Source organism: Streptomyces sp. 891-h, assembly GCF_022760275.1.
GTDB classification, from domain to species: domain Bacteria; phylum Actinomycetota; class Actinomycetes; order Streptomycetales; family Streptomycetaceae; genus Streptomyces; species Streptomyces spirodelae.
The window spans coordinates 3,889,040-3,946,710 of sequence record NZ_CP050693.1 but is presented as its reverse complement, the minus strand read 5'-3'; the positions used below and the strand labels follow the sequence as shown (position 1 = coordinate 3,946,710).

Here is a 57,671-nt window from a genome sequence, read left to right as displayed (position 1 = left end):
ACGACGGCGCGGAAGCGGCCTGACTCCCCTTGTCCTCGTCCCAACGGCAGAGTGAGAGGAGGTGACACCCCTATGGCAGAGAACCGGATCACGCAGCGCACGGTGGTCGTGGTCATGGGCATCATCGCGGGCTTGGCGTTCGTGTTCTCCTTCGGCAACGTCTGGGCTCTCGCGCTCCGCCTCGGCGTCCCCGGACCCATCGCGCCCCTGATCGCCCCGATGGTGGACCTGTCGGTGACCGGTCTCCTGGTGGCTCTTTGGTACCTGTCGCTGCGCGGCGTGCCCGCTCATCAGCTCAAGGGCGCTACCCGTCTGATGCACCTGTCCGGCCTGCTGACGCTGGCCCTCAACGTCGCTGAACCCATCCTCGCCGGACACTACGGGCGCGCTGCCGTCGACACCGTGGCGCCCGTGCTCCTCCTCGGCTGGGGAGCGGTCGGCCCGCAACTCCTGCGCCAGCTCCACGCCGCAACTCGGCCGGCGCCCCCACCCGAACCCGCTGAAGAACCCGCCCCCGCTCCGGCACCTGCCCCCGCTCCGCCAGCACCACCCGAGCAGCCGAAGGGAGACGGCGTTGCGGTGCCCGAGCCGCTGATGGAAGCGGCCCGCTCCATCGCTGCCACCTACGCAGCCGAGCACGGCCGACCGATTACAGCTGGACAGTTGCGCACCCGGCTCGGCGTCGCGCTGCCGCTGGCCACCGCCGCGCACGCACAACTCACCGCCTGACACTCCGGCGTTCCATACCTCCCCTGCCCGACCGGGCGCGGTCCGTCATGCCCTGGGCCGCGCCCCGGTCCTCCCCTGGGCTGCCCAGGGCCTTCATGAAAGGACACAGCTCCCCGTGAACGACCGTCCGTCCCTGCGCCACCTGGCGAGCCTGGCCCTCCGGGACCTCCTCGGGCTCGCCCAGCGGCCGGACTTCGACCGAGTACAGGACCAGATCCGCCAAGTCCGCGGCTGCTCCCACCCGGTCAACCTCGTCGGCGGAACGGCCACCCTCGACGCCGACACCCGCACCGTTCTTCGGTCCTACTCGACGGCCGACGAACCGACCGGACGACTGCTGACCGCCTGCGGAAACCGCCGCGCCTCCCGCTGCCCATCCTGTTCACGCCTCTATGCGGCCGACACTTACCACCTGATCAAGGCCGGACTGTCCGGCGGCAAGACCGTGCCCGAGACCGTGCGCGAACACCCTCGCGTCTTCGCCACCCTCACCGCCCCCTCGTTCGGCCCGGTGCACAACCGCCGCACGACCGACGCGGGCAAGGCCCTGCCCTGCCGCTGCGGCACCGTCCACTCCACAGATGCACCGGAGCTGGGCACACCGCTGGACCCGGCCAGCTACGACTACTCCGGCGCCGTGCTGTGGAACGCACACGCTGGCGCCCTCTGGGGCCGCTTCACCACCTACCTGCGCCGGGAGCTGGCCGCGCACCTGGGCATGACGCAGAAGGCGCTGAACGCAGCACTCAAGGTCTCCTTCGCCAAGGTGGCCGAGTACCAGAAGCGCGGCCTGGTCCACTTCCATGCCGTGGTCCGCCTCGACGGTCCCGACGGCCACACCGACGCACCGCCGACCTGGGCCACCACTGACGCACTCACCCACGCGATCACCAGCGCCGCCAAACGCTGCGTACTCACGGTCTCGTCCGATGCCATCGGAGAACGCGAACTGCGCTGGGGCCGCCAGCTCGATATCCGGGAGATCGCGGCCCTGGGCGACGGCGAACTGACCGACCAGAAAGTCGCCGCCTACGTCGCCAAGTACGCCACCAAGAGCGCCGAAGCCTCCGGCACCGTCGACCGGCCGTTGCGCTGCCGCCGCTGCACCGGACACGGCTACGTCCTCGGCCCGGACGGCTTCCGCGACCTGTGCGACGACTGCGACGGCACAGGCCAGAGCGAACGCATCGCCTCTCTGCCCGTGCACCGCCACGCACGCCAGATGATCCGCACCGCCTGGGCCCTCGGCCACCTGCCGGAATTCGCGCACCTCAAGCTCTGGCGCTGGGCTCACATGCTCGGCTTCCGGGGCCACTTCTCCAGCAAATCCCGCCGCTACTCGACCACTCTCGGCGCTCTCCGCGACGTCCGCCGGGCCTGGCGAACAGCTCAAGCAGAAACGGCCGGCGCACCCCCAGAAATCGAGGAGGAGACCACCCTCGTCGTCTCGCACTGGAAGTACCTGGCCTCCGGCTACAGCCCCGGTGAAGAACTCATCGCCGCCCAGGTCCGCCACGACATCGCCCAAGCCCGAGACGAAGACCAACGCCGCAAGACGGAAGGAGACCCGTGGCTGTGACTACCGGACTGCTCAACGTCGACCAAGTCGCCGCCCGGCTCCAAGTGAGCCGCTGGACGGTCTACAACCTGATCCGCTCCCGAGAGCTGGCCTCCTTCACCATCGGCCGCTGCCGCCGCATCGCCGAGACCGCACTGCACGACTACATCTCACGACAGACCGAACGGGAGGCCGCCTGATGGCCAAAGCCAAGGCCAAGAGGAACGTCAACGGCGAAGGCAGCATCTACCAACGCAAGGACGGGCGCTGGGAAGGCACGGCCTACGTCCTGGCCACGGACGGCACGTACAAGCGGCGCAGCGTATACGGCAATACCTGGGACGACGCCCACGACAAGCTCACTCGCCTCAAGGCGAACTCCCACAGCGGCCTGCCCATAGCCGCGAGCAAGATGACGCTGAGCGAGTACCTGACGTACTGGCTCACGCACGTGGCCAAGGTCAAGGTTCGCAAGACCACCTACGTCAACTACGAATCGCTGGTCCGCAACTACATCGCGCCGGGGCTCGGGAAGAAGAAGATCGCGCGGCTGTCCGCCCGGGACATCCGGGCCTTCCTCGTGAAGACGGCCCAGACCTGCCAGTGCTGTGCGCAGAGCAAGGACAAGACCCGTCCCAAGGCCAAGCAGCGCTGCTGCGCCCTCGGCCAGTGCTGCCGGAAGGTGCCGTCAGACCGCACGGTCCGCTTCCTGTTGGTGATCCTCCGGGCGTCCCTTCAACACGCCGTGCGCGAGGACGAGCTGCCCCGGAACGTCGCGAAGAACGTGGAGCTGAGCATGGGCACGAAGCGCGAGATCGAACCTCTCACGGCCGCCGAGGGGCGACAGCTCCTGGCTGCTGCCCGGGGCAATCGGCTATGGGCCGCGTACGAACTGGCCGTACGGCTCGGCCTGCGGCGGGGTGAGCTGCTGGGGCTGCGGTGGGAAGACGTGGATCTGTTCGAGGGCGTACTGACCGTGCGGCAGGCGCTTCAGAGGGTCGGCGGTGAGCTGGTCATCGTCCCGCCCAAGACGCAGCGGTCCGCGCGTCGCATCCCCCTCCCGCGTGAGTGCGTCACTGCGCTCCGTGCCCAGCGGGCACAGCAGCTCGCGGACAAGCGGCTGGCAGGAGAGAAGTGGCGGGGCGACGGAAGCGGGCTGATCTTCACCACGAAGAACGGCACCCCCATCGAGCCCCGTAACCTCAACCGCTCGTTCCAGGCGCTGTCGGCGCGCGCGGGCGTGCGGAAGGTCCGGTTTCACGACCTGCGGCACACCTGTGCCTCGCTGCTGCACGAGCAGGGCGCCAGTGCACGGACGATCATGCAGGTGCTCGGGCACAGCTCGATCCGGGTGACCATGGACATCTACACGTTCGTGCGCCTGGACGAGCAGCGGGACGCGATCGGACGGCTGGGCGACGCCCTCAGCGAAGACACCGACCGGGACGACCCGGAAGAGTCATGATCCACTAGGCGGCTGCCGTCAACATTGCCGTCAACCGAATACGCAAAGAGCCCCGTTCGATACCGAACGGGGCTCTCACCTGCTGCGCGCTCGGCAGGATTCGAACCTGCAACCTTCTGATCCGTAGTCAGATGCTCTATCCGTTAAGCTACGAGCGCTTGCTTTCCGGCGGTTTTTCTTGCCGGGCGGCGTTGCGGGAACAACATTACATGACCTGCGGGCCCAGGTGAAATCCGTTTGGTTCACCCGCTGTGACCTGCGGAAACGCTGCTCCCGATGACCCCGGGGGGAGAGAGGTGGCGCGGGGGAAGGCGGAGAAACGAGAGAAGCCCCGGACGAGGCCGGGGCTTCGGTGATCTTGAGATCCGTGGTCGCACGGGATCCGGAGATCGTGAGCGGAGGCTCCGGGATTTGAACCCGGGATGGGGGGTCACCCCAAACCGCATTAGCAGTGCGGCGCCATAGACCAGACTAGGCGAAGCCTCCAGACACACTCGGTGCGCCCGGAGGGGCGACGAAGTGTGTGCTGATGATGGCACAGCCCGGGGGGCTGTCTCCAATCGGCCCCTACCGTACTCGGTCGGCGGACCCCTGGGCAAAGCCTTAAGCGGCAGTGCGGGCGTGCGGCCGTACGGGGCGTGCGCTGCGCCCGGACGGGTCCGCCCGCGCAACGGCGGGCGCGCAGCCGCGTTAGGGAGTGGGGGGCGTACTCGCGGCGCCCCCACCCTCCTCCCACCCCATCGGGAAGGGCCGCTCCGTCCAGCCAGGCGGAGCGTGCTCTCGAGCCTCTGGAGCCAGCCATGCCGCGTCGTACCGCCCCCGTACTTCCCCGTATCCGCCCCCTTCTCACCCTCACCGCCGTCACCTCGGTGGCGGCCGGCCTGCTCTCCCTCCTCGGGGCACCGGAGGCCGTGGCCGCGGGGACGGCCCCGCCCACCGGGCCCTCGGCGCCCTCGGCCACAGCGGGTGACGTCACGACCACGGCTGCTCCGCGCGCCGACGAGCTCACCTTCACCGTCTCCCACAGCGGGAGGGCCGCGAACGACGGGTCGTACACCCTCCGCTGTCACCCGTCAGGGGGCAGGCACGCGTCGCCGGACCGGGCCTGTGCGGCACTCGACCGGGCGACCTCCAAGGGCCGGGACCCGTTCAAGCCGGTACCGAAGGGTGCGACGTGCACGATGATCTACGGCGGGCCGGCGACGGCACATGTGACCGGCACCTGGCGCGGCCGGAAGATCGACGCGCACTTCAAGCGGACCAACGGGTGCGAGGTAGCGCGGTGGAACAGTCTCGTTCCGGCGCTGCCCGCGACGTCCTCCTGAGCCGTCCGATCCGGGTCAGTCCGTGACGTGACGGGACGGTCCGGGGCGGTACAGGACAGGTCGGGGAGGAGCGTCGAGGGCCCGTTCGCCGCTGCTCGCCGTTGCGCTCGCCGTTGCGCTCGCCGCTACTCGCCGCTGTGCGCCGCCCGTTGGGCGACGGGGCCAGCGGGGCGGGCCCTCCACGCCGTACCGCACGGGTGGTGTCCCTCGCATCCGCCGCCGCACCCAGGAGTGCGGCCCGTAGACTCCCCCCTAGTGACACGCCCGGGGTGAGCGGCAGACTGGCAGCCGTGACCTCACCGGACCAACTGGGAAGAAACGGGCGGAAGGTCACGAGCACCTGAGGTCAGCAGGAGGGAATTGTCGCCGTGAGCAGCAGGCCATCCCGAGGCGCTGCTCGCCTCGCCGCCATACTCGACGCACTGCCCGACGCGCTGCTCCTGGTGAACTGCAACGGCACGGTGGTGAACGCCAACGCCATCGCGTTGGAGACCTTCGAGACGCCTGGCACGGCGCTCGTGGGGCGCGGACTGCTCGACCTGTTGCCCGAGTTCGACTCGAAGCGCATCCCGGGCTCGATGCGGCGTCCGGACGAGGCGGCACAGACGCAGGGCCGCCAGAAGCCGACCCGGATGGTGGCGCGGCGTACGGACGGCAGCGAGTTCCCGGTCGAGGTGACCAGCGCGAACCTGGAGGACGGACGTACGCCCTACGCCTCCGCGTTCGAGGCCGCGTTCGCCGACCACCCCGGTGGCGGCGGGTACACGGGCGACGAGCTGCTGATGCTGGTCGTACGCGACCTCACCGGCACCCTCGACACCGAAGCGGAACTGGCGCGCCAGCAGCGGCAGACGGAGATGATCCTGCGTGCCGCCTCCGAGGGCGTCGTCGGCGTGGACGCCGAGGGCCGGGTGGTGCTCGTCAACCCGGCGGCGGCCCAGATCCTCGGCTACCGCGCCAGCGACCTCGGCGGCCGGCAGCTGCATCCCCTCGTCCACCACTCGCGGCCCGACGGCTCCCCTCTCCCGTACGAGGAGACGCCGCTGGCCGACACCCTGCGCTCGGGCCGCAAGCACCGGGTGCGGGCCGGGCAGGTGCTGTGGGCGAAGGACGGCAGGGCGGTGCCGGTCGACATGACGACGGCACCGGTGCGGGACGGCGAGCAGCTGGTCGGCGCGGTGCTGACGTTCGCCGACCGCCGCCCGTACGACGCCGTCGCCGCGCGCCAGACCCAGCTGCGGGCCGTGCTGGAGGAGTCGCTGCGCGGGCCGCTGGAGGAGCTGCGGCGGGAGCTGTCCGGGCTGACCTCCGACCCCGCGGCCCAGCTCTGGCCGGAGGCGAACCAGATCCTCCACCACCTGTCAGCCGGTTACGCCCGGATGACGACACTGGTCGACAACGTCCTCGGCTACCAGCGGCTGGACGCCGGCCAGGAGCGGCTGCGGACCGAGCCGGTGCCGATGGACGCCGTCGTCTCCGCGGGCGTGGAGGGGGCTACGGAGCTGATCGGCCCTGGCCGCGCCCAGTTCGCCGTGCACGCGCCGCCGATCGAGGCCGAGGTGGACCCGGAACGGCTCGCCGTGGCACTGGCGCACCTGATCGCCGATGTGGCGGGTGTGGACGCCACCGGCCGAACGACCGCCGCGCCGCCGCCCGGTGTCGACCCGACGATCGTGGTCGCCGCGGCCCAGCGCGGCGAAGTGGTACGCGTCGAGGTACGCGGCCCGCACAGCGGTGGCAGCCCGGTGCACGAGCCGCTGGTCCGCGGCATCGTCTCCCGGCACGGCGGTGTGCTGCAGACCCACGAGGTGCCGGGCTCGGCCGGCGGCAGCGCGTATGTGCTGGAGGTCCCGGTCAAGGCGGTCGGCAACACGACGCGCCAGCCGGGCAGCCGCGCCCGCAAGCCCGGCCCCGGCGACTCGAGCGGCACGAACGGTACGAACGGTACGAACGACGCTAACGGCACGAACGGAACCAGCGGCGCCAACGGAACCGACGGCTCGAACGGCACGCACGGGAGCAACGGAACCGACGGCGCGGGCAGTGCGGCGGGCAACACGGACAGCACGGGCGGAGGCGGCCGTACGGGACAGAGCCGGGACGGCTCGACCGGTGCGGGCCGCTCCACGGGCGGAGGCCACGTCCGCGGCGGTGGTCACGGCGGCCCCGGCGGCCACGCCGGCGGTGGCGCCGCGCAGGGCGGCGAGGGCGCCTTCGGGGTGCCGAGCGTCGTGCCCGGCACGGAGCACGGCGAGACGACGGTGATGCCCGTACCGTCCGCCCCGGCGCGGGGCACGACCGGGCACCCGCAGCAGGACAGCGGCCAGGGGCAGGGGCAGGGGCAGGGGCAGGGGCAGGCGCCGGGCGGGGGTCCGGGGCACGGCGCGGCCGAGGGCGCGTCGGCGGCCGCCCTGGAGCCGGCCGGTGAGCCGCGGCAGGCAGCGGGTGCGCTCGCCCCCGTGCCCGATCCGCGCCGGAGCATCGAGCTGGGGCCGGGACCGTCCGCCTCCGCCTCCACCGGCACCAGCGGTGGCGGGAGCAGGGGTGACGGCGGCGGTCAGGGCGGCCTCGGCGTCCACGCGCAGCCACAGTTGCCGCAGCCCGAGCCGGCGCAGACAGAGTTGGGGCCGCGCGCGCTGGGGCCCGCGCGCCCCTCCGACGGAAGCGCACAGCCCGGCAACGGCACCGGGAACGACACCGGCACCGGTGCGGCAGCGGGTTCGCCGGTCGCGGAGCACCTGTCGGCCGTCCCGCACGGTGAGTACGAGGACGCTTCGGCCATGCCCCGGCCCACCGGGCGGCGTCGGCGCGCACGGCCGAATCCGGCCGAGGAACAGCATGAGCAGGCGTCCGTCGGGGTCGGTACAGCCGCCCGCACCGCGTCCGGTGCTCTGGAGCTCCCGTCGGGGGAGTCAGGGACGCCGGGCAGCGCCGGAGCGGGCGCGGCAGGGGGCGCGCCAGCGCCCGTACCCGCGCAGGGCACGGGTCGCCGTGCGCGGCGTGCGCTGGGCGAGCGTACGGAGACAGGGCCCGCCCCGCAGCAGGGTGCGGAGACGGGCCAGGACGTCGTAGCCGGGCCCGTGGCGGCGCAAGCACCGGGGCCGCAGGAAGCGGGCGCGGCAGCCAGCGGCGCCGAGGGCGGCGGGTCCGCCGACGGTCTCGAACTGCCGGCCGCCGGAGGCGGGCGCAGGGCCCGGCGTATCGCGGCGGCCCGCGCGCGGGCGCAGGCCGCGGCCGAGGCCCAGCAGGGCCCGCACCACGCGCCGTTCGCCCTCCCGCCCGCCGCCTCCGAGGTGGAGCCGACCGCCCCGTCGGCCACGGCCCCGGAGATGCAGCAGGCCGTACCGGTGCCCGGCACCGACCCGAACGCGAACCCGATCCCGGCCGCTGGGGACCCGAACGCGGACCCGAGTCCGAACGACGTTGCTCCGGAAGCGCAGCAGGAGAGCGGGCAGCCACAGCGAGGCGAGCACTCGGTCGTCGCCGCGAGTCCGATCCTGGGCGGCGGGGCGTTCCAGCAGCCGCAGCCGGCTCCGCAGTCGGGCACGGCGCCCGGTTCAGGCGCGTACGGCACCGATCCCGGACCCCGCGTACGGACGCTGGGGCAGGGGGTGCCGTTCGCCGAACGGGTGGCGGAGCAGTCCGCCGCGCAGCAGTGGCCCCCGGCGCAGTCCTCGGCACCGTCGGCCGCTTCCGCCATACCGTCCACCCCCTCCACCCCGGCAGCGCACGCCGCCCCAGCCGCCCACTCGGCCCCTCAGGCTTCGCCCCCCTCGGCCGGTGGCGCCGCCACGCCGCCTCCCGGCTCCGGCCGTCGCCGGAAGCTGGCCACGCCGGAGGAGCGGGCACAGGGCGGCACGGCTTCAGGTCCGGCGCAGGACGGTGCGGCGCAGTCGGCAGAACCTCCGCACGGCGGAGGCCAGGCGGGACCGTCCGGACAGTCGCGGCCCGGCACGCTCGGCGGGAACGCTCCCGGTCAGGCACAGCCTTGGTCCGCTGGGCCGGGCCAGTCGGAGTCGGGCGCCCAGCACGGGCTCCCCGGGCTTCCCTCGGACACGTCCGGACAGGTACCGGGGCAGCCACCGGGGCAGGTGGGTCCGGCACAGGGCGCGGCTCCCGGAACGCAGGCACAGCCCCCTGCTCTGCGCCAGCCACCAGGCCAAGGCCAGGGCCACGGACAGGGCCAGGAGCACGGGCAGCAGCCCGGTGCGATGCCGGGCCCGATGCCGATGCCCATGCCGACGCCGCAATCCGACACAGGCCACCCGGTCCGGACGAACCCCGCGAACCCGACCGCGCCCGCCGACCCGGCGAGCCACCCGGGCACCATGGGCCCTGCAAGCCCCGCCAATCCCGCAGGCCCCACAGGCCCCGCAGGCCCCACAGCCCCCACCGGCCCGCAGCAGTTCGCCGTCGGCGCGTCCGGCGCGGCCGCGGGCTCCGAGGTGACGGAAGGTCCGGAGCCGCTGGACGGTCCTGACAGCCCCGTCGAGATGACGGACGGACGCGGATTCGGGGTGCCGCCGCACGCCATGGACGACGAGCTGCCGCCCGAGCCGCTCGACAACCCGCGGCGCCTGCTGGTCTGGCCGGAGCCGGACGTCTCCACCCAGCAGGCGCTCTCCGAGCGCGGCTACCGCCCCGTGCTGGTGCACTCGCGCGAGGAGGTGGACGCGCAGATCGCGGCCTACCCGGCCGCGCTGTTCGTCGACCCGCTGACGGGGCCGATCACCAGGACGGCGCTCCAGTCGCTGCGGACGGCCGCGGTGGCGGCCGAGGTACCCGTACTGGTGACGGCGGGGCTGGGGCAGGCGACCAGGGAGGCGGCCTACGGTGCCGACCCGGCCGTTCTGCTGAAGGCGCTGGCGCCGCGCGACAGTGAGCAGCACCCGCCCCGGGTGCTGCTCGTGGAGGAGCAGCAGGCGATCGCCGCAGCGCTCGCGGCGACGCTGGAGCGGCGCGGTATGCAGGTCGCGCACGCGCCGACGGACTCGGAAGCGGTGCAGGTCGCAGCGCAGGTCCGGCCGAACCTCGTCGTGATGGATCTGATGCAGGTGCGGCGACGGCGCGCGGGCATCATCGACTGGCTGCGGGTGAACGGGATACTCAACCGCACCCCGTTCGTCGTCTACACCTCGGCTGACCTTGATCCGGGCGAGCTGCCGCGGCTGGCCTCGGGCGAGACGGTGCTGTTCCTGGCGGAGCGCTCCACCAGCCCGGAGGTGCAGTCCAGGATCGTCGACCTGCTGACGAAGATCGGCGCCCACTGACCGGGGCGGAGGCTGCCCCTGCAGCCCCCGGCCCCCGGCCCCCGGCCCAGGGCCCAGCGCCCGTTCAGCCCAGCTCGGTCACATCCAGCTCGCCCGCCGCGTACTGCCGCCGCAGTACCTTCTTGTCGAACTTGCCCACGCTCGTCTTCGGCACGGACTCGACGGTGGCCCAGCGCTCGGGGAGCTGCCAGCGGGCCACGGTCTTGCCGAGGAAGGTACGCAGCTCCTCGTAGGGGACGGGGCCGTGGCCCTCCTTGAAGACGACGGCGGCCAGCGGGCGCTCGCCCCACTTGTCGTCGGCGACGGCGACGACGGCCGCCTCGGCGATCGCCTCGTGCGCCATCAGCGCGTTCTCCAGCTCCACGGAGGAGATCCACTCACCGCCGGACTTGATGACGTCCTTGGCGCGGTCGGTGAGCGTCAGATAGCCGTCCGGGCTGATGACGCCCACGTCACCGGTGCGCAGCCAGCCGTCCGGGCTGAACTTGTCCTCGGGGCGCAGCGGTGGCTCGCCCACGCCGCCGAAGTAGCCGGCGGCGATCCACGGGCCGCGTACCTCCAGCTCGCCGGGCGACTTGCCGTCCCAGGGAGCGAAGCTGCCGTCGGGGGCCGCCAGCCGGGCCTCGACGCCCGCGGGGAAGCGGCCCTGGGTGATCCGGTACGGCCACTCCTCCTCAGGGGTGAGACCGCCCGGCGGATGCGCGAGGCTGCCGAGCGGCGAGGTCTCGGTCATCCCCCAGGCGTGGCAGACCCGTACGCCGTGCAGGTCCTCGAAGGCGCGCATCACGCTCGGCGGGCAGGCGGAGCCCCCGATGGTGACGGTCTTGAGGCTGGAGATGTCGCGCGGGTTGGCGGCGAGCTCGTCCAGCAGGCCCTGCCAGATGACGGGGACGGCGGCGGCGTGGGTGGGCCGCTCGGCCTCGATCATCTCGGCGAGCGGCGCGGGCTGGAGGAACCGGTCGGGCATCAGCATCCCGACGCCCGTCATGAACACCGCGTGCGGCAGCCCCCACGCGTTCACATGGAACATCGGGACCACAGGGAGGGTGGTGTCGGAGGTGGTGAGGCCCATCGACTCGGCCATGTTGACCTGCATGGAGTGCAGGTAGACGGAGCGGTGCGAGTAGACGACGCCCTTGGGGTCGCCGGTGGTGCCGGATGTGTAGCACATGGCGGCGGCGCTGCGTTCGTCCAGCTCGGGCCAGTCGTACGAGGTGGGGCGCCCGGCCAGCAGTTCCTCGTAATCGTGCACCCGGGGGGCGCAGCCCTCCAGCAGCGAGGTGTCGCCCGGACCGACGACGACCAGGTGCTCGACCGACTCCAGGCGGGGCAGCAGCGGCGCCAGCAGCGGCAGCAGGGTGCCGTTGACGAGGATGACGCGGTCTGCGGCGTGGTTGACGACGAAGACGAGCTGCTCGGCGGGGAGCCGCAGGTTGAGCGTGTGGAGCACGGAGCCCATGGAGGGGATCGCGAAGTACGCCTCGACGTGCTGCGAGTTGTTCCACATGAGAGTGGCGACCCGGTCCTCCTGGCGCACTCCCAGTTCGTCGCGCAGAGCGTGGGCCAGCTGCGCGGCGCGTTCTCCGGTCGCCCGGAACGTCGTGCGGTGCGGCTCCGTCTCACCTGTCCAGGTGGTGATCCGCGCCTCCCCATGGACGGTCATGCCGTGGCGCAGGATGCGCGAGATGGTCAGGGGTACGTCGTCCTGCATCGTGCTCAGCACCGGGGCCTCCCCTTGTGTGGGTACGCGGAGCAGACGCATACCGCGTGCGGTCGCGCACAGGTGCGCGCCTTCCGGGGAGCGGCCGCACGGAGGAGCGTGCAGGTCCCGGAGCGGTTACGCACGGGTGCGGCATTACGCGCGGGTAATGCGCTGGTTTCGCGGAAGCCTGCCACCGACCGCTCGGTATGTCACGGGGGGCCGTCAGGAAACGTGCCCGATCCGTATCCGGTCCGTAGCCGATCCTGTGCCGTACGCGAGGCTGCGTGCGGGTGCGGCACTCGGGTGCGGCACTCGGGAGCCGTGGAGGCGGGTGCCGTGGAGGCGGGTGCCGTGGAGGCGGGTGCGTGGGGCGAACTGCCGTACGCGGGTGCTGCCCGCGAACGGCAGCTCAGGCCGCCAGGGCTCCCACAGGGCGCTCCGCCGAGCCGTCTGCGCCGTCGTCCGCCGGAGCGTCCGCGCGGACGTCGGCCGCCAGCTGCGGGTCCTCCCGGAGCTTGGCCAGGGCGCGCGAGACGGCGCTCTTGACCGTGCCGACGGAGACGCCGAGCACCTCAGCCGTCTGGATCTCGCTCAGGTCCTCGTAGTAGCGCAGCACCACCATGGCGCGCTGCCTGGCCGGCAGCTTGAGCACGGCGCGCCACATGGCGTCCCGTACCGCCTGCTGCTCGGCCGGGTCGGGCGCGGGCAGCGGATCGGGCTCCGGCAGCTCCTCGCAGGAGAACTCGTCCACCTTGCGCCTGCGCCACTGCGAGGTGCGGGTGTTGACCAGCGCCCGGCGGACGTAGCCGTCCAGCGCGCGGTGGTCCTCTATCCGCTCCCAGGCCAGGTAGGTCTTGGTCAGCGCCGTCTGGAGCAGGTCCTCGGCGTCGCTGGGGTTGGCGGTCAGTGAGCGGGCGGTGCGCAGCAGCACAGGGCCGCGCGCTTGGACGTAGGAGGTGAATGTCAGTGGCTGTCCCCCGGAGCCTGGCTGCGTCGCAAGGGACCGCGCGTGCTTCGCATTGGTGGTCCGGGGAGTCCGAACTGTCCCAGGCGTGGTCATGGCATCCACGCTATGAGCTGCCCGGCTTTCCCGGATCGCCCCAAGGTCCCGATGCCGCGTCCGCCTCAGGGTGTACTGGTGGAGGTAGCTACACCTCCTGAAGGTGGAGAGCATCCACCAGGCGGATCAGGGTGACGGCTCAGGGGGTCATCCGACCACCGCCACCGGAGCGTCCACCAGGTTCTGGTCGATGTGCACCGTGTGACCGCCGTAGGTGCGCTTCACATTGCCCGTGTGCTGGTGAATCCGCCGGTGCGGCTGCCACGCCTGGGGGTGCAGATTGCGCTCCGAGTCCACCGAGGGCCGGGTCTTCCAGCGTGCGAACCACACGGCCGTGGGCAGTCCTCGCGCCCCCGCCGCGCGGGCTTTCTCCAGGTGCGCGATGCCGTAGTTGGCACTGCTGTAGAAGCCGGCCACGTACCCCTGGGCACGTACAGCGCTGTTCCAGCCCTGGATGAAGCGCAGCGTGGTGTCGGCGCAGCTCTTGTTCTTGTACCGGTACGCCTCCATGTCGAGGTAGACGGCGCTGCTCCGGCCCATCCCGTAGTGCTGCGCCTGGCGGACCGCGTCCAGACCCTCGCGCTTGCCCTGCCCGTAGGGGTTCTTCCCTGACATCCGGAACTTGCGCTTGTTCTTGGCGATGACACAGGGCGCCTGGGAGCCGACGTAGACGGGCAGCAGTTTCCAGCCCTGCTGATCGACGTCGCGCACCCAGTCGGGGCTCAGATGCCGCTGCTTCGGGCACGCCCTGGCGCGGCCGCCGATGTAGACACCGGCGGCGCCGAACGGTGAGCTCTTGCGCCACGCCCGCATGGTGGCCTGCGAGGGCGCCTGGCAGGTGTCGAAGGCGTTGCCCTGGAAGATGTGCGCCCCGAAGTCGCGGGGATCGCCCCGTACGAGCGACGGCTGGTCCGCCGGTACGCCTGCGGAGCCGGGCGCCGCCGGGTCGGCGGACGCGTCGGGCGCTCCCGGGTCGAGCAACCCCCGGGAGTCGGTGAGCCCGCCGGGAGAGGCGTCCGGCGCCCCGGGGGAGGTGCCCGGTGCGGGCGCGGTGCCCCCGGCGGCGGGTGCGGTGCCGTCGGGGGCGGGTGCGGTGCCGTCCGGGGCGGGGAGAGGACGGGTGGTGGCGGGGCCCGGAGGGGTGGGCTCGGCACCGGAGGCGGGGACAGCACCCCCGGTGAGCACCGTGGCGAGTGCGGCCGACAGCAGGGCCGCCCGTCTCATCATCTGATTTCTGGTCGCCATGGGCCGAGTGAACGAGGCGCCGACCCTCCGGACGGTCAGGCACGCCCACAGCACCCCGGGATTCAGCCATCTGCCCGAAGGGACATCGGGTCACCGCCCGAAGGACATCCGGTCGCTGCCCGAAGGGACATCCGGTCACTGCCCGAAGGTCACCGGGTCAGCAGAAGCCCCGAGGTCGGGACGCCGCTGCCTGCCGTGACGAGCACCCGCGCGCAGTCGTCAACCTGGTTGACGGACGTACCGCGGAGCTGCCGTACCGCCTCGGCGATGCCGTTCATCCCGTGCAGATAGGCCTCCCCCAGTTGCCCGCCGTGCGTGTTGAGCGGCAGCGTCTCCGCCGCGACGAAATCCGCACCGGTACCGCGCGCGCAGAAGCCGAACTCCTCCAGTTGCATCAGCACGAACGGGGTGAAGTGGTCGTACAGGACCGCCATGTCGACGTCCCCCGGTCCCAGCCCGCTGGTGCGCCACAGTTGCCGCGCCACGACGCCCATCTCGGGGAGCCCGGACAGGTCGTCGCGGTAGAAGCTGGTCATCTGCTCCTGGCCGCGGCCCGCGCCCTGGGCCGCCGCAGCGATCAGTGCGGGCCGCTGCGGCAGGTCGCGGGCGCGCTCGGCTGAGGTGACGACCAGGGCCTGTCCGCCGTCGGTCTCCTGGCAGCAGTCCAGCAGCCGCAGCGGTTCCACGATCCAGCGCGAGGCGGCGTGCTCGGCCAGGGTGAGGGGTCTGCCGTAGAAGTAGGCGGCCGGATTGGTCGCGGCGTACTTCCGGTCGAGTACCGCGACCTGCCCGAAGACCTCGGGCTCCAGCCCGTAGGTGTGCAGATAGCGCTGGGCCGCCATCGCGGCCCAGGAGGCGGGGGTGAGCAAGCCGAAGGGCAGCGACCAGCCGAGCGCGGTCCCCTCCGCCGAGGGCTCGCGCTGCTGCACGCCCGCACCGAAGCGCCGCCCTGAGCGCTCGTTGAACGCCCGGTAGCACACGACCGTCTCGGCCAGGCCGCACGCCACCGCCAGCGCCGCCTGCTGCACCGTCGCACAGGCCGCGCCGCCGCCGTAGTGCACCCGCGAGAAGAACGACAGCTCTCCGACACCGGCCGCCTGCGCGACGGTGATCTCGGGGCTGGTGTCCATGGTGAAGGTGACCATGCCGTCCACGTCGCCCGGCGTCAGTCCGGCGTCGCTCAGTGCGGCATGTACGGCCTCGACGGCGAGCTTGAGTTCGCTGCGCCCCGAGTCCTTGGAGAACTCGGTGGCGCCGATGCCGATGACGGCCGCCCGGCCGCCGAGCGAGTCGCCCTTCCGCAGGCTCATTCCGGTGCGCCTTCCCGAAGGGTGACGGTGACCGTCCCGGTGACGTGCTGCCCGAGCCGGTTGCTGCCCCGGACGGCGATCTCCACCGTGGCCCCTTCACCCGGTGGTGCGTCCGGCCCGGGAGGCGTGACCGTTGTGACGCGTCCGGACAGTGCCATGGAGTCGCCGGGATGGTTGGGCGCTCCCAGCCGGATGGCGACCTTGCGCAGCACGGCGTGCGGGCCCGCCCAGCGGGTGATGTAGCCGCCCACCAGGCCGTTGGTCGTCAGGATGTTCATGAAGATGTCCGGCGAGCCCTTCGCGCGCGCCGCTTCCGCGTCGTGGTGGACGTCCTGGAAGTCCCGCGAGGCCAGCGCGCCGGAGACGATGAGAGTGCGGGTCACCGGAATCTCCAGCGGCGGCAGTTCTTCACCCTCACGGGGCTGCGGCGGGGGCGTGCGCCCCGGTGCTGTTCCGGTTGTGTGTGCCATCAGGCCGCTCCCCGGAAGACGGGCAGTTGGAGGTCGTCGTCCACCCGCAGGAACTCCAGCTCGACCGGCATCCCGATGCGCACCTGGTCGTGGCGCACACCGGTCACGTTGCTGATGATCCGCACCCCTTCGTCGAGTTCGACCAGAGCCACCGCGTACGGCGGGTCGAAGGCCGGGAAGGGCGGATGGTGCAGCACGACGTACGAATAGACGGTGCCACGCCCGGACGCCGCGACGGCACACCACTCGGCGGAGCCGCAGGAGTTGCAGCCGGGCAGCCACGGGAAGCGCGGAGTCGCGCACGCCGCACAGCACTGGAAGAGCAGTTGGTGCCGGGCTACGCCCTCCCAGAACCCGGCGTTGTCCCGGTTGACCACGGGACGCGGCCGCCGGGCAGCGCCCCGGTGCGCACCCCGGTGCGCACCCTGTGCGGCAGCGGACCCGGTGGGCGCCGGGCGGTACTTGAGGATGCGGAAGCGGTGCGTCCCCGCGAGGGCCGCTCCCACCCGTAGGTCCATCCGGGTCGTCACGAAGTACCCGGTGCCCAGCTTGGTCCGCTTGCGCGGGGAGACCGACTCGATCACCGCGTCGAAGGTGATCTCGTCCCCGGGACGCAGCGGACGCACGTACTCCTGCTCGCAGTCGGTCGCGACGACGGCTGTGTAGCCGGCGCCGTCCAGCGCGGCCAGCAGCTCGACGTAGGGCCCCGCGCGCCCTCCCTGACCCGGGGAAGCCCCTGGGGCCCGCTCTCCGTCCCTGGCGAGTCCGGCCATCGTCCAGACCTGGAGCATCGTCGCGGGCGCCGAACCGTCGGGCGGTACGGGGTGGCCGAGCGCCTCGCACCAGTGCCGGATCATCGGTGCGTTGACGGGGTCACGGCCGTGCGCCGCGTCCGCCGCCGGGCATCCCGCGTACGTACGCAGCCGCTCGTACAGCGCGTCGTCCGCGTCCTGGCCAGGTGACGGACCCACACCGTTCGCCGCACTCACCGCAGCCCTCCCGCCTGCCGAGCACATCCGACGACTCGACATCCCTGAATTGAATCTGACTGTCCGTCAGTTATTCGGTGGTGTCAACAGCGCGAAGACGGCCGGGCCCGCACGGGGCCCGCACGGAGAAGACCGCACAGAGAAGGGCCCGCACGGAAAAGGCCGCGTACCCGCGACAGTGTCGCGGGTACGCGGCCTCAGCCCATCCCCATGAGCGACCGGTCCGGCCCCCCGGACCGGTCGGACCCGTCTAGTCGGTCACCCTCACCACAGGTTGCCGAAGGCGATGGAAGCGGTCTCGTTGTGTGTCTCGTTGACCTGGTTCACGACAGCACCGTTTCCGTTGACGGTGGCGTTGTTGGCGTTGTTGGTGTTGTTCCCGTTGCCCACCGCGCCCTGCACCTGGGAGTTGGAGCTCGCCTGGGAGTTGGATCCGTCGTCCGCGAGCGAGCCGTTGTCCGCCTGCGCCACGCCGGACATGACGGCGAGAGCGAATGGAAGGGCGGCGGCGGACGCGATGACGCGGGCGGTACGGATGCGTGCCATGTTCATTCCTCCAGGAACGGTAAGTGCGCCACGAGGGCGCTGCACCGGAAGTGCGCTACTGCCTCGGACAGTTGGCCCGCTGCCCTCGGCTTCGCTTGCGACGTCGCGGGTCCAGAGTTGCCCATGCCGCCGCGGGCGGATTCGCCCGGTACGCCTCTTTCCCCCGCACGTATGACGACGTGTCAATAAACCTCTCGTACGCCCCCAACACTGCCCTTTCCGCCCTCTGCTCCCCGGTCAGGCGCCACCGCACGACGGGCACCACCACACTCACCCCACAGTCACCGATTTCCCTTGCTTCTGCACGAGAGGGGAAAAGAGGAGCGCTCCTGGGCCTTTTCGGTCCCGTGCCGCAGTACGACGCTGAACAGATGGGCTCGCTCGCTCTCGCACACGCGCTGGCCGCCGCCGAACGAGGACTCGCCGTGCTGCCACTGTCCCGTATGAAACTGCCCGCCCTGCGCTCGCCGCACCGCGCACACGGGCCGTCGAGCGCTGCCCCACGCTCCCCCGCCACCCCGGGCCACCACCCCCCTCCCCCGCACCGCCCTGACGGCGCCCCGGCGCCCTTCGACAGCCCCTGTCACGGCGAGTGCGGACTGCTCGGCCACGGCGTGTACGACGCCACGTCCGACCCCGACCGGGTGCGTGCCCTCTTCGCCGCCGCCCCCTGGGCCACCGGCTACGGCATCGCCTGCGGCCGCGCACCGCTGCACCTGGTCGGGCTCGACCTCGATGTGAAGCACGGCATCGACTCGCCGCGCGCTCTCCGAAGGCTGGCCGCCGCACACGGCTTCACCGTTCCGGCGACGACCACCGTGCTGACCCCCACCGGGGGCCGCCACCTGTGGCTGCGCGCCCCGGCGGACGTCACGGTCGGCAACTCGGCCGGACGGCTGGCCCCCGGCATCGACGTACGCGGCGCGGGCGGCTACCTGGTGGGACCGGGCTCGGTCACCGTACGCGGCACCTACCGGCTCGCACCGGGCTCGGCAGCACGGGCGCCCGCGCCCGTCCCCGAGGCGCTGCTCGCCCTCCTGCTACCGCCTCCCACGGCACGTGACGGCCGGACGACGGGTGAGAGGGGCGCGGCGGACGACGGAGGCGCGCTGGTGCGGTTCGTCCAGGGCGCGCCGGTCGGGCAGCGCAACGCCCGGCTGTTCTGGGCGGCCTGCCGGGCCTACGAGAGCGGCCGGGGCGACGCCCTGGCGGAGCCACTGATCCGGGCGGCGCTCTCCCTCGGCCTGCCGGAGCGCGAAGCCCGCTCGACCGTCGCCTCGGCGGGACGGCGCGCAGGACGGTTCACGGCGGGGTGAGGCGGAGAGGGCCGGAGGAGACAGGAGCGAGCCGGGGGGGAGGGAGCGGGGCGAGCGGGACGAGGCGGGGTACGTGGTGCCGTCAGGAGGAGCCTGGGGGCTGCCATGCCGGGTCGCGGCCGGCCAGGCCCACGACCTGGTCGAGCAGCGGCGCTTCCGCGTCCACATGGACGACCGGGCCGAAGATTCCCTGCTCCCCGTCCTCGCTCACACCTGCGGCCAGAAAGTCCCGGACGGCGCGCAGGCCGGGCTCGTCAACCTGGTAGTCCTGCCGGGTGGCCCGCGCCAGGTCCCAGCCGTGCACGACGAGTTCGTCCAGGGTGACCAGACCGCCCTCCGTGCCCGTCAGCGTGAAACCGCCCGCCTGGGTGGTGCCGGTCCAGGCGTCCGGCGCCGACCAGGCGACCGCGAGGTCGGCCAGGTCGTGCGGAAGCCGCTCGCGCCAGTCGTCCGGGAGTGGCCGGTCCGCGACACCGCCCGCAGCGGCGGCCGTGACCTCACCCAGCTCCTTGCGCGCCGTGTACTGCAGGCCGACGGCGAGTGCGTCGATGTGCCGCAACAGGTCCCGCACGGCGAACTCCGTACAGGGTGTGGGGTCGCCGAGCTGGGCGTCCTCCACCCCCGCCACGACCGCCGCGGTGCGGCGCGCGGCGGGACGCAGGTCGACGGGCACCTCCGCGCCCCCTCCCGCCCCCGCCGCGCCGATCACGCTGTCCGCCATGTCGCTCGCCTCCTCCGCCGCCGCCCGGTACCGCCGACCGTCCGGGGCAGCTCCGGTGTCTCTCCGGTGCCACGGAAACAACCCTGCACAGGCAACAGCCTCCGCGCACCCGGGCCATCCGGCACGGCGGAACCGACCGGCCGAGGGGGTCTTCCCCGTCGCTCCCCGGCCGCCAAGGGGCTGCGAGCGCAGCGGGGACTCCGCCGTCCGGGTGACCGACATCACGGTGACCGACATCTCGCCACCCAGGGGCCCCCACGGCGAAGGGGCACCACCGCACGGTGGTGCCCCTTCGTGAGCCGGGCCGTCGTTCAGGCTGCGGGCCTTCATTCGGGCTGCGGAGGCGGTGGGATTTGAACCCACGGAGGTGTTGCCACCTCTACGGTTTTCAAGACCGCTCCCTTCGGCCGCTCGGGCACGCCTCCCCGCGTCGTCCTCGGACGACGCGGGGACAGCCTAGCGTGTGGTCAGTCGTCGCCCCTGCGGGAGCCGAGGGTCACCTCGACGGTCTTCTCCTTGCCGTCCCGCTCGTAGGTGAGCTTGACCTTTTCGCCCGGCTGGTGGGTCCAGATGGTGCCGATGAGGGTCGGGCCGCTGTCGATCAACGTGTCGTCCAGCTTGGTGATGACGTCGCCGGGCTCGAGACCCGCCTTGTCGGCCGGGCCGCCCGGGGTGATCGGCGGGGAACCGCCCTCGCCGGACCGGGAGATGGTGGCGCCCTTGCCGCTGCCACCCAGCTGGACGGTGGCGCCGATCACCGGGTAGACGGGCTCGCCGGTCTTGATGAGCTGCTCCGCCACGCGCTTGGCCTGGTTGGAGGGGATCGCGAAGCCGAGGCCCACGCTGCCGGACTGGCCGCCCTCCAGGCCGCCACCGCCACCGCCGCCCGGCTGGATGGCCGAGTTGACGCCGATGACCGCGCCCTGGGAGTTCAGCAGCGGACCGCCGGAGTTGCCGGGGTTGATCGAGGCGTCGGTCTGCAGCGCGCTCATGTACGACGCCTGGCTGCCCCGGCCGTCGCTGGAGGCCACGGGGCGGTTCTTCGCGCTGACGATCCCGGTGGTGACGGTGCCGGAGAGGCCGAACGGGGCGCCGATGGCGATGGTCGCGTCGCCGACCGCCACCTCGTTGGAGTTGGCGATCGGCAGCGGCTCCAGCTTGCGGTCGCCCAGTCCGCTCAGCTTGAGCACGGCGACGTCGTAGCCCTGTGCCTTTCCGACGATGTGCGCGTCGTACTTCTTGCCGTCGGAGAACGTCGCCGTCAGCTTGCCGCCCTGCGCGCCGTTGGCCACCACATGGTTGTTGGTGAGGATGTGGCCTTCCTTGTCGAAGACGAACCCGGTGCCGGTGCCCTCTTCGCCGCCGCCCGAGGAGCGGATCGTCACGACGCTCGGCAGCGCCTTGGAGGCTATCCCCGCGACCGACTTGGGCGAGCGGTTGAGCTTCTCCGGGTCGGACGAGGAGCTGATGGTCGTCGAGCCGCCGTCGCTGCGGTCGGCGGCCCAGAAGCCGATACCACCGCCGACTCCGCCCGCGACGAGCGCGGCGACCAGGACGCCGGCGAGCAGCCCGCCGCGACGCTTCTTGCCGCCGCCCTCCGGCCCGTGCGGGCCCGGGCCCGAGGGCATCGCCCAGGGGTCGTGTGGCGGAACCCCGCCACCGCCGGGACCGCCGGGGCCAGCCGGACCACCGGGGCCACCAGGACCTGCCGGGCCACCAGGACCGCCCGGACCGCCGCCGTACGGGGGCGGAGGCGGCGGCGTGGGGTGGCCTGCGCCGCTCTGGCCCCAGCCGCCCGACTGGCCCGCGCCGCCTTCACCGGAGCCGGGGCCGGAACCCGGGTCCGAACCGGAGCCCGAGTCCGAACCGGCGGGCGGGGCGCCGGAGGCGGCGGGGGCCGCGGGTGTGGAGGAGGCCTGCGGCGGTGCGACGACGGTGGGCTCCTCACCCGTACGCTCCGGCTCCGCCGGCACCCGGTCGGCGGCCTCCTGCGGCGACTGCACCAGCGTGTCCCCCGCCTGCTCCCTGGGCCGTACGACCGTGTCCTGGACGTCCGCACCGTTCGTCGTACGGTCGGGGACGGCATCGGAGACCGCGGTGGAGCCGGGGGCGGAAGAGTCAGGGGAGGCCAGCGAGAAGTCGCCGTCCTCGCGGCTCGTCGGGGCGCCGCCGGACGGGGCCTGGGCCGGCGCCGGGGGCGTGGGACCCGGCCCCGCCGCAGGCGTCACGGCAGCGCCCTCGTTCTCGGTGCTCACAACTCACTCCTCATCAGGTACACGACATCGCGGGGCTGGGCGTGTTCACATTCACGGGTATCCCTGGACAGCTTTTCCCATCGCGCGTCAGGCGGACGTAAATCGACGCTGAGCGTCCGCGCCCCCTTCTTTACATCGGGCCAACACCGGACAGAACCACCCAGTTGTCCCGGTTACCGCCGCGCTCCGCCGACCGCCGCCAGGGACTCACCAGCCGACCTCGGCGCAACGTCACCCACAGGACTCACCGTTCGTACACACACGTACTCAGTGATCACAGCACCCAGCCTAGGCTCGCCCGGCGCGAACCGCCCCTCGGCGCCCTCTCACACCCTGACGGGAGCCCCTCACGCCTCTGACGGGACCCTCCACACCCCTGGGCCGAAGCCCTACGCAGAGCCCTGCACAGCGTGTCCGTCCGGCCCGGTGGCACGATAACCCGGTGAGCAACGAGATCCTCGCCGGGTCGCGCCACCGTCTCGACCGCACTCCGTCCGTCATCGCCCACCGCGGTGCCTCCAAGGCGGCACCGGAACACACGCTGGCGGCCTACCGCCGCGCCATCGAGGAGGGCGCCGACGGGCTGGAGTGCGACGTACGGCTCACCGCCGACGGCCATCTCGTATGCGTCCACGACCGCCGGGTGAACCGCACCTCCAACGGACGCGGCGCCGTCTCGGCGCTGGAGCTCGCCGAGCTCGCCGCGCTCGACTTCGGCTCCTGGAAGGACCGGGACGCCGACCCGTACGAGTCGCCCGACAGCGCGCTGGACACCGACGCGACGGACGCCCGCGCCGGGACGGCCGGAGCGACCGGAACGGCAGGCGCTGCCGGGACCGCGGGACCCGGCGAGGCGGCCGAACGGCTGGGCCCGGCGGGGCACACAAGACCGGGGCAGACCGGGCCGGGACACCCGGGACCGGCGCGGACCGGGCCGGAACGCAACGGGCGGGCCCCAGGGTGTGCGGGGACCTCCGTATGCCCAGGCGGCGCGGACGCCGAACGCACCTCCGTCCTCACCCTCGACCGGCTGCTCACCCTCGTCGCGGAGTCACCTCGCCCCGTCGAACTGGCCATCGAGACCAAGCACCCCACCCGTTGGGCCGGTCAGGTGGAGGAGCGGCTGCTGGAGCTGCTCGACCGGCACCGCCTTCGCACGCCCGTACGGGTCATGAGCTTCTCCGCCCGCTCGCTGCAGCGGGTCCGCACCGCGGCACCGCGCCTGCCGACGGTCTTCCTGATGCAGTTCCTGCTTCCCCGCCACCGCGACGGCCGACTGCCGTACGGGGTGCGCATCGCCGGTCCGAGCATCCGCATCCTGCGCTCCCATCCGGAGTACGTGGCACGAGCGCACCGCGCGGGCAACGAGGTGCACGTGTGGACGGTCGACGAGCCGGAGGACGTCGAGCTGTGCGTACGCCTCGGTGTGGACGCCATCATCACCAACCGCCCGCGCCAGGTCCGTGCCCAGCTCGCGCGGCGCCGCTCGGAATGACGGGCTCGTGACCGGCCGGTCGAGGTGAGAGTGCCTGGTCGGCGGAGTGCACCGGCGCACTCGGCACTTATTGCAGACACGCGAGTGCGTCAAGAGAAAGGGAGTGGCCGGTTTCCGCCGCCCTCAGCTGGGGCATTCATCCGGATGGCGTGGGGCAAAGGAGGTCTCGGGGGTGGCGTTGGTGGTGGCACAGGAGGTGCCTACTTCGTCGACCATGGCCGTGCCCCATGGTCCGTCGGGCGTACGCGTCGCGCGGCGCAGAATGCGCGAGGAACTGCACGCATGCGGCACACCGGACACGGTGGTCGACGATGCGATCCTGATCCTTTCCGAACTGCTCAGCAACGCGTGCAGACACGCACGCCCGCTGCACGAGGACTCGGCCCCGGCAAGCAGCGCGAACGGCACGGGCGGCACCGGCAGCACGAGCAACCCGGTCAACCCGGTCAACACCGTCAGAGCGTCCTGGCGCAGGGATGTGCGAGGTGAGGTGACCATCGCCGTCACGGACGGCGGCGGCCCGACCCGCCCACTTCCGGCCAAGCCCTCCGTCACCGCACGCGGCGGCAGAGGGCTCGCCATCATCACCGCGCTCGCACGTGACTGGGGTGTGCGTTCCGAACCGGACACGACCGCTGACGAGTCACCTGGAGTGACCGTTTGGGCCGTGCTGCGGCCGGAGAGCTCGTTCAGCGGCCGGGTCGCCGCGAGCCTGGGCGCGCTCGACGGCGAGCTGGACGGCGAGCTCGGCGGTGGGCTGAACGGCGGGTTCGACTTCGCCTCGGTGGAGGAGCTCAAGTAGCCGGCGCCGCCGCAAGAGGGCGGGCGTTCGCCCGTGCGGGCTCTCGTGCGGGCGTGTACGCCCCGCGGGCCCTGTACGCCCCCACGGGGCTCTGTGATGCCCCGCGGGCCGGCTCCCGTGCGCGCAGCGACGTGTACGGCGTCCAGCTACTAGGATCGCGGCGCCCACACACCGCCGCATACCTGGAGAACCGCTCGTATGGCAAAGAAGCGCCGACCCCAGACAGCCGCCGCGGCGCCCGCCGGAACCTCCCCGGGCACCGCAGACGCCGGAAGCTACCCGGTGGTGGGAGCCCGGCAGCCGTGCCCCTGCGGTTCGGGCCGCCGCTACAAGGCGTGCCACGGCAGGGCAGCCGCGCAGGCGGCCACCGAGCTGGTGCGTCGCCCGTTCGAAGGGCTGCCGAACGAGAGCGACTGGGTCGCGCTGCGTGAACTCGTCCCGGCCGCCACGGCGCGCCTCACGCTCAAGGACGGGCTGCCGGAGGGCGTGCCCGCTGTGACGCTGGCGACGGTGCTGCCGATGGCGTGGCCGGCGCTGCGCCGCGACAACGGCGAGATCCTGCTGGGGCTGCAGAACGACACCGCGTCCGGTGACATCAGCCGCGATCTGGCGGACACGCTCACCCGGGCGCTGGCCGCCGAGCCGGGTACCCCGGTCGACGCCGGACGGCCTGCGCCGGACGGCCCCCGGCTGCAGGACCTGCTGGATGTGAACGCGCCGTTCGAGCCGGAGGTGCACTCCGGTTTCGAGTTCTGGCTGGACGGCGACGAGCAGCCGGCCGGTGAGGTGGCCGCCTCGCTGGAGAGCGCCAACGCGGCCGCCATCCCGACCGCCCGGCTCGCGTCCGTCGAGGGCGCGTACTGGTGCGAGGCGCCGGAGAAGAACCACCTGCGCTGGGTGATGACACACCCCGAGGAGCAGTTGCTCGACGCGCTGGCCCGGCTGCACGCGGCCGGTGCCTCGGCGCTCGGCGAGCCGGGCGGCACCTCGGGCGGCGACAGCTCCCGGCTGGTGGGCTCCTTCCGCGCACACGGCCTGACGGTGCCGGTGTGGGACCTTCCGTCGGGCATGAGGTCGGAGGACTGCGAGAAGCCCGCCGCCGCCTTCGCCGAGCGGCTGGCCGAGGCGCTGTCGGTGACGGCTCCGCTGACCGCGGAGGAGCGCAGGGCGCGCAGCGGTCTCATCAACCGTCAGGTGACGCTCAACTGAAGGGGTTCGGCGGATTCGGCGAGGGGTTTGCGGAGAACTCGTGCCCGTGACTCCGGTCACACTGCGGGCCCAACTTGCCCTACTCGCAGGTAAATCGGCGTCCGGATATGGGCGATCGAATTTGCTAACAGCCGATCTCTTGTTACCGTTCTAAGAGCCCGGTCGCTGGTGCATCCCCCGTCGCCAGCGACCGGGTTCTTTTGTGCCCGGAAACCGAGCGGCGGACGCGCCGCTGGGCGAACTCCCGCCCGCCAGCGCTCAGTTGCCGCTACCTGTGCCGTTTCCCGCTGTCGGCCCGCAGCAGCGGCTCACCGTCGGCCGCGAAGACCTCCGCCACCGCCGTGGAGGCGCCCTTCCCCGGCTCCGTGGCCCCCGCGCCGGGGCCACGAGGGGTCTCGCACACACCCCGACGGCCGTCCCCGCGCATCGTGCAGCGCACCCGCGACTCCCCTTCACCGGGTCCGTACAGCGCAAGGGAGACGGGGAGGCGGTGGCCGGTCGCGTTGCGGTAGTACGCGCGGGCCCAGGTCTCAACGCCCCGGGTCAATACGCAAGCCCGAGCTGCCACCCCTTCGGGGGAGACGATTTCCAGCCCGCAGGAAGCGGCCGAATGCCTTCCCTCGGCCGAGCGGCGCTCGAGGGAGCGGTCGGGCGCGGGTCGAACATCGGAGGGGTGCGCCTCGCGGGCGTGGTCGTCGGTGTGCCTCGGATGGGCGGCCTGGAATGCCTTGGTCGCCAGTCGCGCGTCCTGGCCCGCCACCGCCACCGCGAGCACCAGTGCGACAGCGAGCGCGACCGTACTGGCGAGCGTGACCGCACGGAGCCGGGAGGTGCTGCGCTGCTGCGGCTGGTGCATGAGGGAACCCACCTGGGACGCCTTCGAGAAGGACGGAGCGGACCGGGCCGACTGATGAGTTGAACATATCGGGGTCAACGGGCCGCCGATGCGATATAGCGGCCCGTTCCCCCATAACTCCGGTCGGCTCCTACCCGTACGGGTGAATCCGCCTACCGCCCTGCGGAGGGGCGGCCTCAGTAGGCCAGTCGGCTCCCGGTGTCCGGCGTCGCGGCGCTCTCGGCCACCAGGACGTCGAGCAGCGTCTCCATCCGGGGCAGCCACGGCCGCCCCTCGTCCCCGCGTTCGGGCTCGCGCTCCCAGCGGACCTTGCCCGCTCCGGTGAGCGAGCCGGGCAGCGCGACATAGCCGCCGTCCCCGTGGAACCGCAGCGAACTGGGCACCCGGTCCTGGGCGTACAGCAGTTCGCCCAGCTCTTCGAGTGCGTACGGTTCGACCAGGACGGAGAAGCGGGTCGGCGTCGCGATCACCGGACCGACGCGGACCCCGGTGCGGTCGAACGTCGCGAGCGCACGCGCCCCGGCGACGGCCGGCAGGCTCAGCGCGCAGGGCGCGGTACCGCCCGTCGCGAGGATGACGGGCGCGTCCGGCCTGTTCTCCCACCACCAGCGCACCATCGTCGTGTCAGTGGTGGCCGCCAGCAGCACCGGCTCGAAGGGATGTGCGCCCGGCACCACGCATTCGGGGTCCGGGCACGCGCAGGCGGCGGAAGAGCCGCGGGCCCCCGGGGAGGCGAGAGCTGCGCCGGGTACCACCGGCCACTGCCACTCGATGGCCGCCGTCAGCGCCGTGCTCCGCATCGGTGACCTGGGGTTATACCGTCCGGACCGCCCCCGGAGCCGTCGGCCCTGGAGCTGCGCCCAGGCCCGGAGGGAGCGTCGCCTTCCGAGGATCTCGCGCATGAGCGCTCGTTCCTTTCCGTGAACGCCGAACAACGCCTACTACGCAAACACAGCAAACATCGCCAACTGGCCGTACCGACCGATCTCTAGCTCAATGCACACCACGTGAAGCCTGGTGACCGTGCGTGTCGAACAGCGCATCATGTTGCGGGCCGAGCGTGGAACGTGGCGGGGGGTGGCGCACGCCTGGCGTTCACACTGTGGACTGCCACCTGCGCCGATGCTGCTTGTACTTGCTCGTTGCCTGCTGAGGACCTCCGCCGGCCTTGGGCCGGGGATTTCTCAGGACCCGCTCGTACCGCGCCTGTGCTGCCTGGTGCAATCCTGCGGCTGGTGCCCTCCCGCAAGAAGCGGGCGGGTCGGGGCCCGCTGCTCCCTAGGACGCCATGACTCCCCACAGGGTTCCGTACCCGCAACGGCGATGCCAACGCGCTGTCGAGTGGGCTCAGTCGACAGCAGTATGCACGCCACGTGAGCGATTTTCCGCCAATCTTTCCACACCTCGGCCAGCCCCCGTGAGCCGGGCCCGCTCTCCGGACACTCTCGGCACCGCAGCGCACGTGCTGGACATGCCCCAGCGGCATGTGTAGATGTAGTGGCATTGATAGCGGAGCAGCATGACATGGGGGTTTGCGATGCTATTGGGACAGTTCACCCGCAGCCTGAGCCGCCGCCCATGACCTCCCCGCACCTTCCGAAAGTGGCTGGAATCCAACCAACGGTTTCCTCGAACTCCTCGACAGCCGCAGCGGCCTCCTCCGCTGCGCCCCCCACGGCGTCCACCGCACCCACGAGTACCGCGGCCGCCACCGGCTCCGCCACGCCCGCGCCCGAGGCATCCGCGCAGGCGGCCACCGCAGAAACCGGAAGCTCACAGGCCGACCGCAACCGGATCTGAGACCTGTCCTCCCTCCATGAGCTGACGACGCGCCTGGTGCGCACCAAGAGCCTCGACACAGCGCTCCGCGAGACCCTGCGCGCCGGTTCCACGCTGCTGGGCGCCCCCCGCGGCATGATCGCGCTCGAACCCGGCACCGACCCCGGCAGCGAGACCTCCGACGCCCACGGGCGCGCCCCCGAACGCACCATCGGACTCGGTCTCGGCCGCGCCGACCTTGGCCAGATCGAGACCGTCCCGCGCTCCTCCGCCGCGTACGCGCGCATCCTCGACGCGGACCCGCGCGCCGGTCGGCCCCTCGGTGCGGGAGAGACGAGTGAGCCGGGCCGGCTGAGCGAGTCGGATGAGCGGGATGAGCCGGATGAGCCGCGCAAAGGGAGCCGGGCAAGCGCGGGAAACGAGGGAAACGAGCCAGAAGGAGCCGCCGAGGGGGCACGGAGCCCGCAGGAGGCGTATCAGGTCCCTTGCCCCGCGCCCGGGACGCCGACCGGCGCGGGCTCCGACACACCGTCAGCACACGTACCGGCCCGTGGTATCGCCTGCCCCGACATCGCCGCCGACCAGGACCTCTCACCCCGCCACCGGGAGGTCGCGGCCCGCCTCGGCTACGCGGCCACCTACGCCGTGCCGCTCACCACCGAGTCGGGCACCCGGCTGGGTGCCGCCGTCTGGCTCTACGACGAGCCCGGTGAGCCCACACCGCGCCAGCGGGAGCTGCTCGGCAGCTATCTGCGGCACGCCACCGAGCACTGCGCCCGGCTGGGGGAACTCGCCCGTACCCGCGCCGACATGGCCACCCTCAGCGAGGAGCTGCTGCCCAGCACGCTGCCCCGCGTGCCCGGGGTGACGCTGGCGGTACGGCACCGTACGGGGCCGTGCGGCGGCGGGGACTGGTACGACGCGCTGCCGCTGCCCGACCGGGCCGTGGGGCTCGCGGTGGGCGGTGTCACCGGCAGCGGCCCGGCTGCGGTGGCCGCCATGGGCCGCCTGCGGGCCTCCCTGCGCGCGTACGCGGTGATGGAGGGCGAGGACCCCGTCGCCGTCCTCTCCGACCTGGAGCTGCTGCTGCGGCTGTCCGAGCCGTCCTGCTCGGCGACCGCGCTGTTCGCCTACGCCGAGCCCGCCACCCGCAAGGTCCTGCTCGCCGGCGCCGGGCACTGCGCACCGCTGATCGTGGGGCCCCGGCGGATCGAGCCGGTGGAGACCGCGGTCTCGGCGCCGCTGGGGATGCTGGCGTGCTGGGAGGCGCCCAGCGCCGAGGTGGTCCTGCGGGAAGGTGAAACGCTTCTGTGCTACACGGACGGACTGCTGCACCGCACCGGCCACTCCATGGACCGCGCCTTCGCGCGGCTGCGCTCGGCGGCCGCCTCGGCACCGCGCGCGGCCAGGGACGACCCGGAGGCGCTCGTCGACCATGTGCTGCGCACGGTGCTGCCGGGGCCACTGGCCGACCTCCCCGACCACCCGGAGGACGTCGTACTGCTGGCCGCCCGCTTCTGAGCGCAGCCCCGCCCGGCCCGCCGCCCGCCACCGGCACGCCGCGGCGCCCGGGCCCGCCCCGGCGCCCGGTGAGGGTCGGACATCACCGTCGTACAGCCGAACGTCACAGTCGCACGACTGTGGACCAGTCGGCCCCCACCCATACGATGGAAGGTGGTTTTATCCGTCATAGAGGAGGCAGACGTGGCAGACGCCGCTGACGAGCAGCCGATCAAGCAGCGGAAGAACGGCCTGTACACGGGCGTCTCCGACGAACTGGCCGAGAACATGAAGTCCGGCTGGGGCGACACCGAGCTGCACGGTCTGGAGCCGATCGCGCAGGCCGCCGAGCTCGCGGAGCGGCGCGAGCGGCTGTCGGCGCGCTTCCCCGGCGAGCGTCTGGTCATCCCCGCGGGCAACCTCAAGACCCGGTCCAACGACACCGAGTACCCCTTCAGGTCGTCCGTCGAATACGCCTACCTGTCCGGCAACCAGACCGAGGACGGCGTACTCGTCCTCGAGCCCGCCGGCACGGAGGGTCACGAGGCCACGCTCTACCTCCTGCCCCGCTCCGACCGGGAGAACGGCGAGTTCTGGCTGGACAGCCAGGGCGAGCTGTGGGTCGGCCGCCGGCACAGCCTCGCCGAGAGCGAGCAGCTCTACGGCCTGCCGTGCGCCGACGTACGCACGGTCGCCGACACGCTCCGTGCGGCGAGCGGCCCGGTGCGGGTCGTGCGCGGCCACGACGCGGGGATCGAGGCGGCCCTGGCGGACAAGGTCACCGCCGAGCGCGACGAGGAGCTGCGGAGCTTCCTGTCCGAGATGCGGCTGGTCAAGGACGAGTTCGAGATCGGTGAGCTGCAGAAGGCCGTCGACTCGACCGTGCGCGGCTTCGAGGACGTCGTACGGGTCCTCGACAAGGCCGAGGCCACCTCCGAACGCTATATCGAAGGCACGTTCTTCCTGCGCGCCCGCGTGGAGGGCAACGACGTCGGCTACGGCTCCATCTGCGCGGCCGGTCCGCACGCCACCACGCTGCACTGGATGCGCAACGACGGCCCGGTGCGCTCGGGCGAGCTGCTGCTGCTCGACGCGGGCGTGGAGACCCACACCCTCTACACCGCCGATGTGACCCGCACGCTGCCGGTCAACGGCCGCTTCAGCGAGCTGCAGCGCAAGATCTACGACGCCGTGTACGAGGCGCAGGAGGCGGGCATAGCCGCCGTCAAGCCGGGCGCCAAGTACCTCGACTTCCACAACGCCGCACAGCGCGTGCTGGCCACCAAGCTGGTCGAGTGGGGCCTGATCGAGGGTCCGGTCGAGCGGGTGCTGGAGCTGGGCCTCCAGCGGCGCTGGACGCTGCACGGCACCGGCCACATGCTCGGCATGGACGTGCACGACTGCGCGGTGGCCCGCCGCGAGACCTACGCCGAGGGCACGCTGGAGCCGGGCATGTGCCTGACCGTGGAGCCCGGACTGTACTTCCAGGCGGACGACGAGACGGTGCCCGAGGAGTACCGCGGAATCGGCGTGCGCATCGAGGACGACATTCTGGTCACCGAGGACGGCAACAGGAACCTGTCCGCCGGTTTGCCGCGCAGCAGCTCCGAGGTGGAGAGCTGGATGGCGAAGCTGCGGGCGTGAGCCGGCAGATGTGACCGACGACCGGCCCGGGAGAGCGCGGGCGGGGCCTGCGAGAGCGGTGCTCCGCCGCACGCGCGGCACTCTGCCGCACGAGCGGCACTCCGCACGAGCGGCGCTCCGCCGCGCGAGCAGCGCTCCCCGGCCGGAGCACGATTATTCGAGCACAGCGGCGAGGACGGGAGACGTCGTCACGGCACGAGCCTGCTGAGCGATCTCACCGACTAGGAAGAGAGCACGTTTTGGTCTCCCGGTTCCGGACCGGACTGCTGTCCGCGTTTCCCTTCCTCGCCATGGGCGCTGTCGGTGCCGCCGACCTGACGGGCGGGCCGGGGATCGGGCTCCAGCCGATGATGGCGCTCGGTCCCGCCTTCGCCGGGCTCTCCGGCGGCAAGCGGCGCACCGCGCTGGTGGGTGCGCTGGCGATGGCCCTCTCGATCGCGCTGAGCCTCTACAACGAGCAGTTCGGCGAGCGGCGGGGCAACGCCACGCTGATCTCCGTGGCGGGCGTCTCGGTCGCCGCGCTGGTGGCGACCTCGATGCGGCAGAAGCGCGAGGCCGAACTGGCCAACGTGCGCTCCATCGCGGAGGCCGCCCAGCGCGTGCTGCTGCGGCCGGTGCCGCGCAGCGCCGGGCGGCTGCGGGTCGCCGTCTCCTACACCTCGGCCGTCGCCGAGGCGCGGATCGGCGGCGACCTCTACGAGGTTGTCACCTCGCCGCACGGCGTCCGCGTCATCATCGGTGACGTCCAGGGCAAGGGCCTGGAGGCGGTGGAGACGGCAGCCGTGGTGCTCGGCGCGTTCCGCGAGGCCGCCTACGACGAGCCGGACCTGCCGACCGTCGGCGAACGCCTGGAGCGTGCCCTGGACCGGCACCTGTTGGGCGAGAAGTTCGTGACGGCGGTACTCGTCGAGGTGCCGCACGGCGCGCACACCCGGACCGCGACACTGCTCAACTTCGGGCACCCGGCGCCGTTGGCGGTCCGGCAGGACGGCACCGTGCACTTCGCCGAGCCGCCGCAGCGCTCCCTGCCGTTGGGGCTGGGTCTGCACGGCAGTGAACCGCCGCGCCCGCACCAGGTGCCGTTCGCGCCGGGGGACCAACTGCTGCTGTACACCGACGGCGTCACCGAGGCCCGCGACCCCGACAACCACTTCTACCCGCTGGACCACCGAGCGCACCTGCTCAAGGACCCGGACGCGGAGAGCGCGCTGGAATCCGTACGGCACGACATCCAGGAGCATGTGCGCTCCCCGCTGCACGACGACGCGGCCATGCTGCTGCTGCGCTACCGCACGCCCGTTCCGCGTGCGGCCCGCGTACCCGCACAGGAGCTGCCCCGGGACAGCTGGAGCGCGCCCGCGGCCCAGGCGGCGGACGGGCCGGAAGGGAAGGACAGGGCGGACGCGGCGGACTAGGACGCCGTCATCAGATGTCCGTCGCGGCGGTCGAGGACCTTGTCGAAACTGACGACCGCACCGCCGTGACCGGGCCGGTTGCGGAACCGTACGTGGTCGGCCAGCGACTCGATCAGGAACAGGCCCCTACCGCTCTCGGCCTCCCTCGCACAGCGGGCCGGGTCGTATCCGGCGGGAAAGCCGGGTCCTGTGTCGGCCACCTCGATACGGCAGCGGTTGCCCTCCAGATAGGCGGAGACACGGTACGCACCGACCATGTCACCCGAGGTGCTGCCGTGCTCGACCGCGTTCGCACACGCCTCGGACAGGGCGAGGCACAGGTCGTAGGCCACATCCGGATCGACGCCGGCCGAGGCCATCGAGCTCAGCAGGAGCTGCCGCGCGAGCGGCACACTGGCGGCTTCGCGCCGCAGCCGGAGAGACCACCACAGGCTGCTCATGCTCACCCTCCATGCGGCTCGACACAGGATTACCTATTGCCTGCGCGTTCCAGCACTACGCGGTGGCGTCACGATGACCCCCGTACGGCGGAAACGGGCAGCGCCGAGTACCGGACCGAGTGCACTGCGTGCGGGTACGGCGGAAGCGCGAGGCGGGGCCGCACGCCCCCTGGGGGCGGAGGGCACCAGAGCAACCTGACGCGGCGCGCCTGGGTGGCGGTTGAGCGGCGGTGGAGCGGTGTGGCCCTGCCGTGAGGAGCCTGGGGACGCGGTGAGAGAATGACGCCGCCATGACTGCCGGTGCGGACCTGAGACTGCTGCGGGCTGCGGTGTTCGCCGCGGTCTGCGTGACCGTGTCCGCCGCGGGGCACCTGCTGGCAGCGGAAGCGGTACTGCCGTTCGGCACCCTCGCGCTGGGCTTCGGCTGCGTGTTCGTGGTCGCTGCCGCACTGGCCGGACGGGAACGCTCACTGCCGGGTATCGCGGGGCTCCTGGGGTCGGGGCAGATCGTTCTGCACCTGGTGTTCTCCATGGGAGCCGCCGGACAGCACACCTCGGCAGGGGCGGCAGGCCACGGCTCGGGCGGCCTGCGGGCGCTCGCCGGGACGCTGCTGTGCAACGACGCCGCGCGGAGGCTGAGCGAAGCCGAGGCGCGCCGCGTCGTCGCACGCGCCGGACTCGACCCGCACACGGCTGCGGCGGGAAGCACGGGCGGTGCGGCGCAGCAGGCCGCACACGCCGGACACCAGGCCGTCACCGGGGCCCTTCCCAGCACTCCGCTCGACTGCCTGCGCGAGGCCGCACGGGCCGCCGCCGGTATGTGCGAGCTGCCGATGCTGTTCGGGCACCTGTGTGCCGCCGTACTGCTCGGCTGGATGCTGCGCAGGGGCGAGGCCGCGCTGTGGCGGCTGGTGCGGCTGTCGTGCGACGCCGCGTCGGCGGCGGAGGAACTGGTGGCCGCGCTCGCCCTGCGTACCGCGTCGGCCCTCGTCCGCGCCCTGCACACCGAGCTGCTGCCCTGGGCACCGGCGCGGCCCTTCCTCGACCGGCCGGACGACGAGAAGGCGCCCACAGCGCTGCTGCTGGCGCACTCCGTACACCGGCGCGGCCCCCCGGCGCACGCCGCGGACGCGTTCGCGCTGGCGGCATGACGTACCACGGCGCTCGCTGAGACCGAGCTGTCCGGCCACACCAAGGGTGGGCTCGCCCCGACGGGTGGGCACGGGCGGCGCGGCTTGACGGCGCACGGTGCGGGCCGTCGCGCGCCGTCACGCGTCCGCCTCCGCCGTGTCATGTCATCCGTCCCACTCGCCCTGTGCCGTCAGGCGGCTCGCCTCGTGGCCAGGGCACTCAGGAGATCTCCCATGAAGATCGTCAACCGCCGCTCGGCCGCCGTCTGCGCGCTCGCCGCCGGGACCGTGCTGCTGGTCGCCGGGCCCGCCTCCGCGCACGTCAGCGTCGACCCGAAGGAGGCCGCCGAGGGCGGCTACGCCACCGTCAACTTCAAGGTGCCGAACGAGAAGGACGACGCCTCCACGGTGAAGCTGGAGGTCACCTTCCCGACCGACCACCCGCTGGCCTCCGTGATGCCGCAGCCGGTGCCCGGCTGGGACGTCAAGGTCGACAAGAAGAAGCTCGACAAGCCGATCGAGATGCACGGCGAGAAGATCACCGAGGCCGTCTCGAAGGTCACCTGGAGCGGCGGCAAGGTCGAGCCCGGCCAGTTCCAGCAGTTCCCCGTCTCCATGGGGCAACTGCCGAAGGACGCCGACCAATTGGTGTTCAAGGCCCTGCAGACCTACGACGACCACGACGTCGTCCGGTGGATCGAGGAGCCGAAGGACGGCGCGGCCGAGCCGGAGAACCCGGCGCCGGTGCTCAAGCTGACGGCTGCCGACAGCGAGGGTGGCGCCGCCTCGGGCGCCTCCTCCGACGACGCCGAGCAGACCGCGGCCACCGCCGAGACCGACTCCGGCTCCGGCTCCGGCTCCGACACCACGGCACGTGTGCTCGGCGTGGTGGGCATCGTCGTCGGGGTCGCGGGCGTCGCCTTCGGCGTCCTGGCGGGGCGCCGCCGCACTGCCTGATCCGGGGCCCTCCCGGGAGCCGTACCTTTCCTCGCGGCAGGTACGGAGCCCTGGCGGTGGGGCCGACCGGCGCCGAGCCGGTGCCGGTCGGCCCCACCGCCCCTCCCCCTCACTCCTCGCACGATCCCTACTGCACGATGCGGACAAGCACTATGCGCACTACGAGAAGGGCCGCGGCCGCCACGGCCTTCGCCACGGCCGCCGCGCTCGCCCTGGCCGGCTGCGGCTCCGACGACGGCGGCGACAAGGCCACCGACAAACCGGCCACCGTCGACAACCAGCAGAAGAAGGGCGGCACGGTCCTCGACCAGCCCTTCGACAAGCCCGACCTGCGGCTCACCGACACACACGGCAAGACCTACGATCTGGTCGAGCAGACCAAGGGCCACCCCACCCTGCTCTACTTCGGCTACACCCACTGCCCGGACATCTGCCCGCTGACGATGAGCAACATCTCGGTGGCCAAGTCCAAGCTGCCCAAGAAGGAGCAGAAGAAGCTGCGGGTCGTCTTCGTCACCACCGATCCGAAGCGGGACACCCCCAAGGAGCTAGGGAAGTGGCTGGACGGCCAGGACCCCTCCTTCGTCGGGCTGACCGGCGACTTCGACACCATCCAGGCGGGGGCGCGCAGCGTGGGCGTCAGCGTCGCACCGTCGTACAAGAAGAAGAACGGCGACATCGTCTCCACGCACGGTGCCCAGCTGCTCGCCTTCTCCCCCAAGGACGACAAGGCGCACGTGCTGTACACCGAGAACAACACCGGGCCGGAGATCCTGGAGAAGGACCTGCCCAAGCTCATCGAGGGGAAGAACCCGTGAGCGCCCGGTCCGCGTCCGCGAGGCGCCTGTCCCCCGCTGCCCGCCGGTCACTCGCCGCCATGGCCTGCGGCACGGCGCTCACCCTCGCACTGGGCGCCTGCTCCTCCGACGACAAGAGCGGCGAAGGCAAGGGCGACGGCCGTCCGGAGCTGAAGATCAGCGGCGCCTATGTGCCGCAGCCGCCGACCAAGGAGATGGCGGGCGGCTTTCTGACCGTGCGCAACGGCGGCGAGCAGGCCGACAAGCTGACCTCCGTCTCCAGTGACGTCGCCGGCAAGGTCGAGATGCACAAGACGGTCGAGCAGCAGATGGAGCGGGTGAAGTCCCTGCGCGTACCCGCACACGGCACTCTCGAACTGGGGCGCGGCGGCAACCACCTGATGCTCATGGAGCTGAAGCACAAGCCCACCAAGGGCCAGACGGTCACCTTCGTACTGCACTTCCAGCGGTCCGGTGCCGTCACGGTCAAGGCGCCTGTCGAAGCGGCCAACTACACACCCCGGAAGTGAGGTCCGCAGGCGTGCCGTACACCACCGCCACCGCGGCGGAACCGCTCCGCACAGCTCGACGCGCCGCCGTCCGCCGGGTCGCCGCCCGCCGCGGCGGCGCCCGTCCCGCCGCGCCCCGACCGGCCGCCTCCAGGGCGCTGCTGGCCCTCCTCACGGGGGTCTGCGCGCTGCTGGCCGTGCTGGCGGCCGCGGCTCCGGCCGGGGCGCACGCCGCGCTGACGGGCAGCGACCCGGCGGAGGGCTCGGTGGTGCGCGGCGCGCCTCGCCAGGTCACGCTCGACTTCTCCGAGGGCGTTGCCATGTCGGACGGTGCCATCCGGGTGCTGGACCCGCGCGGCAAGCGGGTGGACAGCCGGAAGGTCCGCGACACCGGCACAGGCGGGAAGGTGCGGCGCGCCGTCTCGCTACGGGCCGGGCTGGGCCAGGGCACCTACACCGTCGCCTGGCAGGCCGTCTCCGCGGACAGCCATCCCGTCTCGGGAGCTTTCACCTTCTCGGTGGGGAAGCCCTCCGAGACGAGCGTGCAGGTGCCGCAGCAGGACAAGGAGGCGGGCGGTGGCGCCGTTGGCACCCTCTACGGGATCGGCCGGTACGCCGCCTACGCGGGCTTCGTGCTGCTGGTCGGCGGCGCCGCCTTCGTCCTGCTGTGCTCGTCACCGGCCGCCTCCGCGCGGCCGGTGCAGCGGCTGACGGTCACCGGCTGGACCACCCTGACGGCATCGACACTGGCGCTGTTGCTGCTGCGCGGCCCCTACACCGGTTCGGGGCGGCTCGCCGACGTCGTCGACCTGGGCGGCCTCAAGGAGGTGGTGGCCACCAAGCCCGGTGGCGCGCTCGTCTCCCGGCTGCTGCTGCTCGCGACTGCCGCGCTGTTCGTCTCGGTGCTCTTCGGCGCGTACGCCCAGCGGGACCAGGCCGCGAGCCGACGGCGGGATCTGCGCTACGGACTGTCCGTGGGCGGTGTCGTGGTGGCGGTCGGTCTCGCGGCGACCTGGGCGATGGCCGAGCACGCCTCCACGGGCATCCAGACCGGACTGGCGATGCCCGTGGACGTGCTGCATCTGCTCGCCGTCGCGCTGTGGCTGGGCGGTCTGGCCGCGCTGTTCTGCCTGCTGCGCTGGGGCCCCTCTCCGACGGGCACGACAGTGCGCCGTTTCTCGCGGCTGGCACTGGTCTGCGTCACCGTGCTGGCCGCGACGGGCCTGTACCAGTCGTGGCGCCAGGTGGGGTCGTGGAACGCGCTGACCGGCACCTCGTACGGGCGGCTGCTGATCGTGAAGGTGCTCGTGGTGGGGGCGCTGGTGTCCGTCGGCTGGTTCTCCAGGCGATGGACAACCAGGTTGACCGAGGTCCCCACAGCGGCGGAAAACGCGGTCTCCACAGGCGCGGAAAAGGTGCCTGCCCCGAGAGACGCAGGGCGGGCGGCTGTTCCGGCGGGTGCGGAAAAGACGTCCGTACCCGCCGATCCTGTACGGGCCGCCCAACTGGCGCGGCAGCGCGCGGCAGCCGAAGCGGCCAGGCGGCGCCAGGAGCGCGAGGCCGACCCGCAGCGCAGCGGGCTGCGTCGTACCGTGCTGACCGAGGCCGCCGTCGCCGTCGTACTGCTGGCCGTCACCACGGCACTGACCGGCACCGAGCCGGGTCGCACCGAGGAACAGGTGCGCGCGGCGCAGAGCGAGGCGCGCAGCGAGCCCGGCGGCCCTGTGGATGTGAAGGTGCCGTTCGACACGGGCGGCCCGGGCGGCAAGGGCACGGCGGAGCTGGAGATCGACCCGGGCACCAGCGGTGAGAACAGCCTGGAGCTGCGCACCACCGGCCCCAGCGGCAAGCCGGTCGAGGCCCCCGAGGTGAAGGTCGCCTTCACGCTGCCCGCCAAGGACCTCGGCCCGCTGTCCGTCCCTCTCGAACCGGTGAAGCGGGAGAAGGGGCACTGGAAGGCCACCGGGCTGCAACTGCCCATGGCCGGAAAATGGAAGGTCGCGGTCACCGTCCGCACCTCCGACATCGACCAGGTCACCAAGACCACGACCGCCACCATCGGCTGAGCCGGAACCGAGCGACCAGATGAGCACACAGAACTCGAAGAACGCCGCGGACAAGAGCACCGCCAACGACAGCGCGCAGAACAGTGAGCAGGAGAGCGCGAGGACGACAGAGACCACGGGTGCGGGCGAAGGTTACGGGGCCGCGCTGGTTACGCGGCGTCGGCTGCTGGGCACCGCCTCGGCGGCGGGCGCCGCCGGGCTGGCGCTGGGCGGGGCGGGCGGCGCCTGGGGACATGCCGCGGCACAGGACGAGGCGCCCACGGCGCTGACCACGCTCGGCTCCACCGCCGTGCCGTTCCACGGCACGCATCAGGCGGGCATCGTGACGCCCGCGCAGGCGCACGGTCATCTGCTCGCCTTCGACCTCGCGCCGGACGCGGGGCGCAAGCAGGCGGCGGCACTGCTGCGCCGCTGGTCCGATGCGGCCCGGCGGATGATGGCGGGCGAGCCTCCGCGGGACGGGGAGCGGGACACCGGGATCGCGCTGGACGCCGGGCCGTCGTCGCTGACGGTCACCTTCGGGTTCGGCCGGACGTTCTTCGCGCGTACCGGGCTCGAGGACCGGCTGCCGACACAGCTCGCGCCGCTGCCGCACTTCTCGGCCGACGCGCTGGACAAGAAGCGCTCCGACGGCGACCTGTGGGTGCAGATCGGGGCCGACGACGCGCTGGTCGCCTTCCACGCGCTGCGCGCCGTGCAGCGCGAGGCGGCGGGCACCGCGCGGGTGCGCTGGCAGATGTCCGGCTTCAACCGCTCCCCCGGCGCCACGGACCGCCCCCGTACGGTGCGCAATCTGATGGGACAGGTCGACGGTACGAACAATCCCCGGCCTGAGGAGAAGGACTTCACCGGGAAGGTCTTCGTACCGTCCTCGGGGGAGCCCTCCTGGATGGCAGGCGGCTCCTATGTGGTGCAGCGGCGCATCCGGATGCTGCTGGACGACTGGGACCAGCGCTCACTGGACGAGCAGGAGAAGGTCATAGGGCGGCGGAAGTCCGACGGCGCTCCGCTGTCCGGCGGCCATGAGCACACCGAGCCGGACCTGGACAAGCGCGGCCCTGACGGACTGCCACTGATCGCCGGGGACGCGCACATCCGGGTGACGGCTCCGCGCAGCAACGGGGGAGCCGCGATGCTGCGCCGGCCGTTCTCCTTCCACGACGGCTTCCGGGACGACGGTGCGCCGGACGCCGGGCTGCTCTTCCTGGCCTGGCAGGCCGATCCGCTGCGCGGCTTCGTACCCGTGCAGCGCAAGCTCGACCGGGGGGACGCGCTCTCCCGCTTCCTGCGGCACGAGGCGAGCGGACTGTTCGCGGTGCCGGGCGGTCCACGGAAGGGCGAGTACGTGGGGCAGCGGCTGCTCGAAGGCTGAGACCCGGCCCGGGCGGCCTCCCTGCGCGACTACCGTGGGCTCATGACACCTGCGAGCCGCTATACGTACCTCGGTCCCGAGGGCACCTTCACCGAAGCCGCGCTGCACACCCTGCCGGAGGCAGCCACCCGCCAGCTCACCCCGATGGTGTCGGTTCCCGCGGCGCTGGACGCCGTACGGAACGGGGAGGCGCAGGCGGCGTTCGTGCCGATCGAGAACTCGGTGGAGGGCGGCGTCACCGCCACGCTGGACGAGCTGGCGGGCGGCAGGCGGCTGATGATCTACCGCGAGGTGCTGCTGCCGATCGCCTTCGCGCTGCTGGTGCGTCCCGGCACCAGGCTGGAGGAGGTCAAGACGGTCACCGGGCACCCGGTCGCGCAGCCGCAGGTGCGCAACTGGCTGGCCGCGCACCTGCCGGACGCGCTGTGGGAGTCTGCGGCCTCGAACGCGGACGGTGCCCGGCTGGTGCAGGAGGGCCGGTACGACGCCGCCTTCGCGGGTGAGTTCGCCGCCGCGACCTACGGCCTGGAGCCGCTGGTCACCGACATCCACGACGCGGAGAACGCCATGACGCGGTTCGTGCTGCTGGGACAGCCGGGGCGGCCGGCCGCACCGACGGGTGCCGACAAGACGTCGGTGGTCTTCTGGCTGCGCGGGGACCAGCCGGGTGCGCTGCTGGAGGTGCTGCACGAGTACGCCTCGCGCGGCGTCAACATGATGCGGATCGAGTCACGCCCCACGGGCAAGGGCATCGGCCAGTACAGCTTCTCGGTGGACTGCGAGGGCCATGTGCAGGACCGCAGGGTGGGGGATGTGCTGATGGGGCTGAAGCGCTCCTGCCGTGCGGTGCGGTTCCTGGGCTCCTATCCGCGCGCCGACGAGCAGCCGCCGACGCTGCGCTCGGGGACGGCGGACGAGGACTTCGTGGCGGCGACCGACTGGCTGTCGCGGTGCCTGGACGGGCGGGACTGACGACACAGGCGGGTCGTACAACCGCACAGGCCGGCCGTACCGCTGTGCAGGCCGGCCGTACCGCTGTGCAGGAGGCTCGTACAGCCGCCCAGACACGTCGTACACAGGGTCGGCAAAGTTATCCACAGGGGTGGGTGCCGACCTGTGCACAAGTCGACAGAGAAAACGGACTCAGTCGACAAAGCGGCATGCAGACCGCATCTCCCTCCACAGGGCACAGCTCCCACCCCGTCACCACAATTCCATTGATCAACTCTTTGGAGTGAGCTAATCCCCCTCGATTGAGTGGGTATTTCTGGTTTACCCCGGGAATTCCGCGGCGGCCGAACAGATGCCGGAACGGAACTCCCCCATTTCCACAGCACCAGTTCTCCCCCTGTGGAAAACCCGGCCGACGCCCGTCACAGCTGTGGATAAGTGCCGCCGGGAGGCCTGCTCAACTCCCCCCGCCAGCGCCTCCAGTCCACCCGCCCCACCCCTGAGCGGGCGGACCGGCCCGGCGCTCACCGAAAGCCGGAAAGCCGGAAAACCGGAAGAACGAGAAACCCAGAGAACAGTATTTTCCCGGGCACAGCAAAACACCCAATTCGGACAAAGTGCTGCAAAGTGATATCGAATCGAGCGGCGTCCGAGGCCACCGGTACCCTGGCGGGGTGATTGACCTTCGCCTGCTCCGTGAGGACCCCGACCGTGCGCGCGCCTCCCAGCGCGCCCGTGGAGAGGACGTCGACCTCGTCGACGCGGTGCTCTCCGCCGACGAGCGGCGCAGGTCCTCCAGCGTCCGCTTCGACGAACTCCGCGCCGAGCAGAAGCAGCTCGGCAAGCTCATCCCCAAGGCAGCGGGCGAGGAGAAGGCGGAGCTGCTGAGCCGCGCCGGTGAGCTGGCGACCGCCGTGAAGGCAGCCGACGCCGAGAAGGACGAGGCAGCGGCGGAGACGCAGCAACTGCTGCGCCGGCTCAGCAATCTGGTGCACCCGGACGTCCCGGTCGGCGGTGAGGAGGACTTCGCCGTCCTGGAGACGATCGGCACCCCGCGCGACTTCGCGGCGGAGGGCTTCGAGCCCAAGGACCACCTGGAGCTGGGCCAGAAGCTCGGCGCCATCGACGTCGAGCGGGGCGCCAAGGTGTCCGGCTCGCGCTTCTACTTCCTGACCGGCGTCGGGGCGCTCCTGGAGCTGGCCCTGGTCAATGCGGCCATCGCACAGGCGACCGAGGCGGGCTTCACCCCGATGCTGACGCCCGCGCTGGTCAAGCCGCACGCCATGGAGGGCACCGGCTTCCTCGGCCAGGCCGCGCAGGACGTCTACCACCTGCCCAAGGACGACATGTACCTCGTCGGCACCTCGGAGGTGCCGCTGGCGGGGTATCACATGGACGAGATCATCGAGGCGGACCGGCTGCCGCTGCGCTACGCCGCCTTCTCGCCCTGCTTCCGCCGCGAGGCCGGCTCCTACGGCAAGGACACCCGCGGCATCTTCCGCGTCCACCAGTTCGACAAGGTGGAGATGTTCTCCTACGTCGCCCCTGAGGACTCCCAGGCCGAGCACCACAGGCTGCTCCAGTGGGAGAAGCAGTGGCTGTCGTCGCTGGAGCTGCCGTTCCAGGTGATCGACGTGGCCACCGGCGACCTGGGCTCCTCGGCGGCGCGCAAGTTCGACTGCGAGGCGTGGGTCCCCACCCAGGGCAAGTACCGCGAGCTGACCTCCACCTCGGACTGCACCGAGTTCCAGTCGCGCCGGCTGTCGATCCGGATGCGGGACGGCAAGACAGTCAAGCCGCTGGCGACGCTCAACGGCACGCTGTGCGCGGTGCCGCGCACGATCGTGGCGCTGCTGGAGAACCACCAGCAGGAGGACGGCTCAGTGTGGGTCCCGCCGGTGCTGCGGCCGTATCTGGGCGGCCGTGAGGTGCTGGAGCCGGTCGCCAAGTGAGTGCGCCGCCTGCCGCCCCCGGCGGTCCCGACGCGTTCCCCTGCCGGCTGATCGCCACCGATCTCGACGGCACGCTGCTGCGCTCCGACGACACCGTCTCGGAGCGCACCCGTGCCGCGCTGGAAGCGGCCACCGCGCGCGGTGCCGCGCACATCGTCGTCACGGGCCGCGCGGTGCCGTGGACCAAGCGGATACTGGCCGAACTCGGCTACCGCGGGCTGGCGGTGTGCGCACAGGGCGCCCAGGTCTACGACGCGGGCTCGGGACGGCTGCTGACCTCCGTGACGCTCGACAGGCGCGTCGCCGAGCAGGCCCTCGGCCTGCTGGAGAAGGAGGTCGGCACGGTCGCGGTCGCCGCCTCCCGGGACGGGGTGGACGGCGAGGTGCTGGCGGGACCGGGCTACCGGGTGCACGACGGGCCGCTGCCCTATGTCCCGTTCGAGGACCGCGAGACCATCTGGCGGCAGCCGCTGAACAAGCTCTACATCCAGCATCCGCAGCTGGACGACGACGAGCTGGCCAAGGCCGCACGGGCCGCCGTCGGCGACCTGGTGGGCGTGGTGGTGGCCGGCGAGGGCATCGTGGAACTGCTGCCGCTGGGCCTGTCCAAGGCCAAGGGGCTGGCCCTGGCCGCCCGACGGCTCAAGATCCGCGCGGCCGAGACCATCGCGTTCGGCGACATGCCCAACGACATCCCGATGTTCGCCTGGGCCGGTCACGGCGTCGCCATGGCCAACGCCCACGAGGAGCTGCTGTCCGTCGCGGACGAGGTGACCGCCTCCAACGACGAGGACGGCATCGCGCTGGTACTGGAGCGGCTCACCGGCCTCGCCGGCTGACGCCCGGGGGCCGAGGCCCGGGGGCTGACGCCCGGGAGCTGTCGCCTTCAGCGCGAGCCGGGCAGAACGGGGCCAGGCAGAAAGGGGCCGGGCCCCTTCAGCGTGCGGACCATCGGGTACGTCTCGAAATCACGCACCCCTGGCAGCTGCGCGAGCGGCCCGGTCACATAGGCGTACAGCGCAGCCGTGTCCCGGCAGACGACCGCCAGGAACAGGTTCGCGGGGCCGGAGGTGGCCGCCGCGAAGGCGACGTCCGGGTGAGCGGCCACCGCCTGCCCTGTGGCGTGCAGTTGGGCGGGCGGTACGGACAGCCATACGGCGGCCCGGGCGCCCAGGCCGAAAACGTGCGCCCCGTAGTCCACGTCGAAGTACAGCGCCCCGCTGGAGCGCAGCTCTGCCATCCGGCGCCGTACCGTCGAGGCCGACCAGCCGGTCGCGGCGGCGAGATCGGGCACAGCCGCGCGGCCGTCCTGTGCGAGCCGGGCGAGCAGCTTGTCGTCGTCTGCTGTCAGCCGTACCGGCTCGTCGGGCGGCCTGGGCGGGGGCGGGGCGAGCTGCGCCACCTGTTCGGGCGAGAGCATCCCGGTCTTGAGGACCAGTCCCTCGGCGCCGCCGAAGAACTGGTGCAGCTGGCAGTAGGCGTTCACGGACAGCACGCGCGGGGTGCGCGGCAGTTCGCGCAGCAGCACAGCCTCGCCGCCGTCGCGCGCCCAGTCAGCGCCCGACCTGCAGACCGCGCTGACCTCGGTACCGCCCCCCAGCAACCCCACCCACGAGGTGTCCGTACGGCGTGCCAGGGCCTCCGCCAGCGGGACGGCGGCATCGGGGGTCGTCGAGACACGGACCAGCCATACCGTCTCACCCAGCACGGTCGGCTCCGTCAGGCCGAGGACGCGCATGCTGCGGCTGGAGCGCAGCTTGGCCCAGCGGCGGGCGATGGTCTGGTCCGAGACGCCCAGGACCTCGGCGATACGGGAGAAGGCCGCCCGCCCGTCCAGCTGGAGCGCGTGGCCGATCTGCCGGTCGAGATCGTCCAGGGGCGGGGACGTCCGCGACCTCTTCGTGTCCTTCGCGTCCTTCGTGTTCGTGTCCTTCGTGTTCGTGTCCTTCGTGTTCGTGTCCTTCGCATCGGTTCGCACCGTCGAAACGGTAGCTGATGTCGAAATCCACCGGGTTCGCCGGGCTGAGTGGGGAAGAGAGCGGCACTCTCGGAGGCTGGCGGCATGAGAACCACTGACAACCAGCACCGCACTTGGTGGCCACTGGCCGGCCTCTCCCTCGGTGCTTTCATGCTGCTGATCGACGTGAGCATCGTGAACACGGCGCTGCCCCGGATGGCGACCTCGCTGGACGCCTCGTTCACCTCCCTGCAGTGGGTCGTGGACATCTACGCGGTCGCACTGGCCGCGCTGCTCCTGGTGACGGGCTCGCTGGCCGACCTGCACGGCAGGCGGCGGGTCTTCGTCTGGGGCCTGGTGCTGTTCGGGCTGGCCTCGCTCGCGTGCGGACTGGCACCGGACGCCGGCACGCTGATCGCGGCCAGGGCGGTGCAGGGCGCGGGCGCCGCGGCGATGTTCGCGGCGAACGCCCCACTGATCAGCGCCACCTACCACGGCCGCGACAGAGGCATCGCGTTCGGCGTGTGGGGCGCGGTCAACGGCGCGGCTGTCGGCTGCGGACTGGCACTGGGCGGGGTGCTGACCGAGTACATCGACTGGCGGGCCATCTTCTTCGTCAACGTGCCCCTGACACTGGTGACCCTGTGGATCACCCTTCGCACAGTGCCCGAGTCCCGCGCCCCGCGGCGGTCCGGCGCCCGGGTCGACTGGGCGGGCGCCGCACTGTTCACGCTGAGCGCCGCCGCGCTGACGTACGGGCTGGTGCGAGGCGGCGACGCGGGCTGGAGCGACCGGCTGACGATCTGGTCCCTGGCGGTGGCCGCGGCGGCAGCTACCGGGTTCGTACTGGTGGAGCAGGCGCGCGGCACGGCACTGGCACGCGGAACCCGGCCGGGTCCCGCGCCGCTGCTGGACCTCGCGCTGCTGCGGAACCGCTCGTTCGCCGTACTGCTGGGTGTCGCACTGCTGACGCAGGCCGCGGCGTTCACCCACTTCGTCTACAGCGCACTGTGGGTGCAGTCGGTGCTGGGAATGAGTCCGCTGCGGGCCGGGCTCGCCTCGCTGCCCATGGCGGGCACCTCCTTCCTGGTGGCGGCGATCTTCGGCGGCAGGCTGCAGCGGATGCGGCCGCAGTACCCGCTGGGTGCCGGAGTGCTGGTGACCGGCGTCGGTGCGCTGGCCCAGATGCTGGTGGCCCCGGGCTCCTCCTGGACGGCGCTGCTGCCCGGATTCGTACTGATCGGAGTCGGCGTCGGCATGGCGCTCACCGTGCTGATCTCCGCAGCGCTGAGCGCCGTTCCACCGGAGCGCTCGGGGACAGCCAGCGGCGCCGTGAACACCGCGCGGCAGCTCGGCTACGCGCTCGGCATCGCCGTGCTCGGCACGGTGTTCGCCTCGCGGGTGCGCGAGACGCTGACCGGCCGGGGCGTACCAGAGGCGGCGGCCGAGGCCGCGGGCAGCGGCCGCGCCCGGGAGGCCGGGGTGCCGATGGGTCTGGTGCGCGAGGCGTTCGCGACCGGGCTCGACCGGATCTTCGTGATCTGCGGGGTGACGGCGCTGGTGGCCGGGGTGGCGGTGCTGCTGTTCGTCCGGGGGCGCGCGGCAACCGAGCACGCGCCGCACGGCGGGCAGGGCTCAGTGCGCGGCACGGCGGCGGGGGACGCCGCCGCACCCGGCGGCGGCTCGGAGGCGGCGGCTGACGGGAGCGGCCGGGACGAGGCCGGGCGGCCGGTTCCGTCCTCGGCTCACTCGGCTCGCTCCTCGGCTCACTCGGCTCACTCCTCGGCTCGCTCCTCGGCCTCGTAGGAGGGTGCTGCGGTGCTGGTGGCGCTCCCGGACGGCGAGGCGCGCCGCCGCTCGTACAGGGCGGCCACCTCGCGGTTGCGTCGCAGCAGTTCTTCGACGGCCTCCGGGGGATCGAGAATCTCGACCCAGTGGCCGAACTGCAGGAGCACGCTGACACCGGGGAGGACGGAGAAGGCCAGGCGGACGGTGGCCCAGCCACCCTCTTCTTCGTCCTTCCCGTCCGCGCCGGGGTATTCGGTCAGCAGGGGACCCACGATCCGGGTGAACATGTCGAGCCGTGAGCGATGCACCCTGGCTGTCACCCGCAGCTCCCTGGGACGGTCCTCGACCCGCCGGCGCAGCGTCTGCCAGACGTCGGAGAGCTCGACGCCCTCACGGCGCCGTACGGGCTCCTCCAGCGCTGTCGCGGAGGCGATCCGGTCGACGCGGAAGAGCGCGGGGGAACGCCGCCGGTCGGCGACCAGGTACCAGACACCCGCCTTGCTGACGAGGCCGTACGGATCGACCGTGTAGGTGCGCACCTTTTGCTCGCCGCTGTGCCGGTAACGGAGGCGGAGCCTGCGGTCGGCGAAGACAGCGGTGTGCAGCACGTCCAGTTGGACCTCGCCTCGGGGCCCGGGCAACCACCGGTCGGGGTCGACCAGGATGCGGCGGCTCGTCAGATCGGCGACCGGCCGGTGCGGCGCGGGAAGCGCGGCCATCACCTTGCGCAGCGCCGAACCCAGGGCGCTGTCGAGCCCCAGGGCCGAGTGCACGCCCTGTGCGGCCAGTACGAACAGCGCGCGAGCCTCGTCGCTGGTCAGGCCCGTCACATCCGTGCGGTAGCCGGGCAGCAGGGTGATGCCGCCGTGCCGCCCGCGCTCCGCGTACACGGGCACCCCGGCGGCCGACAGAGCCTCCACGTCCCGGTAGATGGTCCGCTTGGAGACCTCCAGCTCCGCCGCGAGCTCGTCGGCCGGTACGCGGCCGCGCGTCTGGAGGAGCAGCAGGATGGCCAGCAGCCGGTCGGATTTCACCTCTCCACCATGCCGCAAAAATGTTGACGGGTTGTGTCAAGTTTTCCCGGCAGACTCTCCTCGCACGAAGCCACCCGCCGGCCCGGTACCGCCACAGCCGGCCGCGTACCCAGGAGTGAACCGTGAACAGCACCCCGCAGGTCCCCGACCCCCGCCCGCTGTACGCCCGCGCCAGCGCGCAGCTGGCCACGCTGATCGCCACCGTACGGCCCGAACAGCTGGACAACCCGACGCCGTGCGAGGAGTACGACGTGCGCGCCCTGCTGGGCCACGTGGTCAGCGGCGCACGCCGGATCGCCACCGTGCCCGAGGGCGGGGAGGGGAAGGGCGCGGACGTGCCCGAGTGGACGGCCGACGCGCCCGCCGGACAGTGGCCGGAACTCTACGAGGACGGCCGCAAGCGGATGCTGACCGCCTGGGAGAGCGACGAGGCCATGGACGCCGTCGTCACCGTGCCCTGGGGACGGATGCCCGGACGGATCGCGCTGGCGGGCTCGGTGATGGAGACCGTCGGCCACACCTGGGACCTGGCGCGGGCCATCGGCTGGAGCGGCGAGCTGGACGAGGAGGTGGCTCGTTTCGCGCTGGCCACCGCGCACCAGGCGCTGCCCGCCGAGGGGCGGGAGCATCTGCCGTTCGGCGAGACGCGCCAGGCCCCGGAGAGCGCCGACACCTGCACCCGCCTCGCCGCCTGGCTCGGCAGGGACCCCGAATGGCAGGCCCCTGGCGCGGCAGGGCAGTGAGCGGAAGGGAAGCGTCGGCGTGCGGAAGGAAGGCGTCGTCGGCATGCGCAAGGAAGGCGTCGGCATGCGCAAGGAAGCACAGGAGCGACCGGCGGTGACGGGGAGGAGGGCCAGGATGGGCGAGCAGGAGCTGGAGTCGCTGCGTGCGGCGGTGCGCGGCAGTGTGCTCGTACCCGGCGAGCCGGAGTACGACCAGGAGCGCATCGGTTTCCAGACGGGAAATCCGCACCGTCCGGACGTGATTGTCGTGGCCCGCACACCGGACGACGTACAGGCGGCGGTCGACCACGCACAGCGGCACGGGCTGCCGCTGGCCGTGCAGGCGACCGGGCACGGCCTGGGTGCGGCGGCCGGTGCGGGGGTGCTGGTCAGCACACGGCGGATGACGGGCATCCGGATCGACCCCACGGCACGCACGGCGTGGATCGAGGCGGGTGTCCGGGCCGGCGACCTGGTGGAGCAGGCCGCCCGGCACGGGCTGGCGCCCGTCAACGGCTCGGCGCCGGGCGTCGGCGTCGTCTCGTACACGCTGGGCGGCGGAGTAGGGCTGCTGGGGAGGCAGTTCGGCTACGCGGCCGACCGGGTGCGAAGGATCGATGTCGTGACGGCGGACGCCCGGCTGCACCATGTGACGGCTGACAGCGATCCGGAGCTGTTCTGGGCGCTGCGCGGGGGCGGTGGCGGCTTCGGCGTCGTCACCGGGATGGAGATCGAACTCGTACCTGTGGAGCGGGTCTTCGGCGGCAGGCTCGTCTTCGACGGTGGTCAGGTCGCGGAAGAGGTGCTGCGGATCTGGCAGAAATGGACGGAGTCGGTCCCCGAAGAGCTGACCTCCGCCGTGACGCTGCTGCCGATGCCGGACGATCCCGCAGTTCCCGCGCCGCTGCGCGGCCGCTATCTGGCACAGGTGCATATCGCTTTCAGCGGACCGAGCGCCGAAGGGGAGCGGCTGGTCGAGCCGCTCCGAGCCATCGGCTCCGTGCTGATCGACGAGTTGCGGGACATGCCGTACGCCGAGTGCGGCTCCGTCTTCAGCGAACCGGGCACCCCGCACTCCTATCGCAGCGCCAATGCGCTGCTGAGTTCCGACGGACTGGACGAGAGTGCGCGGCGGTCCGTGCTGGCCGCTGCCGGGCCGTCGTCCGAGGTGATGTGTGTGCTCAGCATGCGGCATCTGGGCGGCGCCTTCTCCCGCCGACCGGCCGTGCCGAACGCGGTGCCGCACCGTGACGCGGGCTATCTGCTGTATGTGCTCTCGCCGGTGCCGGACGACCCGGCGCCGGGTTCGGGGGCGGGTTCGGGCTCGGGGGCCGAGTCGGGAGTCGGGTCGCCCTCGGGAGAGGAGGTCGTGCGGGCCCTGCACAAGCGGGTGCTGGCTCCGGTGGGCGACCGCGCGCTGGGGCAGAACGCCAATTTTCTGTACGGGCCGCAGGACTGGGACGCCGCACGTTCGGTGTACGGCGAGCAGACGGGCGCCCGGCTGGAGCGGCTGAAGTCGGAGTGCGACCCGGAGGGGATGTTCCGGTTCAACCTGTGGGGCGCCGGGCGCGGTTGAGACGTCGCCGTCGCCCGAATCGCGTAACTGTACGACTGTCGCATCGTTGTACCCATTGTGCGGAGGCGACTGGAGAGCGTGACGTCGAGAGTGTGTGAAGTGGTGGTAGCCGGTTGAGAGTCGGCCCGTCAGGGTGCGCCAATGGAGCGCCGACGGGCCTCTTGCCGGTAGTGCGGTACGTGGGAAGACATGAGCTGATCTCCGCTCCTGGTTCCTGGATACGGACACCTGACGACCCCCAGGTGATCGGGGTTTCCCAGACATGTCCGGAACCAGGACCCAGGAGGGTCTGCCATGTACACCGATTCCGTTCTGCTGGAGTCGCGCAGCGCGCGCTCCGGCGTGGCACACAGGGTCGAAGTCCTCGACAAAGTGAAGGCGTTGGCGTTTTCCACAGGCGGTGCACAGGCCACCACAAGGGATGTGGCCAACTACTTCGAAGTGCCGCTCAACACTGTGGAAAAGTTGGTCAGTCGGCACCGAGAAGAGCTCCTCAGCAACGGGATGACTGTCCTCCGGGCTTCTGACCTGCAGAAGTATCAGACTGACAACTTGTCAGTCTCATCCGAGGCGGAGACCGGTTATCCACAGCGTCGCAGTGGACTCACGGTCTTCAGCCGCCGTGCCGTCCTCACTGTGGCGATGCTGCTGCGCGACAGTGTGGTCGCCCAGCGGGTCCGCTCGTACCTCCTCGACGTCGAGGAGAGCGCCCGTGCGCACCCCGGCGTCGAGGCCGTACGGCAGTCCACGGAGGAGCTGCGGCAGACGGTCCGCACTCTGGCCGCCGGATACGGGTCCCTGGACCGCAGGGTCGGCAACCTGGAGGCGGCCGGCGCCGAACTCGGTGCCGTACTGCAGGAGCTGGGTCCGGTCATCGGCCGGCTGTCCACGCGGGTGGAGCGGATGGACCACCGGCTCGCGGAGACCGAGCGCCGCACGGAGCGCACCGAGCAGGTGGTGTGCGCCATGAGTCAGCGGCTGGCCGACATGGGCGAGGAGATGCGCGCCATGCGCCGCGAGCTGCGCGGAGTGGCGCACGCTCTGGGCACCGGGTCGGAGTCCGGGGAGGAGTGACCGCCTGAGAGGGGTGGCCCGGGCCCGTCGGAGCGGACGCGCCCGGAGCCACTCCCGGGGGCTCCTTGGGACTCCCCGGGGGGTGCTCCGGGGCGCTCCGGGGGCGTCTTTCGGCGCCCTCTTGTGCTACTCCTCCCCCGCCAGTGTCAGCGTGCGCAGCTTCTGCCCGGCGAAGAGGGTGCCGCCCACGGTGACCACGACGATGAGCACCAGTGCGGCCACGAGACCCACCGACGAGTTGACGTCCGCGCTGCTGCCGGCCACCTTCTCGGCGAGCGCGAGCGCCCACTGCTGCACGCTGAGTGTCTTGGCCCCCGGCACCAGACTGCCGATGAGGGCCTCCCAGATCAGCGCGTACACCAGGCCGATGACGACGGCGTGCCTGCTGACCGTTGCCAGCAGCAGGAACAGCGCGCTGTAGGCGATGGAGCCGACCGCCGCCGCCAGCGCGTAGGCGACGGCGAGCTGCTGGCTGTTGCCGTTCAGGATGAAGCCCGCGATCAGCACCGGTACGGCCGAGAAGACGGCGGTCGTGCCGGTGGCGACCAGCAGCTTGGTGACGATGACGGAGGTGCGCGAGACCGGCTTGGAGAGCAGGTAGACGACCGAACCGTCGTCGATCTCCGGGCCGATGGCGCCCGTGCCGGCGATCACGCCGATCAGCGGCACCAGTGTGGCGAGCGCGAAGCCGCCCAGCAGGTCGCTGGTGACCGCGTCGTCGGCACCGTTCATGGCGCGTACGGCGGCTGCCACGACGAGCAGCAGTGCCGGCAGCGCGCACAGGATGAGCGCGCGGCGGCGGCCGAGGAGTGCGCGATAGGTGAGCCGCGCGACCGTCGGGTTGTACATCTGGTCAGCTCCTTTCCGCCGCTCAGGCCGCGACGAGGTACGAGAAGACGCTCTCCAGGGACTCGTCGGAGGGCGAGACGGTGTAGAGCCGGATGCCGTGCTCCCGTGCGAGGCGGGGCAGCTGGGTGGTGAAGCGGGTGAAGTCAACGGCCTGGATACGCAGCGCGCCCTCGGCCTGATCCAGCTCTATGCCCGCTGTGGAGGCGTCCGCGATGAGCGCGGCAGCCAGCCGCCGGTCGTCGCTGGAGCGCACCAGATAGCGGTGCGGGCGGTCGGTCATCAGGCGGCGGATCTTGCGGAAGTCGCCGCTGGCTGCGTGCCGTCCGGCGACGATGACCTCGATGTGGGAGGCGAGCTGTTCGACCTCTTCCAGGATGTGCGAGGAGAACAGCACGGTGCGGCCCTCGTCGCCCATCTTGCGCAGCAGTTCCATCAGGTGCATGCGCTGGCGCGGGTCCATCCCGTTGAACGGCTCGTCCAGCAGCAGCACCGAGGGGTGGTGCACCAGTGCGGAGGCCATTTTCACGCGCTGCCGCATGCCCTTGGAGTAGGTGGAGATGCGCCGGTCCTGCGCGTACTCCATCTCGACTGTCGCCAGCGCCTCGGCGGCCGCCGCGCGCGGATCGGGCAGGCCGTGCAGTTCGGCGTTGGCCAGGACGAACTCGTGGCCCGTGAGGAAGTCGTACATGCCCTCGCGTTCAGGCACCAGGCCGATGTGGCGGTAGGAGTCCTCGTTGCGCCAGATCGGCGCGGCCGTCACGGGCCTGCCGTCGGGGCCGGGGGAGGGCTCCAGGGTGACGCTTCCGTTGGAGGGCGCCAGGAAACCGCCCATCATATGGATCAGGGTGGACTTGCCGGCGCCGTTGGGGCCGAGGAGGCCGGTGACACCCGGGCCGATGTCCATGGTGATGTCGTTGACCGCGACGACGTTTCCGAACCAGCGGGAGACGCGGTCGATGTGGATCGTTGTCACAGTCCGGCCTTTCGGTAGCGGCGCAGCAGGAGGGCGTAGAAGCAGACGACCAGTGCCGCGAAGACGACGAGGTAGACGCCGCCCTGGGCACCGGTGAGCGTCTGCGCGTCCGGGAATCCGGAACGGCCGTCGAGGAACCTGCTCTGGATGCCGTCCAGCAGCGTTCCCGGCGAGCCCAGTCCGAGCCAGCCGATGGCGCTGCTGTTGTCGGATGTGAGGGCGATGCCCTGGAGTGCGGTGATCAGGAAATAGGGCACCGTGATCGCGACGATGATCGCGGCGACACCGAAGCCGCGGCGCGGGGTCAGCGCGGCGATCCAGGCGGCGATGGCGGCGTGCAGCAGCGCGAACAGGGCGCAGAACACGAGGCCCTGGGCGGCCCCCTTGGTCTGGTCGGAGAAGTCCAGCTTCACCAGCAGGGCGCCGAGATACATGATCAGCACGGGCACGGCCGTGAACACGAAGAGCGCCGCGGAGAGGGCCGCGTATTTCGCGGCCACATAGTCGCTGCGTTCCATGGGGCGGGAGAAGTACAGCGGCGTCGTCTTGAAGCGCAGGTCCATGGAGATGGCCTGGGGTGCGGCGGCGGCCAGGAAGATGCCCAGCACCGGCTGCATCAGCAGCACGTACTCCGCGTACCCGGCCTCGAGGCTCTTGCTCTTGGTGAGGGCTGCCACGGCCACCAGGATGGCGGCCGGCACGCACACCGCGGCGAACAGCAGCATCGGCAGCACCTTGGACTTGGCCGACCGGCCCAGCCCGTAGGTGCCGCGCAGCGACTGGGTGAACAGGGCGCGGCGCGCGTAGGAGCGGCCCAGCCTGGGTCCCTCGTAGCCGCGGTAGCCGATGTTGTGAATGACGTCCTGGCCCCGCTCGGCGGTGGGGTGGCCCAGGGTGCGGTCAGGCGACATCGCCGGCGCTCCTTTCCGTGAAGACCTCGGAGATCTGGTGCCTGCGCTGTTCCATGCGGACCAGCCCCAGGCCGAGGTCGGCCGCGGTGTCCCGCACGGTGTCGAAGACCGAGGAGGCCGATGCGGTCGGTGCCTCGGAGTCCCCGTGCTCGCTGCCGATGTCGAGAGTGACCAGGTGCCCGGCGCCGGGTGCGACGGCACTGTCGTCGGCTGGCTCGTGCGGGGCCAGGCCCGCCTTGCGGAGCGCCGCGCGGAGGGCCGCGGTGCCGTCGGGGTGCTCGTCGGTGTCGGTGACCTCGACGGCCAGGACGGCGGTGCGCTGGGTGAAGTCGGCGGTCGAGGAGGAGCGCAGCAGCTTGCCGCCGTCGATGACGACGATGTGGTCGCTGGTGCGCTCCAACTCGCCCAGCAGGTGCGAGGTGACCAGGACGGAGATGCCGAAGTCGGTGTGCACCCGGCGGATGAGGCCGAGCATCTCGTCGCGGCCGACGGGGTCGAGCCCGTTGGTGGGCTCGTCCAGCAGGACCAGCCGGGGGTCGTGCACGAGGGCCTGGGCGAGCTTGACGCGCTGCTTCATGCCCGTCGAGTAACCGCCCATCGGCCGGTAGCGCTCCTCGTACAGGCCGACGTGGCGGAGCGTGTCGGCGGTACGCTCGCGGGCCGCCGTGGCGGGCAGTCCCGACATGCGCGCCATGTGGACGACGAACTCGGTCGCTGACACGTCCGGTGGCAGACAGTCGTGCTCGGGCATGTACCCCACGCGCTCCCGGATCGCGCCGCCCTGGGTGGCCACATCCATGCCGAGCACGCTGGCGCTGCCCTCAGTGGCCGGGGAGAGCCCGAGCAGGATCTTGATGAGGGTGGACTTTCCGGCTCCGTTGGCGCCCACCAGGCCGGTGACCCCCGGCTCTATGCCGACGGTCAGCCGATCCAGTGCGGTCACCCGGGGGAACCGCTTGCTGAGGCTTTCGATCGCGATCACAGTCACACCTCGACGCTATGAGCCGTTCGTCGCGTCCGCGTCAGACGCGGCGCCGGTTTCCGGGCCGGACGCATACCTCTCAAGTGCGTGGGCCCGTCCCTCTCAAGTCGTAGCGCCCCGTAGGGGAAGGGGGGGTTCGGCCGTGATCCGGAGTTTTCCACAGGCTCTGCGGGGCCCTTGACCCCGCCACGGGTCGATGTCACATTCGTCGATGTCAAGTTGCTCACGCACCGGAGCGGCTTGGCGACTCAGCGCCGGAGGACCGGCGATCACCTACGGACGGAGGCCGGGATGCGCGCGGCGAAGATCGGATACTCCTCCACTGACCTGCGAGGGTTCAGGGAGGTCCAGCAACTGGCCTACGCCTGCGCCGAGTCGGTCGCCGCCCGGCTGAAGCCGGGGGTGACCGAGCGGGAGGCCGCCCGGATGCAGCGCGAGTGGCTGCGCGAGCGCGGCGTGCGGGACTGGTTCCACCTGCCCTTCGCCTGGTTCGGGGACCGCACGGCGGCGCCGCAGCCGGGGCTGTGGGCGGTGGAGCCGCATCTCGGATTCCGCGGCACGGGCGCGAAGTTCGAGGAGGTCCTGGTCGTCACCGGCTCCGGGGATCCTCAGGAGAGCGCGTTCTGGCTGGACGACGATCTGCCATGGAGGTCCCCCCGCGCGAGCGCATTCGAGCGTGGGGGAGTGCGGCGCCGGCAGGAGGAGGCACAGGCGGTATGAGCGGAAAGGCGAACGGCGCGAACGGCGCCGCCCCGGGTGGGCGGCCGGCGGAGCCCGGCCTGCCGGACGGGGCGCGGGAGCGCCGGGTGGCAAGCGGAGGGATCGAGCTGTGCGTCGCCGAGCTGGGCGATACCGCCCGGCCGACGGTCGTGCTGCTGCACGGCTACCCGGACAGCAAGGAGGTCTGGTCCGAGGTGGCGCGCCGCCTCGAGGACCGCTTCCACGTGGTGCTGTACGACGTGCGGGGCTGCGGCAGGTCCTCGGCGCCCAAGCCGCTGCGCGGCGGCTTCACCCTGGAGAAGCTCACCGACGACTTCCTGGCGGTCGTGGACGCGGTCAGCCCCACCGAACCGGTGCACCTGGTCGGGCACGACTGGGGTTCCGTACAGGGCTGGGAGTTCGCCACGGTGCGCCGTACGGAGGGCAGGATCGCCTCCTTCACCTCGATCTCCGGGCCCTCGCTCGACCACTTCGGCCACTGGATCAAAAAGCGGATGTCCCGGCCCACCCCGCGCCGGGTCGCGCAACTGCTCGGCCAGGGCGCCAAGTCCTGGTACGTGTACGCGCTGCACACCCCGGTGCTGCCCGAGCTGGCGTGGCGCGGGCCGCTGGGCAAGCGCTGGCCACGGCTGCTGGAGCTGATCGAGAAGGCGCCGGGTGGCGGCTACCCCACCTCGTCCCTCCCCGATGACGCGGCGCACGGGGCGTGGCTCTACCGGGACAACGTCCGCGCCAGACTGCGCCGGCCCCGTACCGACTGCTGTGCCCATGTCCCGGTCCAGCTCATCACACCCACCCAGGACGCGTTCCTGAGCGAGCGGCTCTACGACGAGCTGGAGCAGTGGGCACCCCGCCTCACCCGGCGCACCCTCCCGGCCAAGCACTGGGTGCCACGTACCAGGCCGGACCGGCTCGCGGACTGGATCACCGAGTTCGTCGACGGCAGCGAGCCGGGGATGCCCGCCAGGGAACCCGTGGCCACCGGCAAGTACGCGGACCGGTTCGCGGGCCAGCTGGTGCTGGTGACCGGCGCGGGCAGCGGTATCGGCAGGGCGACGGCCTTCTCGTTCGCCGAGGCGGGGGCCCGGGTGATCGCGGTGGACCGGGACCCGCAGAGCGCCGCCCGTACCGCGGAGCTGGCGCGCCTGGTGGGTGCTCCCCAGGCGTGGGCGGAGACGGTGGACGTCGCGGACGAGCAGGCGATGGAGAAGCTGGCCGAGAAGGTGGCCACCGAATACGGCACGGTGGATGTGCTGGTCAACAACGCGGGCATCGGCATGGCGGGCTCCTTCCTGGAGACCACCACCGAGGAGTGGCGCAGGACGCTGGACGTCAATCTGTGGGGGGTCATCCACGGCTGCCGTCTCTTCGGCCGGCAGATGGCCGAGCGCGGTCAGGGCGGACACATCGTCAACACCGCTTCGGCCGCCGCCTATCAGCCCTCCCGCGCCCTGCCCGCGTACAGCACCTCCAAGGCAGCAGTGCTGATGCTCAGCGAGTGCCTGCGTGCCGAGCTGGCGGGCCGGGGCATCGGTGTGACCGCGGTCTGCCCCGGCTTCGTCAACACCAACATCACCGGTACGGCACGGTTCGCCGGGGCGGACGAGGCGGAGCAGGAGCGGATCAGGCGCCGCACGTCCCGGCTCTACGGGATACGCAACTATCCGCCGGAGAAGGTGGCGGAGGCCGTCCTGCGGGCCGTCGTGCGCAACCAGGCCGTGGTGCCGGTGACGCCCGAGGCCCGGGGAGCCCGGCTGCTGTCCCGTCTCGCCCCTCGAGCCCTGCGCGGAATCGCCCGCCTCCGTCCGCCCCTGTAGCCCGTGTCGAACGCAGCCGTGTCGAACGCAGCCGTGTCGAACGCAGCCGTGTCGAAGGAGACCACGACCATGCCAACCTCAACCCGGACCCAGGACCCGGCGCGGGCCTCGACGTCCGAGTCCGGGCACCGCGCTCCGGAGTACCGCATCGAAGACCTCGCGCACCGCAGCGGGGCGACGGTACGCACCATCCGCGCGTACCAGGACAAGGGTCTGCTGCCGAAGCCGGAGCGGCGGGGGCGGGCCAATGTGTACGACGACTCGCATCTGGCGCGGCTGCGGCAGATCGCCGACCTGCTGGAGCGCGGCTACACCCTGGCGTCGATAAAGGAGCTGCTCCAGGCCTGGGACGAGGGCCGGGGCCTGGGCGGAGTGCTGGGCCTGGTCGCGGAGGTCGACGGGCCGTGGACGGACGAGGAGTCGGGCCGGGTCT

General features: G+C 72.0%; 48 protein-coding genes and 3 tRNA genes (2 of these 51 running past the window's edge). 30 read left to right on the top strand and 21 right to left on the bottom strand.

What is annotated here, in order from left to right:
• From HC362_RS17195 to HC362_RS17175, 5 genes are all read left to right on the top strand, one after another.
• Positions 1–23 carry the 3' end of an FtsK/SpoIIIE domain-containing protein gene (locus HC362_RS17195; RefSeq protein ID WP_243084822.1) on the top strand. Its footprint begins 1,357 nt before the window's first position, so only the last 23 of its 1,380 coding nucleotides appear in the window; its start codon lies beyond the left edge, outside the window; its stop codon occupies positions 21–23.
• Positions 24–72: 49 nt separating this feature from the next.
• Positions 73–729, top strand: a complete 657-nt coding sequence (locus HC362_RS17190) for a DUF2637 domain-containing protein (RefSeq protein WP_243084821.1) — start codon at positions 73–75, stop codon at positions 727–729.
• 115 nt (positions 730–844) lie between these two features.
• The gene (locus tag HC362_RS17185; protein WP_243084820.1) at positions 845–2,308 is read left to right on the top strand and encodes a replication initiator; all 1,464 of its coding nucleotides are present in this window, start codon (positions 845–847) and stop codon (positions 2,306–2,308) included.
• Positions 2,305–2,487 (top strand): helix-turn-helix domain-containing protein, encoded by a 183-nt coding sequence (locus HC362_RS17180; protein ID WP_243088654.1) that lies wholly within the window; start codon positions 2,305–2,307, stop codon positions 2,485–2,487. The genes HC362_RS17185 and HC362_RS17180 overlap by 4 nt, the downstream gene beginning before the upstream one ends.
• Positions 2,487–3,752, top strand: coding sequence for a site-specific integrase (locus HC362_RS17175; protein ID WP_243084819.1), 1,266 nt, complete (start codon positions 2,487–2,489; stop codon positions 3,750–3,752). Before HC362_RS17180 ends, HC362_RS17175 begins: the two co-directional genes overlap by 1 nt.
• A gap of 85 nt (positions 3,753–3,837) precedes the next feature.
• On the opposite strand, the gene HC362_RS17170 is transcribed toward HC362_RS17175, so the two are convergent.
• A tRNA-Arg gene (locus tag HC362_RS17170) sits at positions 3,838–3,910 on the bottom strand.
• Between the two features lie 238 nt (positions 3,911–4,148).
• Positions 4,149–4,238, bottom strand: a tRNA-Ser gene (locus HC362_RS17165).
• Between the two features lie 314 nt (positions 4,239–4,552).
• Here HC362_RS17165 and HC362_RS17160 point away from each other — a divergent pair.
• Positions 4,553–5,077 carry an SSI family serine proteinase inhibitor gene (locus HC362_RS17160; protein WP_243084818.1) on the top strand — a complete coding sequence of 175 codons (525 nt, stop codon included), beginning with the start codon at positions 4,553–4,555 and terminating at the stop codon, positions 5,075–5,077.
• A gap of 368 nt (positions 5,078–5,445) precedes the next feature.
• The gene (locus HC362_RS17155; RefSeq protein WP_243084817.1) at positions 5,446–10,347 is read left to right on the top strand and encodes a PAS domain-containing protein; all 4,902 of its coding nucleotides are present in this window, start codon (positions 5,446–5,448) and stop codon (positions 10,345–10,347) included.
• A gap of 64 nt (positions 10,348–10,411) precedes the next feature.
• Here HC362_RS17155 and HC362_RS17150 read toward each other — a convergent pair whose 3' ends face one another.
• The 7 genes from HC362_RS17150 to HC362_RS17120 all read right to left on the bottom strand — a co-directional run bounded on the left by HC362_RS17150 (position 10,412) and on the right by HC362_RS17120 (position 17,669).
• A complete protein-coding gene (locus HC362_RS17150; RefSeq protein WP_243084816.1) occupies positions 10,412–12,070 on the bottom strand; it encodes a long-chain fatty acid--CoA ligase in 1,659 nt (552 codons plus the stop codon).
• A 388-nt stretch (positions 12,071–12,458) separates the two neighbouring features.
• A complete protein-coding gene (locus HC362_RS17145; RefSeq protein WP_243084815.1) occupies positions 12,459–13,109 on the bottom strand; it encodes a SigE family RNA polymerase sigma factor in 651 nt (216 codons plus the stop codon).
• 147 nt (positions 13,110–13,256) lie between these two features.
• Entirely contained in the window at positions 13,257–14,354 is a 1,098-nt protein-coding gene (locus HC362_RS17140; protein ID WP_243084814.1) for a DUF1906 domain-containing protein, read from the bottom strand.
• Between the two features lie 149 nt (positions 14,355–14,503).
• Positions 14,504–15,664, bottom strand: a complete 1,161-nt coding sequence (locus HC362_RS17135; protein ID WP_243084813.1) for a lipid-transfer protein — start codon at positions 15,662–15,664, stop codon at positions 14,504–14,506.
• Positions 15,661–16,134: a MaoC family dehydratase gene (locus tag HC362_RS17130; protein ID WP_243084812.1), complete on the bottom strand. Its 474-nt coding sequence runs from the start codon at positions 16,132–16,134 to the stop codon at positions 15,661–15,663. Before HC362_RS17130 ends, HC362_RS17135 begins: the two co-directional genes overlap by 4 nt.
• Entirely contained in the window at positions 16,134–17,123 is a 990-nt protein-coding gene (locus HC362_RS17125; RefSeq protein WP_243084811.1) for a bifunctional MaoC family dehydratase N-terminal/OB-fold nucleic acid binding domain-containing protein, read from the bottom strand. The genes HC362_RS17130 and HC362_RS17125 overlap by 1 nt, the downstream gene beginning before the upstream one ends.
• A gap of 264 nt (positions 17,124–17,387) precedes the next feature.
• Positions 17,388–17,669, bottom strand: a complete 282-nt coding sequence (locus tag HC362_RS17120) for a hypothetical protein (protein WP_209267589.1) — start codon at positions 17,667–17,669, stop codon at positions 17,388–17,390.
• Positions 17,670–18,040: 371 nt separating this feature from the next.
• On the opposite strand from HC362_RS17120, the gene HC362_RS17115 reads away from it, so the two are divergent.
• Positions 18,041–18,985, top strand: coding sequence for a bifunctional DNA primase/polymerase (locus HC362_RS17115; RefSeq protein ID WP_243084810.1), 945 nt, complete (start codon positions 18,041–18,043; stop codon positions 18,983–18,985).
• Between the two features lie 82 nt (positions 18,986–19,067).
• On the opposite strand, the gene HC362_RS17110 is transcribed toward HC362_RS17115, so the two are convergent.
• The 3 genes from HC362_RS17110 to HC362_RS17100 all read right to left on the bottom strand — a co-directional run bounded on the left by HC362_RS17110 (position 19,068) and on the right by HC362_RS17100 (position 21,961).
• Entirely contained in the window at positions 19,068–19,706 is a 639-nt protein-coding gene (locus tag HC362_RS17110) for a TIGR03086 family metal-binding protein (RefSeq protein WP_243084809.1), read from the bottom strand.
• A gap of 338 nt (positions 19,707–20,044) precedes the next feature.
• A tRNA-Ser gene (locus HC362_RS17105) sits at positions 20,045–20,131 on the bottom strand.
• Between the two features lie 42 nt (positions 20,132–20,173).
• Positions 20,174–21,961, bottom strand: a complete 1,788-nt coding sequence (locus HC362_RS17100) for a trypsin-like peptidase domain-containing protein (protein WP_243084808.1) — start codon at positions 21,959–21,961, stop codon at positions 20,174–20,176.
• A 442-nt stretch (positions 21,962–22,403) separates the two neighbouring features.
• On the opposite strand from HC362_RS17100, the gene HC362_RS17095 reads away from it, so the two are divergent.
• The 3 genes from HC362_RS17095 to HC362_RS17085 all read left to right on the top strand — a co-directional run bounded on the left by HC362_RS17095 (position 22,404) and on the right by HC362_RS17085 (position 25,467).
• Positions 22,404–23,456, top strand: coding sequence for a glycerophosphodiester phosphodiesterase family protein (locus HC362_RS17095; protein ID WP_243084807.1), 1,053 nt, complete (start codon positions 22,404–22,406; stop codon positions 23,454–23,456).
• Positions 23,457–23,628: 172 nt separating this feature from the next.
• A complete protein-coding gene (locus tag HC362_RS17090; RefSeq protein WP_243084806.1) occupies positions 23,629–24,258 on the top strand; it encodes an ATP-binding protein in 630 nt (209 codons plus the stop codon).
• Positions 24,259–24,456: 198 nt separating this feature from the next.
• Positions 24,457–25,467 (top strand): DUF5926 family protein, encoded by a 1,011-nt coding sequence (locus HC362_RS17085; RefSeq protein WP_243084805.1) that lies wholly within the window; start codon positions 24,457–24,459, stop codon positions 25,465–25,467.
• A 268-nt stretch (positions 25,468–25,735) separates the two neighbouring features.
• On the opposite strand, the gene HC362_RS17080 is transcribed toward HC362_RS17085, so the two are convergent.
• Entirely contained in the window at positions 25,736–26,323 is a 588-nt protein-coding gene (locus HC362_RS17080) for a hypothetical protein (protein ID WP_243084804.1), read from the bottom strand.
• A gap of 176 nt (positions 26,324–26,499) precedes the next feature.
• Positions 26,500–27,225, bottom strand: coding sequence for a bifunctional DNA primase/polymerase (locus HC362_RS17075; protein WP_243084803.1), 726 nt, complete (start codon positions 27,223–27,225; stop codon positions 26,500–26,502).
• Positions 27,226–28,126: 901 nt separating this feature from the next.
• Here HC362_RS17075 and HC362_RS17070 point away from each other — a divergent pair.
• The 3 genes from HC362_RS17070 to HC362_RS17060 all read left to right on the top strand — a co-directional run bounded on the left by HC362_RS17070 (position 28,127) and on the right by HC362_RS17060 (position 32,661).
• Positions 28,127–29,623, top strand: coding sequence for a PP2C family protein-serine/threonine phosphatase (locus HC362_RS17070; RefSeq protein ID WP_243088652.1), 1,497 nt, complete (start codon positions 28,127–28,129; stop codon positions 29,621–29,623).
• A gap of 183 nt (positions 29,624–29,806) precedes the next feature.
• Positions 29,807–31,246, top strand: coding sequence for an aminopeptidase P family protein (locus tag HC362_RS17065; protein WP_243084802.1), 1,440 nt, complete (start codon positions 29,807–29,809; stop codon positions 31,244–31,246).
• A gap of 239 nt (positions 31,247–31,485) precedes the next feature.
• Positions 31,486–32,661 (top strand): PP2C family protein-serine/threonine phosphatase, encoded by a 1,176-nt coding sequence (locus HC362_RS17060; protein ID WP_243084801.1) that lies wholly within the window; start codon positions 31,486–31,488, stop codon positions 32,659–32,661.
• On the opposite strand, the gene HC362_RS17055 is transcribed toward HC362_RS17060, so the two are convergent.
• Positions 32,658–33,101, bottom strand: coding sequence for an ATP-binding protein (locus HC362_RS17055; protein ID WP_243084800.1), 444 nt, complete (start codon positions 33,099–33,101; stop codon positions 32,658–32,660). The two genes, HC362_RS17060 and HC362_RS17055, sit on opposite strands and share 4 nt — an antisense overlap.
• 290 nt (positions 33,102–33,391) lie before the next feature.
• On the opposite strand from HC362_RS17055, the gene HC362_RS17050 reads away from it, so the two are divergent.
• The 9 genes from HC362_RS17050 (at position 33,392) to HC362_RS17010 (ending at position 43,674) form a co-directional block, all read left to right on the top strand.
• Positions 33,392–34,252 (top strand): hypothetical protein, encoded by an 861-nt coding sequence (locus HC362_RS17050; protein ID WP_243084799.1) that lies wholly within the window; start codon positions 33,392–33,394, stop codon positions 34,250–34,252.
• A 213-nt stretch (positions 34,253–34,465) separates the two neighbouring features.
• A complete protein-coding gene (locus HC362_RS17045; RefSeq protein WP_243084798.1) occupies positions 34,466–35,188 on the top strand; it encodes a YcnI family protein in 723 nt (240 codons plus the stop codon).
• 152 nt (positions 35,189–35,340) lie between these two features.
• On the top strand, positions 35,341–36,006 hold the full coding sequence (locus tag HC362_RS17040; RefSeq protein ID WP_243084797.1) for an SCO family protein: 666 nt from the start codon (positions 35,341–35,343) through the stop codon (positions 36,004–36,006).
• Positions 36,003–36,515, top strand: a complete 513-nt coding sequence (locus HC362_RS17035) for a copper chaperone PCu(A)C (protein ID WP_243084796.1) — start codon at positions 36,003–36,005, stop codon at positions 36,513–36,515. The genes HC362_RS17040 and HC362_RS17035 overlap by 4 nt, the downstream gene beginning before the upstream one ends.
• Positions 36,516–36,652: 137 nt before the next feature.
• Entirely contained in the window at positions 36,653–38,560 is a 1,908-nt protein-coding gene (locus HC362_RS17030) for a copper resistance protein CopC (RefSeq protein WP_243088650.1), read from the top strand.
• A 19-nt stretch (positions 38,561–38,579) separates the two neighbouring features.
• A complete protein-coding gene (efeB, locus tag HC362_RS17025; protein ID WP_243084795.1) occupies positions 38,580–39,932 on the top strand; it encodes an iron uptake transporter deferrochelatase/peroxidase subunit in 1,353 nt (450 codons plus the stop codon).
• 42 nt (positions 39,933–39,974) lie between these two features.
• On the top strand, positions 39,975–40,904 hold the full coding sequence (gene pheA, locus HC362_RS17020; protein WP_243084794.1) for a prephenate dehydratase: 930 nt from the start codon (positions 39,975–39,977) through the stop codon (positions 40,902–40,904).
• 653 nt (positions 40,905–41,557) lie between these two features.
• On the top strand, positions 41,558–42,835 hold the full coding sequence (serS, locus tag HC362_RS17015; protein WP_243084793.1) for a serine--tRNA ligase: 1,278 nt from the start codon (positions 41,558–41,560) through the stop codon (positions 42,833–42,835).
• Entirely contained in the window at positions 42,832–43,674 is an 843-nt protein-coding gene (locus HC362_RS17010) for an HAD family hydrolase (protein ID WP_243084792.1), read from the top strand. The genes serS and HC362_RS17010 overlap by 4 nt, the downstream gene beginning before the upstream one ends.
• A 47-nt stretch (positions 43,675–43,721) precedes the next feature.
• Here the strand turns inward: HC362_RS17010 and HC362_RS17005 are convergent, their stop codons facing one another.
• Entirely contained in the window at positions 43,722–44,711 is a 990-nt protein-coding gene (locus HC362_RS17005; protein ID WP_243088648.1) for an AsnC family transcriptional regulator, read from the bottom strand.
• Between the two features lie 186 nt (positions 44,712–44,897).
• On the opposite strand from HC362_RS17005, the gene HC362_RS17000 reads away from it, so the two are divergent.
• Positions 44,898–46,598, top strand: a complete 1,701-nt coding sequence (locus HC362_RS17000) for an MFS transporter (RefSeq protein WP_243084791.1) — start codon at positions 44,898–44,900, stop codon at positions 46,596–46,598.
• On the opposite strand, the gene HC362_RS16995 is transcribed toward HC362_RS17000, so the two are convergent.
• Positions 46,568–47,614: a YafY family protein gene (locus HC362_RS16995; protein ID WP_243084790.1), complete on the bottom strand. Its 1,047-nt coding sequence runs from the start codon at positions 47,612–47,614 to the stop codon at positions 46,568–46,570. The genes HC362_RS17000 and HC362_RS16995 overlap by 31 nt on opposite strands.
• Positions 47,615–47,736: 122 nt before the next feature.
• Between HC362_RS16995 and HC362_RS16990 the strand changes: the two genes are divergently transcribed.
• The 3 genes from HC362_RS16990 (at position 47,737) to HC362_RS16980 (ending at position 50,986) form a co-directional block, all read left to right on the top strand.
• Entirely contained in the window at positions 47,737–48,357 is a 621-nt protein-coding gene (locus HC362_RS16990) for a TIGR03086 family metal-binding protein (RefSeq protein WP_243084789.1), read from the top strand.
• A gap of 19 nt (positions 48,358–48,376) precedes the next feature.
• Positions 48,377–49,912: an FAD-binding protein gene (locus HC362_RS16985; protein WP_243084788.1), complete on the top strand. Its 1,536-nt coding sequence runs from the start codon at positions 48,377–48,379 to the stop codon at positions 49,910–49,912.
• A 552-nt stretch (positions 49,913–50,464) separates the two neighbouring features.
• Complete coding sequence (locus HC362_RS16980; RefSeq protein WP_243084787.1) at positions 50,465–50,986, top strand: hypothetical protein; 522 nt, start codon at positions 50,465–50,467, stop codon at positions 50,984–50,986.
• 126 nt (positions 50,987–51,112) lie between these two features.
• On the opposite strand, the gene HC362_RS16975 is transcribed toward HC362_RS16980, so the two are convergent.
• From HC362_RS16975 to HC362_RS16960, 4 genes are read right to left on the bottom strand one after another with little or no spacing between them, the layout of a single operon-like run.
• Positions 51,113–51,835, bottom strand: a complete 723-nt coding sequence (locus HC362_RS16975; protein ID WP_243084786.1) for an ABC transporter permease — start codon at positions 51,833–51,835, stop codon at positions 51,113–51,115.
• A 22-nt stretch (positions 51,836–51,857) separates the two neighbouring features.
• Positions 51,858–52,808 carry an ABC transporter ATP-binding protein gene (locus tag HC362_RS16970; RefSeq protein WP_243084785.1) on the bottom strand — a complete coding sequence of 317 codons (951 nt, stop codon included), beginning with the start codon at positions 52,806–52,808 and terminating at the stop codon, positions 51,858–51,860.
• Positions 52,805–53,719 carry an ABC transporter permease subunit gene (locus tag HC362_RS16965; RefSeq protein WP_243084784.1) on the bottom strand — a complete coding sequence of 305 codons (915 nt, stop codon included), beginning with the start codon at positions 53,717–53,719 and terminating at the stop codon, positions 52,805–52,807. The genes HC362_RS16970 and HC362_RS16965 overlap by 4 nt, the downstream gene beginning before the upstream one ends.
• A complete protein-coding gene (locus tag HC362_RS16960) occupies positions 53,709–54,701 on the bottom strand; it encodes an ABC transporter ATP-binding protein (protein WP_243088647.1) in 993 nt (330 codons plus the stop codon). The genes HC362_RS16965 and HC362_RS16960 overlap by 11 nt, the downstream gene beginning before the upstream one ends.
• A gap of 291 nt (positions 54,702–54,992) precedes the next feature.
• On the opposite strand from HC362_RS16960, the gene HC362_RS16955 reads away from it, so the two are divergent.
• The 3 genes from HC362_RS16955 to HC362_RS16945 all read left to right on the top strand — a co-directional run.
• Positions 54,993–55,421 carry a M24 family metallopeptidase gene (locus tag HC362_RS16955; protein ID WP_243084783.1) on the top strand — a complete coding sequence of 143 codons (429 nt, stop codon included), beginning with the start codon at positions 54,993–54,995 and terminating at the stop codon, positions 55,419–55,421.
• Positions 55,418–57,238, top strand: coding sequence for an SDR family oxidoreductase (locus tag HC362_RS16950; RefSeq protein WP_243084782.1), 1,821 nt, complete (start codon positions 55,418–55,420; stop codon positions 57,236–57,238). The genes HC362_RS16955 and HC362_RS16950 overlap by 4 nt, the downstream gene beginning before the upstream one ends.
• Positions 57,239–57,307: 69 nt before the next feature.
• Positions 57,308–57,671, top strand: the start of a protein-coding gene (locus tag HC362_RS16945; RefSeq protein ID WP_243084781.1) for a MerR family transcriptional regulator. The gene runs 689 nt beyond the window's last position; 364 of the gene's 1,053 nt are visible here — the first part of the coding sequence; its start codon is at positions 57,308–57,310; its stop codon lies off the right edge, out of view.

Coding starts and splice junctions, on each gene's coding strand:
- HC362_RS17190 (WP_243084821.1), top strand. CDS start 73: ATGGCAGAGAACCGGATCACGCAGCGCACGGTGGTCGTGGTCATGGGC.
- HC362_RS17175 (WP_243084819.1), top strand. CDS start 2,487: ATGGCCAAAGCCAAGGCCAAGAGGAACGTCAACGGCGAAGGCAGCATC.
- HC362_RS17160 (WP_243084818.1), top strand. CDS start 4,553: ATGCCGCGTCGTACCGCCCCCGTACTTCCCCGTATCCGCCCCCTTCTC.
- HC362_RS17145 (WP_243084815.1), bottom strand. CDS start 13,109: ATGACCACGCCTGGGACAGTTCGGACTCCCCGGACCACCAATGCGAAG.
- HC362_RS17140 (WP_243084814.1), bottom strand. CDS start 14,354: ATGGCGACCAGAAATCAGATGATGAGACGGGCGGCCCTGCTGTCGGCC.
- HC362_RS17135 (WP_243084813.1), bottom strand. CDS start 15,664: ATGAGCCTGCGGAAGGGCGACTCGCTCGGCGGCCGGGCGGCCGTCATC.
- HC362_RS17130 (WP_243084812.1), bottom strand. CDS start 16,134: ATGGCACACACAACCGGAACAGCACCGGGGCGCACGCCCCCGCCGCAG.
- HC362_RS17120 (WP_209267589.1), bottom strand. CDS start 17,669: ATGGCACGCATCCGTACCGCCCGCGTCATCGCGTCCGCCGCCGCCCTT.
- HC362_RS17115 (WP_243084810.1), top strand. CDS start 18,041: ATGGGCTCGCTCGCTCTCGCACACGCGCTGGCCGCCGCCGAACGAGGA.
- HC362_RS17110 (WP_243084809.1), bottom strand. CDS start 19,706: ATGGCGGACAGCGTGATCGGCGCGGCGGGGGCGGGAGGGGGCGCGGAG.
- HC362_RS17085 (WP_243084805.1), top strand. CDS start 24,457: ATGGCAAAGAAGCGCCGACCCCAGACAGCCGCCGCGGCGCCCGCCGGA.
- HC362_RS17080 (WP_243084804.1), bottom strand. CDS start 26,323: ATGCACCAGCCGCAGCAGCGCAGCACCTCCCGGCTCCGTGCGGTCACG.
- HC362_RS17075 (WP_243084803.1), bottom strand. CDS start 27,225: ATGCGCGAGATCCTCGGAAGGCGACGCTCCCTCCGGGCCTGGGCGCAG.
- HC362_RS17055 (WP_243084800.1), bottom strand. CDS start 33,101: ATGAGCAGCCTGTGGTGGTCTCTCCGGCTGCGGCGCGAAGCCGCCAGT.
- HC362_RS17050 (WP_243084799.1), top strand. CDS start 33,392: ATGACTGCCGGTGCGGACCTGAGACTGCTGCGGGCTGCGGTGTTCGCC.
- HC362_RS17045 (WP_243084798.1), top strand. CDS start 34,466: ATGAAGATCGTCAACCGCCGCTCGGCCGCCGTCTGCGCGCTCGCCGCC.
- HC362_RS17040 (WP_243084797.1), top strand. CDS start 35,341: ATGCGCACTACGAGAAGGGCCGCGGCCGCCACGGCCTTCGCCACGGCC.
- efeB (WP_243084795.1), top strand. CDS start 38,580: ATGAGCACACAGAACTCGAAGAACGCCGCGGACAAGAGCACCGCCAAC.
- pheA (WP_243084794.1), top strand. CDS start 39,975: ATGACACCTGCGAGCCGCTATACGTACCTCGGTCCCGAGGGCACCTTC.
- HC362_RS17000 (WP_243084791.1), top strand. CDS start 44,898: ATGAGAACCACTGACAACCAGCACCGCACTTGGTGGCCACTGGCCGGC.
- HC362_RS16975 (WP_243084786.1), bottom strand. CDS start 51,835: ATGTACAACCCGACGGTCGCGCGGCTCACCTATCGCGCACTCCTCGGC.
- HC362_RS16965 (WP_243084784.1), bottom strand. CDS start 53,719: ATGTCGCCTGACCGCACCCTGGGCCACCCCACCGCCGAGCGGGGCCAG.
- HC362_RS16955 (WP_243084783.1), top strand. CDS start 54,993: ATGCGCGCGGCGAAGATCGGATACTCCTCCACTGACCTGCGAGGGTTC.
- HC362_RS16950 (WP_243084782.1), top strand. CDS start 55,418: ATGAGCGGAAAGGCGAACGGCGCGAACGGCGCCGCCCCGGGTGGGCGG.